Origin of the sequence: Geodermatophilus sp. TF02-6 (assembly GCF_003319115.1) — a bacterium.
In the GTDB taxonomy this organism is placed as follows: Bacteria; Actinomycetota; Actinomycetes; order Mycobacteriales; family Geodermatophilaceae; genus Geodermatophilus.
Map to the genome: position 1 here is coordinate 56,630 of NZ_QOHF01000016.1, position 57,671 is coordinate 114,300.

General features: G+C 75.2%; 45 protein-coding genes (2 of these 45 running past the window's edge). 23 read left to right on the top strand and 22 right to left on the bottom strand.

Features of this window, described 5'->3' with window-relative positions; translation table 11 throughout:
• The 3 genes in view from DQ238_RS15235 to DQ238_RS15245 are tightly spaced (each overlapping or abutting the next) and all read right to left on the bottom strand, a layout consistent with a single transcriptional unit that may run on beyond the window.
• Positions 1 to 479, bottom strand: partial view of a bifunctional 2-polyprenyl-6-hydroxyphenol methylase/3-demethylubiquinol 3-O-methyltransferase UbiG gene (locus DQ238_RS15235; protein WP_158550804.1) — the 5' portion only. Its footprint begins 445 nt before the window's first position; 479 of the gene's 924 nt are visible here — the first part of the coding sequence; the start codon lies at positions 477 to 479; its stop codon lies beyond the left edge, outside the window.
• Positions 476 to 1,036, bottom strand: a complete 561-nt coding sequence (locus DQ238_RS15240) for an acyltransferase (protein ID WP_113782127.1) — start codon at positions 1,034 to 1,036, stop codon at positions 476 to 478. Before DQ238_RS15240 ends, DQ238_RS15235 begins: the two co-directional genes overlap by 4 nt.
• Positions 1,036 to 2,307 (bottom strand): glycosyltransferase, encoded by a 1,272-nt coding sequence (locus DQ238_RS15245; RefSeq protein ID WP_158550805.1) that lies wholly within the window; start codon positions 2,305 to 2,307, stop codon positions 1,036 to 1,038. Before DQ238_RS15245 ends, DQ238_RS15240 begins: the two co-directional genes overlap by 1 nt.
• Positions 2,308 to 2,630: 323 nt before the next feature.
• Between DQ238_RS15245 and DQ238_RS15250 the strand changes: the two genes are divergently transcribed.
• Genes DQ238_RS15250 through DQ238_RS15260 form a run of 3 tightly spaced genes read left to right on the top strand, consistent with a single transcriptional unit; the run spans position 2,631 to position 11,078 of the window.
• Entirely contained in the window at positions 2,631 to 3,446 is an 816-nt protein-coding gene (locus tag DQ238_RS15250; RefSeq protein WP_113782129.1) for a beta-ketoacyl-ACP reductase, read from the top strand.
• A 49-nt stretch (positions 3,447 to 3,495) separates the two neighbouring features.
• On the top strand, positions 3,496 to 9,099 hold the full coding sequence (locus tag DQ238_RS15255) for a carboxyl transferase domain-containing protein (RefSeq protein WP_113782130.1): 5,604 nt from the start codon (positions 3,496 to 3,498) through the stop codon (positions 9,097 to 9,099).
• Between the two features lie 20 nt (positions 9,100 to 9,119).
• Positions 9,120 to 11,078, top strand: coding sequence for a 3-oxoacyl-ACP synthase III family protein (locus DQ238_RS15260; RefSeq protein WP_113782131.1), 1,959 nt, complete (start codon positions 9,120 to 9,122; stop codon positions 11,076 to 11,078).
• 48 nt (positions 11,079 to 11,126) lie between these two features.
• Here the strand turns inward: DQ238_RS15260 and DQ238_RS15265 are convergent, their stop codons facing one another.
• Positions 11,127 to 12,875 (bottom strand): alpha/beta hydrolase, encoded by a 1,749-nt coding sequence (locus DQ238_RS15265; RefSeq protein WP_233495995.1) that lies wholly within the window; start codon positions 12,873 to 12,875, stop codon positions 11,127 to 11,129.
• A 317-nt stretch (positions 12,876 to 13,192) separates the two neighbouring features.
• Positions 13,193 to 16,156: an MDR family MFS transporter gene (locus DQ238_RS23325; protein ID WP_199506366.1), complete on the bottom strand. Its 2,964-nt coding sequence runs from the start codon at positions 16,154 to 16,156 to the stop codon at positions 13,193 to 13,195.
• 203 nt (positions 16,157 to 16,359) lie between these two features.
• Between DQ238_RS23325 and DQ238_RS22875 the strand changes: the two genes are divergently transcribed.
• From DQ238_RS22875 to DQ238_RS15295, 5 genes are all read left to right on the top strand, one after another.
• Entirely contained in the window at positions 16,360 to 16,971 is a 612-nt protein-coding gene (locus tag DQ238_RS22875; RefSeq protein ID WP_158550806.1) for a TetR/AcrR family transcriptional regulator, read from the top strand.
• A 108-nt stretch (positions 16,972 to 17,079) separates the two neighbouring features.
• Complete coding sequence (locus DQ238_RS15280; RefSeq protein WP_113782132.1) at positions 17,080 to 18,264, top strand: NAD(P)/FAD-dependent oxidoreductase; 1,185 nt, start codon at positions 17,080 to 17,082, stop codon at positions 18,262 to 18,264.
• A gap of 144 nt (positions 18,265 to 18,408) precedes the next feature.
• Complete coding sequence (locus DQ238_RS15285; RefSeq protein ID WP_113782133.1) at positions 18,409 to 19,770, top strand: DUF2254 domain-containing protein; 1,362 nt, start codon at positions 18,409 to 18,411, stop codon at positions 19,768 to 19,770.
• Positions 19,771 to 19,998: 228 nt separating this feature from the next.
• A complete protein-coding gene (locus tag DQ238_RS15290; protein WP_113782134.1) occupies positions 19,999 to 22,008 on the top strand; it encodes a primary-amine oxidase in 2,010 nt (669 codons plus the stop codon).
• Between the two features lie 42 nt (positions 22,009 to 22,050).
• Entirely contained in the window at positions 22,051 to 23,643 is a 1,593-nt protein-coding gene (locus DQ238_RS15295) for an APC family permease (protein ID WP_113782135.1), read from the top strand.
• Between the two features lie 66 nt (positions 23,644 to 23,709).
• On the opposite strand, the gene DQ238_RS15300 is transcribed toward DQ238_RS15295, so the two are convergent.
• Together DQ238_RS15300 and DQ238_RS15305 are read right to left on the bottom strand one after the other, a co-directional pair.
• Positions 23,710 to 25,242 (bottom strand): ATP-dependent DNA ligase, encoded by a 1,533-nt coding sequence (locus DQ238_RS15300; protein WP_113782136.1) that lies wholly within the window; start codon positions 25,240 to 25,242, stop codon positions 23,710 to 23,712.
• 128 nt (positions 25,243 to 25,370) lie between these two features.
• Complete coding sequence (locus tag DQ238_RS15305) at positions 25,371 to 26,570, bottom strand: FAD-dependent oxidoreductase (RefSeq protein ID WP_113782137.1); 1,200 nt, start codon at positions 26,568 to 26,570, stop codon at positions 25,371 to 25,373.
• Between the two features lie 130 nt (positions 26,571 to 26,700).
• Between DQ238_RS15305 and sigJ the strand changes: the two genes are divergently transcribed.
• Genes sigJ through DQ238_RS15320 form a run of 3 tightly spaced genes read left to right on the top strand, consistent with a single transcriptional unit; the run spans position 26,701 to position 28,498 of the window.
• Positions 26,701 to 27,612: an RNA polymerase sigma factor SigJ gene (sigJ, locus tag DQ238_RS15310; protein ID WP_113782138.1), complete on the top strand. Its 912-nt coding sequence runs from the start codon at positions 26,701 to 26,703 to the stop codon at positions 27,610 to 27,612.
• On the top strand, positions 27,612 to 28,136 hold the full coding sequence (locus DQ238_RS15315) for a DUF6463 family protein (protein ID WP_113782139.1): 525 nt from the start codon (positions 27,612 to 27,614) through the stop codon (positions 28,134 to 28,136). The genes sigJ and DQ238_RS15315 overlap by 1 nt, the downstream gene beginning before the upstream one ends.
• Positions 28,133 to 28,498 (top strand): hypothetical protein, encoded by a 366-nt coding sequence (locus DQ238_RS15320; RefSeq protein ID WP_113782140.1) that lies wholly within the window; start codon positions 28,133 to 28,135, stop codon positions 28,496 to 28,498. The genes DQ238_RS15315 and DQ238_RS15320 overlap by 4 nt, the downstream gene beginning before the upstream one ends.
• 88 nt (positions 28,499 to 28,586) lie before the next feature.
• On the opposite strand, the gene DQ238_RS15325 is transcribed toward DQ238_RS15320, so the two are convergent.
• On the bottom strand, positions 28,587 to 29,321 hold the full coding sequence (locus DQ238_RS15325; RefSeq protein ID WP_233495996.1) for an SDR family oxidoreductase: 735 nt from the start codon (positions 29,319 to 29,321) through the stop codon (positions 28,587 to 28,589).
• Between the two features lie 116 nt (positions 29,322 to 29,437).
• Between DQ238_RS15325 and DQ238_RS15330 the strand changes: the two genes are divergently transcribed.
• Positions 29,438 to 29,785: a 3-keto-5-aminohexanoate cleavage protein gene (locus DQ238_RS15330; protein ID WP_113782141.1), complete on the top strand. Its 348-nt coding sequence runs from the start codon at positions 29,438 to 29,440 to the stop codon at positions 29,783 to 29,785.
• A 127-nt stretch (positions 29,786 to 29,912) separates the two neighbouring features.
• Here the strand turns inward: DQ238_RS15330 and dhaM are convergent, their stop codons facing one another.
• From dhaM to DQ238_RS15365, 7 genes are all read right to left on the bottom strand, one after another.
• A complete protein-coding gene (gene dhaM / locus DQ238_RS15335) occupies positions 29,913 to 30,323 on the bottom strand; it encodes a dihydroxyacetone kinase phosphoryl donor subunit DhaM (RefSeq protein ID WP_113782142.1) in 411 nt (136 codons plus the stop codon).
• Between the two features lie 2 nt (positions 30,324 to 30,325).
• Positions 30,326 to 30,976 carry a dihydroxyacetone kinase subunit DhaL gene (dhaL, locus tag DQ238_RS15340; protein WP_113782143.1) on the bottom strand — a complete coding sequence of 217 codons (651 nt, stop codon included), beginning with the start codon at positions 30,974 to 30,976 and terminating at the stop codon, positions 30,326 to 30,328.
• 3 nt (positions 30,977 to 30,979) lie between these two features.
• On the bottom strand, positions 30,980 to 31,981 hold the full coding sequence (dhaK, locus tag DQ238_RS15345) for a dihydroxyacetone kinase subunit DhaK (RefSeq protein WP_113782144.1): 1,002 nt from the start codon (positions 31,979 to 31,981) through the stop codon (positions 30,980 to 30,982).
• A gap of 551 nt (positions 31,982 to 32,532) precedes the next feature.
• The gene (locus DQ238_RS15350; protein ID WP_113782145.1) at positions 32,533 to 33,228 is read right to left on the bottom strand and encodes a TcmI family type II polyketide cyclase; all 696 of its coding nucleotides are present in this window, start codon (positions 33,226 to 33,228) and stop codon (positions 32,533 to 32,535) included.
• Positions 33,229 to 33,832: 604 nt separating this feature from the next.
• A complete protein-coding gene (locus tag DQ238_RS15355) occupies positions 33,833 to 36,301 on the bottom strand; it encodes a lysylphosphatidylglycerol synthase transmembrane domain-containing protein (RefSeq protein WP_147263092.1) in 2,469 nt (822 codons plus the stop codon).
• Between the two features lie 327 nt (positions 36,302 to 36,628).
• A complete protein-coding gene (locus DQ238_RS15360; protein ID WP_113782147.1) occupies positions 36,629 to 37,180 on the bottom strand; it encodes a helix-hairpin-helix domain-containing protein in 552 nt (183 codons plus the stop codon).
• Between the two features lie 125 nt (positions 37,181 to 37,305).
• Positions 37,306 to 38,496: a hypothetical protein gene (locus tag DQ238_RS15365; protein WP_113782148.1), complete on the bottom strand. Its 1,191-nt coding sequence runs from the start codon at positions 38,494 to 38,496 to the stop codon at positions 37,306 to 37,308.
• 119 nt (positions 38,497 to 38,615) lie between these two features.
• Here DQ238_RS15365 and DQ238_RS15370 point away from each other — a divergent pair, with 119 nt between their 5' ends.
• Positions 38,616 to 39,689, top strand: a complete 1,074-nt coding sequence (locus tag DQ238_RS15370) for a tyrosine-type recombinase/integrase (protein ID WP_233495997.1) — start codon at positions 38,616 to 38,618, stop codon at positions 39,687 to 39,689.
• Positions 39,690 to 39,701: 12 nt separating this feature from the next.
• On the opposite strand, the gene DQ238_RS15375 is transcribed toward DQ238_RS15370, so the two are convergent.
• Positions 39,702 to 41,351: an alpha-amylase family protein gene (locus tag DQ238_RS15375; RefSeq protein ID WP_113782149.1), complete on the bottom strand. Its 1,650-nt coding sequence runs from the start codon at positions 41,349 to 41,351 to the stop codon at positions 39,702 to 39,704.
• Positions 41,352 to 41,485: 134 nt separating this feature from the next.
• Between DQ238_RS15375 and DQ238_RS23330 the strand changes: the two genes are divergently transcribed.
• The 3 genes from DQ238_RS23330 to DQ238_RS15385 all read left to right on the top strand — a co-directional run bounded on the left by DQ238_RS23330 (position 41,486) and on the right by DQ238_RS15385 (position 43,787).
• Positions 41,486 to 41,809 carry an HAD family phosphatase gene (locus DQ238_RS23330; RefSeq protein ID WP_199506367.1) on the top strand — a complete coding sequence of 108 codons (324 nt, stop codon included), beginning with the start codon at positions 41,486 to 41,488 and terminating at the stop codon, positions 41,807 to 41,809.
• A gap of 23 nt (positions 41,810 to 41,832) precedes the next feature.
• Positions 41,833 to 42,075, top strand: a complete 243-nt coding sequence (locus DQ238_RS23335) for an HAD family hydrolase (protein WP_255418061.1) — start codon at positions 41,833 to 41,835, stop codon at positions 42,073 to 42,075.
• A 143-nt stretch (positions 42,076 to 42,218) separates the two neighbouring features.
• A complete protein-coding gene (locus tag DQ238_RS15385; RefSeq protein ID WP_113782150.1) occupies positions 42,219 to 43,787 on the top strand; it encodes an AMP-binding protein in 1,569 nt (522 codons plus the stop codon).
• 47 nt (positions 43,788 to 43,834) lie between these two features.
• On the opposite strand, the gene DQ238_RS15390 is transcribed toward DQ238_RS15385, so the two are convergent.
• A complete protein-coding gene (locus tag DQ238_RS15390; protein ID WP_113782169.1) occupies positions 43,835 to 45,349 on the bottom strand; it encodes an NAD(P)/FAD-dependent oxidoreductase in 1,515 nt (504 codons plus the stop codon).
• A gap of 302 nt (positions 45,350 to 45,651) precedes the next feature.
• Between DQ238_RS15390 and DQ238_RS15395 the strand changes: the two genes are divergently transcribed.
• Both DQ238_RS15395 and DQ238_RS23825 read left to right on the top strand, forming a co-directional pair.
• The gene (locus DQ238_RS15395) at positions 45,652 to 47,034 is read left to right on the top strand and encodes a carotenoid oxygenase family protein (protein ID WP_113782151.1); all 1,383 of its coding nucleotides are present in this window, start codon (positions 45,652 to 45,654) and stop codon (positions 47,032 to 47,034) included.
• A 236-nt stretch (positions 47,035 to 47,270) separates the two neighbouring features.
• Positions 47,271 to 47,471, top strand: a complete 201-nt coding sequence (locus DQ238_RS23825) for a hypothetical protein (RefSeq protein WP_233495998.1) — start codon at positions 47,271 to 47,273, stop codon at positions 47,469 to 47,471.
• Positions 47,472 to 47,593: 122 nt separating this feature from the next.
• On the opposite strand, the gene DQ238_RS15410 is transcribed toward DQ238_RS23825, so the two are convergent.
• Positions 47,594 to 49,258 (bottom strand): CocE/NonD family hydrolase, encoded by a 1,665-nt coding sequence (locus DQ238_RS15410; protein WP_147263093.1) that lies wholly within the window; start codon positions 49,256 to 49,258, stop codon positions 47,594 to 47,596.
• Positions 49,259 to 49,370: 112 nt separating this feature from the next.
• Here DQ238_RS15410 and DQ238_RS15415 point away from each other — a divergent pair, with 112 nt between their 5' ends.
• Together DQ238_RS15415 and DQ238_RS15420 are read left to right on the top strand one after the other, a co-directional pair.
• Entirely contained in the window at positions 49,371 to 50,084 is a 714-nt protein-coding gene (locus tag DQ238_RS15415; protein ID WP_113782153.1) for a TetR/AcrR family transcriptional regulator, read from the top strand.
• A 125-nt stretch (positions 50,085 to 50,209) separates the two neighbouring features.
• Positions 50,210 to 51,208, top strand: coding sequence for an FUSC family protein (locus DQ238_RS15420; RefSeq protein ID WP_113782154.1), 999 nt, complete (start codon positions 50,210 to 50,212; stop codon positions 51,206 to 51,208).
• A 105-nt stretch (positions 51,209 to 51,313) separates the two neighbouring features.
• On the opposite strand, the gene DQ238_RS15425 is transcribed toward DQ238_RS15420, so the two are convergent.
• Together DQ238_RS15425 and DQ238_RS15430 are read right to left on the bottom strand one after the other, a co-directional pair.
• Positions 51,314 to 52,069, bottom strand: a complete 756-nt coding sequence (locus DQ238_RS15425) for an SDR family NAD(P)-dependent oxidoreductase (protein ID WP_113782170.1) — start codon at positions 52,067 to 52,069, stop codon at positions 51,314 to 51,316.
• 57 nt (positions 52,070 to 52,126) lie between these two features.
• Positions 52,127 to 53,317 carry an LLM class flavin-dependent oxidoreductase gene (locus DQ238_RS15430; protein WP_158550807.1) on the bottom strand — a complete coding sequence of 397 codons (1,191 nt, stop codon included), beginning with the start codon at positions 53,315 to 53,317 and terminating at the stop codon, positions 52,127 to 52,129.
• A gap of 104 nt (positions 53,318 to 53,421) precedes the next feature.
• On the opposite strand from DQ238_RS15430, the gene DQ238_RS15435 reads away from it, so the two are divergent.
• Together DQ238_RS15435 and DQ238_RS15440 are read left to right on the top strand one after the other, a co-directional pair.
• Entirely contained in the window at positions 53,422 to 53,628 is a 207-nt protein-coding gene (locus DQ238_RS15435) for a DUF2191 domain-containing protein (protein ID WP_113782156.1), read from the top strand.
• Positions 53,625 to 54,041 (top strand): PIN domain-containing protein, encoded by a 417-nt coding sequence (locus tag DQ238_RS15440; protein ID WP_113782171.1) that lies wholly within the window; start codon positions 53,625 to 53,627, stop codon positions 54,039 to 54,041. The genes DQ238_RS15435 and DQ238_RS15440 overlap by 4 nt, the downstream gene beginning before the upstream one ends.
• A 138-nt stretch (positions 54,042 to 54,179) precedes the next feature.
• Here the strand turns inward: DQ238_RS15440 and DQ238_RS15445 are convergent, their stop codons facing one another.
• Entirely contained in the window at positions 54,180 to 54,977 is a 798-nt protein-coding gene (locus DQ238_RS15445; RefSeq protein WP_233495999.1) for a LuxR C-terminal-related transcriptional regulator, read from the bottom strand.
• A 1,461-nt stretch (positions 54,978 to 56,438) separates the two neighbouring features.
• Between DQ238_RS15445 and DQ238_RS15450 the strand changes: the two genes are divergently transcribed.
• A complete protein-coding gene (locus DQ238_RS15450) occupies positions 56,439 to 57,590 on the top strand; it encodes a cytochrome P450 (protein WP_113782157.1) in 1,152 nt (383 codons plus the stop codon).
• 70 nt (positions 57,591 to 57,660) lie between these two features.
• On the opposite strand, the gene DQ238_RS22580 is transcribed toward DQ238_RS15450, so the two are convergent.
• Positions 57,661 to 57,671, bottom strand: the final stretch of a protein-coding gene (locus DQ238_RS22580; RefSeq protein WP_147263094.1) for a hypothetical protein. The gene runs 715 nt beyond the window's last position; the window shows 11 of its 726 coding nt (coding positions 716-726); its start codon lies beyond the right edge, outside the window — the gene reads right to left on this strand; the stop codon is at positions 57,661 to 57,663.

Sequence of the window (57,671 nt, forward strand, 5' to 3'; positions counted from 1 at the left end):
AGGTGGGCCAGGGCGTCGCCGACCTCCATCGCGAGCCCCCGCGCCCGGCCGGAGGCGACGAAGGTCGCACTCGCGTCGACGCCGCGGGCGGGCACCCCGGCTGCGCGCAGCAGCTCCAGCCACTCCCCGCGGCCGCAGCCCAGGTCCAGGACGCCGCCGCCCCCGGCCAGTCGCTCGACGTCGGGCAGGTAGCCGGCCAGCTTCGCGCTCACCTCGGCCGGAGAGCCGCGGAAGCGGTCGGCGAAGTCGGCGTAGACGGCGGCGAAGCGGGGTCCGGCCCCGTCGCCGTCCGGCTCGCCCCGGCCCCGCTCCCGCAGCCGGTGCAGTTCGGACTCCACCGCCTGCAGCCGGTCGGAGGTGTCGCGCAGCAGCCGGGTCAGCTCGTGCACGGAGCGGGCCAGGTCGGCGACCCGGCGGTCCGGGTCGGGGCCGGCGTCCCGGCCCGGGGGCGGGGCGCCGTCCGCGGCCTGCGCGCTCACCCAGCCCCCAGCCGGTCGGCGGCACCGGCCGCGGGGTCGGACGGCGGGGGAGCCGGCTCCTCCGGCCGCGGGATCTCGCGCAGCACCCGCGCCGGGCTGCCCGCGACGACCGTGTAGGGCGGGATGTCGCCGAGCACCAGCGACCCGACGCCCACCACCGAGTGCGCGCCGATCCGGCAGGGGCCGACGACCACGACGTTGCTGGAGAGCCAGGCCCCCTCCTCGATCACCACGTCCCGGCCGGACCGCGGGACGGCGACCTGGCGCTCGGCGCCGAACTTCCGCCAGTCGTGCGTGCCGGTGAGCACCGAGACGTTGTGGCCGAAGAAGGCGTACTCGCCGATCGTGACCTCCCCCGAGGAGAGGTTGATCAGGGCGTTGTTCAGGATGGCGGTCGGGTGGACGTGCAGGCGCTCGGGGTCGCCGTAGACCAGCGGCCGGAACAGCGCGGGGTCCTCGGTGTCGCGCGCCCCCGGAGGGCGGCCGTCGGGCCGAGCCCGGGACAGCAGCGCGAGCCCGCGGCGCGCGGGCGCGGTCAGACGGTCGACCAGAGACATCAGCGTCCCTCCCTGCCGCCGCGGTGCGCCCGGGGGCCGCTGGCTCCCCGTGCGCCCGGCGGGCGGCTTCCCCGGATCAGCTCGGTGTACGTGCGGGCGTGGAACCCGGCGATCTGCGACCACGTCCAGCCGGCCGAGCGCGCCGGCCCGGCCGCGGCCAGCCGCGCGGCCAGGGCACGGTCGGAGAGCACCGCGAGCAGCGCGTCGGCCAGGGCGGCAGTGTCCCGCGGCGGCACCCGCAGGACGCCGTCGACCTCGGTGGGCCGGTCGAGCACGCCCGGCGGCGCGGTGGCGACGGTCGGGACCCCGTGGCCGAGCGCGGCGAGCAGGGAGCCGGACTTGGCGGTCACCCCGGCGTCGAACGGGAAGACGGCGGCGTCCGCGCCCTGCAGCAGCCCGGACACCTCCTCCGCGGGCAGGTAGCCGGTGACCGAGACGGCGTCGGCGACCCCGCAGCGGCGGGCGGTGTCCTCGAGCCGGCGGCGCATCGCCGTGGCGGCCTCCTGCCGCACCGAGTGGCTCTGCTCGCCGCCGGCGAGGACGAGCCGGACCCCGGGCAGCACCCGGCGGACGGCGGCGAGCGCCTCGATGAGGCGGTCGAGCCCCTTGACCGGGTGGAGGAAGCCGAAGAAGACCACGAGGGCGGCGTCCCCGGGCAGGCCCAGCCGGGCGCGCAGCGCCCCGCGGGGGTCGGCGCGGCCGGCCCGGGGCACCGGGATGTTGGAGGCGATGGGCAGGAACGCCGCCTCGCGGCCGGGGCAGCGGGCCGCCACCACCTCGGCGTGCTCCGGCGCGGTCACCAGCAGGCGGGCCGCCCGCCGCGTCAGCGCCAGCGTCTCCCGGTCCACGCCCCACCGGCGCTCCGCGGCCGACCAGGCGGCCGCGCGCAGCGGCCCGCCGACGCCGTCGGCCGTCCACACGCCGTACTCGTGCAGCGTCGCGACCACCGGGACACCGGCCGGCAGGAGCAGCGGCAGCAGCCCCACGGCCCGGGAGAAGCCGAAGGCCGACGGCGCGAACTGCACGTGCACCACGTCCAGCGACAGCCGCGCGAGGATCCGGGCGGCGCGCAGCACGCCGGGGACGCCCCAGCCGTCGGTCACCCCGACGACCTCCTCGGTGCGGGTCCCGGCGTACCGGCGCGCGGTGCACACCAGGGCCTCGCACCCGCCTGCCCGCAGCCCGCCGGCGAGGTGGCGGGTGTAGTCGGCCACGCCGTCGCGCGCCGGGTCGAAGTGCCCGCACACCAGTCCCACGCGCAGTCGACCCACCGTCACCCCCTTCCGCGGTGCCCGGTCCTGCCCGCCGCCTCCGCCCGGTCCCGCCGGGCGGCCTCCGGACCGCCGCTCCGGACCGCCGCTCCGGACCGCCGCTCCGGACCACCGCTCCGGATCATCGCCGCGGACCGGCGGGGTTGACCAGGCCCGGCCGCGCGGCTCGCCGTCCGGCCGGGAACCGCCTCTCCCCGTTGCCATGTGGGCCCGGTCACAGCATGCTGCTGCCGTACCGGTGCCGGCGCGGTGGCGGCGTGGTAGACCGGCGTCGGACCTGGAACGAGACGGACGCACCCTCTTGCCCTGTCGAGGAGGACCCGGTGACAGCGACCCAGGAACGCACGATCAGGACCGGTGACAAGCTCCTCGGCCGGGTGGCCTTCGTGACCGGCGGGACGCGGGGGATCGGCGCGGCGATCTGCCGCAGCTTCGCCGCGCAGGGCGCCGACGTGGCCGCCGGCTACAGCGGCAACACCGAGCGGGCCGAGGCGTTCGCCGAGGAGTTCGCCACGGCCTACCCGGACAGCCGGATGACCGTGCACCGCGGCGACATCGCCGACCCCGACGACTGCCGCCGCACCGTCACCGAGGTGATCGAGCAGCACGGCCGGCTCGACATCCTGGTCAACAACGCCGGCATCACCGCCGACCGCACCGTGCTGAAGATGAGCGACCAGGACTGGCGGCGGGTGATCGACGTCAACCTCTCCGGGGCCTTCTACCTGTCCCAGGCCGCCATGGCGCACATGCTGGAACGAGGCAGCGGGCGGATCGTGATGATCTCCTCGGTGATCGGGGAGACCGGCGGCATCGGCCAGGCGAACTACTCCTCGGCCAAGGCCGGGCTGCTCGGCCTGACCAAGACCCTGGCCCGCGAGGCCGCGATGCAGCTGCAGCGCAGCGGCAACACCGACGGCGTCGGCATCACCGTCAACGCCGTCACCCCGGGCTACACCGCCACCGAGATGCTCGCGACGGTGCCCGAGAAGGTGCTCGACGGGCTGCGGTCCAAGATCCCGCTCGGCCGGCTGGGCGAGCCGGAGGAGGTCGCCCGCGTCGTGCACTTCCTCGCCGCCGACGCCTCGGGCTACATCACCGGCCAGGTGTGGGGGGTCAACGGCGGCCTCGACATGTGACCCGGAGGTCCGCCGCCGTCCGCAGGGTCCACGAGGGGGAGGGGCTCGGGTGTTCCAACGCATCGCCGTCGTCAACCGCGGGGAGCCGGCCGTCCGGCTCATCCGCGCCGTCCGGGAGCTCGACGCCGAACGGGGGAGCACCGTCGAGGGAAGGGGGAGCGCCGGGCGGGGGACCACCGCGCAGCCCGGCACGCGGACCCGGGTCATCGCCCTGCACACCGAGGCCGAGCGCCGGGCGACCTTCGTGCGCGCCGCCGACGAGGCCGTCGTCCTGCGCGAGACCGGGGCGGGCTCGCCGTACCTCGACCACGCCGAGCTGGCCCGCGCGCTGCGCGTCGCCCGCGCGGACGCCGCCTGGGTGGGCTGGGGGTTCGTGGCCGAGGACCCGGCGTTCGCCGAGCTGTGCGCCGACCTGGGCGTGACCTTCATCGGCCCACCGCCGGAGGCGATGCGGCTGCTGGGCGCCAAGATCGAGGCCAAGGTGCTCGCCGAGGAGACCGGCGTCCCCGTCGCGCCGTGGAGCCGCGGCCCGGTCGAGGACGAGGCCGACGCCCGCCGGCACGCCGCGGCCATCGGCTACCCGCTGATCGTCAAGGCGCGCAGCGGCGGCGGAGGGCGCGGCATCCGCGTGGTCCGCTCCGAGGCCGACCTCGCCGACGCCCTGACCCGCACGCGGACCGAGGCCCAGCGCGCCTTCGGCGACCCGGTCGTGTTCGTGGAACGGCTGGTCGAGGGCGGCCGGCACGTCGAGGTCCAGGTGATCGCCGACCAGCACGGCACGGTGTGGGCGCCGGGCGTGCGCGACTGCTCGGTGCAGCGGCGCAACCAGAAGATCCTCGAGGAGTCCGCCTCCCCGGCGCTGGCACCCGCGCAGGACGCCGCGCTGCGCGAGTCCGCGATCGCGCTGGTCAAGGCCGCCGGCTACGTCGGCGCGGGCACGGTGGAGTTCCTGTACCAACCGCAGGAGGAGCTGACCACCTTCCTGGAGGTCAACACCCGGCTGCAGGTCGAGCACCCGGTCACCGAGATGACCACCGGGCTCGACCTGGTCAAGCTGCAGCTGCACGTCGCCGCCGGCGGCCGGCTGGAGGGCGCCCCGCCCGCCGCCGTCGGGCACGCCGTCGAGGCGCGGCTCACCGCCGAGGACGCCGAGGCCGGCTTCGCCCCCGCGCCCGGCCGGGTCGAGCTGATGCGGCCGCCCACCGGGCCGGGCGTGCGGGTGGACACCGGCATCGGCGTCGGCGACGTCATCCCGCCGCAGTACGACTCGATGATCGCCAAGGTGATCGCGTGGGGCCGGGACCGCCCCGAGGCGCTCGCCCGGCTGCGCGTCGCGCTGCGGGACACCACCGTCGTGCTGCGCGGCGGCACCACCACCAAGTCGTTCCTGCTCGACCTGCTCGACCGGCCGGAGGTCGTGGCCGGCACCGCCGACACCGGGTGGCTGGACCGCGCCGGAGCCGTCGACGGCACCCGGCCCGCGGAGAACGCCTGGGTGGCGCTGGTGCAGGTCGCCGTCGACCTGGCCCGGGCGGAGGAGGACCGCGAACGGCAGGCCTTCCTCGCCTCGGCGCGCGGCGGCCGGCCGCGGGCGCCGCGCGAGGTGGGCCGTCCCGTCGAGCTGGGCCTGCGCGGGCAGGTGTACCGGCTGACCGTGGCCACGGTGGACCGCGACCGGTACCGCGTCGAGCTCGACGGCCGGGTCGTCGACGTGGAGGTGGACCGGACCGGCCCGCTGGAGAGCCGGCTGACCGCGCTCGGGCGGCGGTACTCCGTCGTGGCCGTCGAGGCCGCCGGCTCGCACCTGGTCGAGGTCGACGGGCACACCCACCGGGTGACCCCGGACGCGGGGGGGCTCGTGCGGGCCCCGGCGCCGGCCGTGGTCGTCGCCGTCCGCGCCGCACCGGGGGAGGAGGTCGAGGCCGGCCAGGCGGTCGTCGTCCTGGAGAGCATGAAGATGGAGACGGCGGTGCGGGCGCCGTTCACCGGCCGGGTCCGCGAGGTGCTCGCCGCGGTCAACTCCCAGGTCGACGCCGGCGACCCGCTGGTGAGCCTGGACCGGGCCGGCGGCGACGCGGAGGAGGCCACCGGCGAGCGCGTGACGCTGCCTAGCGCGGACGACGCCCCGGCCGCCGACCCCCGGTCCCGGGCGCTGGCCGCGCTGACGGCGCTGCGGGCGCTGGTCACCGGCTACGACGTCGGCGCCGCCTCCGCCCGGGCGCTGGTCGCCGAGTACGGCGCCGCGCGCGCCGAGCTGCCGGTCGACGACCCCGACCTGCTGCGCGGCGAGCTCGCCGTCCTCACCACCTTCGCCGACCTGGCCGAGCTCTCCCGCAACCGGCCGGCCAGCGCCGAGGAGGAGGCCGACACCCAGGTCCACAGCCCCCGCGAGCACTTCCACGCCTACCTGCGCTCGCTGGACGTCGAGCGGGCGGCCCTGCCCGAGGGCTTCCGCGCGCGGCTGCGCCGGGCGCTGCGGCACTACGACGTCGACGACTCCGACCTCGAGGGCGCCGAGCCCGGCCCGGCCCTCGAGGAGGCGGTGTACCGGGTCTTCCTGGCCCAGCAGCGTGTCGCCGAGCAGCTGCCCGTCGTGCAGGCGCTGCTCGACCGCTGGCTGGCCGCGGGCCGGCCGCCGGAGGGCCCGGCGCGTGCGGAGGTGGGGGAGGTGCTCGACCGGCTGGTCGTCGCCACCCAGCTGCGCTACCCGTCGGTGGGCGACCTGGCCCGGGCCGTGCGCTACCGGTACTTCGAGGAGCCGGTCGTCCGGCAGGCCCGCCAGCGGGTGCTCGACGAGGCCGGCCGGCTGCTCGACGAGCTCGACGAGGCCGGGGCCCGGGGCGACGCGGCGGAGCAGATCCGGCGGATGGAGGCGCTGGTCGCCAGCCCGGAGCCGCTGGTCCGGCTGCTGGCGCAGCGGTTCGACCGCGCCACGGCCGTCCCGGACCCGGTCCTGGAGGTCCTCACCCGCCGCTACTACCGCAGCCGCAGCCTCGAGGACGTGCGCTCCTCCCTGCTCGACGGGGACACCTGCGTCACCGCCGAGTACGACCTGAACGGCGCCCGGCTGCACCTGGTGGCGCTGATGACCGACCGGGCGCGGCTGCCCGAGGCGCTGCAGGCGCTCACCCCGCTGCTGGCCGACCGCGCCGACCTGGTCGTCGACCTCTACGTGAACTGGCCGGACCGCCCGACCGACGCCGACGCGCTGGCCGGCGAGCTCGCCGGGCTGCTCACCGAGGTCGCGCCGTTGCGCACCGGCCGCCGGGTGACCGTCACCGTCTGCACCCCGACCGGCGACGTGGAGACGGTGACCTTCCGCCCGTCGGCGGACGGCAACCCGACGGGGGAGGGCGACCTGACGGGGGGGAGCGGCGGGCGGGGAGCGCTGGCCGAGGAGCGGATCATCCGGGGGTTGCACCCGCTGACCGCGCAGCGGCTGGACCTGTGGCGGCTCAAGAACTTCGACGGCGAGCGGCTGCCCTCGGCCGAGGACACCTACCTGTTCCACGTCGCGGCCAAGGACAACCCCAACGACGAGCGCCTCGTGGCCATGGCCGAGGTGCGCGACCTGACCCCGCTGCACGACGAGGCGGGCGAGGTCGTCGGCTTCCCCACCGTCGAGCGGGCGCTGACCTCCTGCCTGGACAGCCTGCGGCGGGCCCAGTCGCGGCGGCGCTCGCGCCGCCCGCTGGAGCACAACCGGGTCCACCTCTACGCCTGGCCGTCGATCGAGGTGCCGCTGTCGCAGGTGGCGGCCTTCGCCCGCACCGCCGCGCCGCTGACCCTCGGCGCCGGGCTGGACCAGATCGTGCTGCTGGCCCGGTTGCAGGAGGAGGAGGGCTCACCGCCGCGCGACGTGGCGCTGCGCTTCTCCTACCGGCCCGGCACCGGGGTGCGCATGGAGGTCACCGACCGCCCGCGCGAGCCGATGCGCCCGCTGGACGACTACACCGCCAAGGTGCTCAGCTCCCGGGCCCGCGGCGCGCCCTACCCCTACGAGCTCGCCCCGCTGCTGGCCGGCCCGGACGGCTCGTTCGTCGAGCACGACCTCGACGAGGACGGCCGGCTCGTGCCCGTCGAGCGCCCGCCCGGGCAGAACACGGCCGGCATCGTCGTCGGGCTGGTGAGCACCCCGACGCCGCGCTACCCCGAGGGCATGACCCGCGTGGCGCTGTTCGGCGACCCGACCAAGGCGCTGGGCACGGTCGCCGAGCCCGAGTGCGCCCGGGTGGTCGCGGCGCTGGACCTGGCCTGCGAGCGGGGCATCCCGGTCGAGTGGTTCGCGCTGTCCTCCGGCGCGCGCATCTCCATGGACAGCGGCACCGAGAACATGGACTGGGTCTCCCGGGCGCTGCGCCGGATCATCGAGTTCACCCAGGCCGGCGGCGAGGTCAACGTCGTCGTCACCGGCATCAACGTCGGCGCCCAGCCGTACTGGAACGCCGAGGCCACGATGCTCATGCACACCAAGGGCATCCTGGTGATGACGCCGGACAGCGCGATGGTGCTCACCGGCAAGCAGTCCCTCGACTACTCCGGCGGGGTGTCGGCCGAGGACAACTTCGGCATCGGCGGCTACGACCGGGTGATGGGCCCCAACGGGCAGGCGCAGTACTGGGCGCCCGACCTCACCGCCGCCCTCGAGGTGCTGTTCGCCCACTACGAGCACACCTACCGCGCGCCGGGGGAGCGCTGGCCCCGCCCGGCCCCCACCACCGACCCGCGCGACCGGGACGTGCGCAGCTACCCGCACCGGCACCCGGCCAGCGACTTCACCACCGTCGGCGACGTCTTCTCGCCGATCGCCAACCCGGAGCGCAAGAAGCCCTTCGACATCCGCACCGTCATGCGCGCGGTGGCAGACCAGGACCACCCGGTGCTGGAGCGGTGGGCCGGCATGGCCGACGCCGACACCACCGTCGTCCTCGACGCCCACCTCGGCGGGCACCCGGTGACGGTGCTCGGGGTGGAGTCCCGGCCGATCCCGCGGCGGGGCAGCCACCCGGCCGACGGCCCCGACCAGTGGACGGCGGGGACGCTGTTCCCCCGCTCGTCGAAGAAGACCGCGCGGGCCATCAACGCCGCCAGCGGCAACCGGCCGCTGGTGGTGCTGGCCAACCTCTCCGGCTTCGACGGGTCCCCGGAGTCGCTGCGGGAGATGCAGCTGGAGTACGGCGCGGAGATCGGCCGGGCCATCACCAACTTCGACGGGCCGATCGTGTTCTGCGTGGTCTCCCGCTACCACGGCGGCGCGTTCGTGGTGTTCTCCGGCGTCCTCAACGAGGGCATGGAGGTGCTCGCCGTCGAGGGCTCCTACGCCTCGGTGATCGGCGGTGCCCCGGCGGCCGCGGTGGTCTTCTCCCGCGAGGTGGACAAGCGCACCGCCGCCGACCCGCGGGTGCGCGAGCTCGAGGCCGCTCTCGGCTCGGCCGACGCCGTCGCGCAGGCCCAGCTGCGGGCGGAGCTGGCGAGCGTCCGCAGCGCCGTCCGGTCGGAGAAGCTCGGCGAGGTCGCCGCCGAGTTCGAGGCCGTCCACGACATCGAGCGCGCCCGCCGGATGGGCTCGGTGCACGCCATCATCCCCGCCGCCGAGCTGCGGCCCCGCCTCATCGCCGCCGTCGAGCGGGGGATGGAACGCACCCGACGGTGACCCGAGCAGAGAGGACTGCGATGAACGCCTTCGTCCTGAACCGGCACGGCCGCATGGTGTTCCCCTCGAACATCATGCCCGAGCTGGACTTCTCCACCGTGGAGACGCTCGACCAGCTCGACAGCGTCATCCGCCGCGACTTCGAGACCAAGGCCCCCAGCGGGACCGACATCCTCGAGCGGGTGCGCACCGGCGCCTACGCGACCCGCTACGACCTGATGCGCGACCTGGCGCTCAACCTGTTCTGGGCCAACCGGTTCTCGATCACCATGTACGACAAGCGGCCCACCCGCTGGGCCGACCTCCCGCGGACCCGCTCCGACGTGTTCCTGCCGGTCCTGGAGCCGTGGGAGGACGGCGAGACGAAGGTGCGCGCCGTCCAGGACGCCTACCCGCAGCTGTCGGCCCGGTGGAACGCCGACTGCGAGGACCGCATCTTCGACGTCCTCTTCGACGTCTTCGCCAACCGCCGCCACCACGCCTCCACGCTGCCGGCGGTCAAGCCCACGGTCGCGGAGTTCCTGGAGCAGCCGGGCAACCTGACCTTCCGGCTGCCGTCCTACGACCCGGACTACCCGGTCTACGACTACGACGACATCCTCGACGTGAACGAGGACGTGCCCGAGCTCGAGGCGCTGCACCGGTGGGCGATGGTGCTGCACAACCAGTATCCGTGGGACCGCGCGCAGATGGAGCTGGCCGAGGCCGGTCAGCTCAAGGACGACGACTGGGTGGTCGCCTTCCACCCGCGGGACAAGGAGGTGCGGGCCTTCCTGCGCCGGCTGCGCGCGGGCGTCGCACCTGGGCACGCCGCCGCCCCGCGGGAGTCCCGGCCGCCGGTGCGGCCGTACCCGGAGGTCGACGTCCGCCGGCGCTTCGCGGTGCTACCGCGGCTGGAGGCGCTGGCCGCGGTGCACGGCGACCAGGTGTGCAGCAACGACGACCTGATCCGCAACACCGCCTACAACTGGTCGCCGATGAGCGCCGAGGAGATCTCGACCAAGACGGGCATCGAGGAGCGCCGGTACAGCTCGCTGCCCCTGGAGGAGCTGGCACTGCAGGCCGCCGAGGCCGCGCTGGGCAAGGCCGGCCGCCAGCCGGAGGAGATCGGCGCGGTGCTGGTGTGCACCTGCACCAGCTCCCGGCTGATCCCGTCGCTGGCCACCTACCTGTGCGGTCAGCTGGGCATGCACCAGGTGTTCGCCGCCTACGACCTCATCGCCGCCTGCGCCGGCATGCCCTACGGCGTCGCCGACGCCACCCGGCTGCTGCAGGAGGTCGAGCGGCCGGTGCTGGTGGTCTGCGTGGAGAAGTTCTCCGACAAGATCGGCAACGTGCGCACGTCGCGGATGATCTTCGGGGACGGCGCGGCGGCGATGGTCGTGGGCCCGGCCCCCGAGGGCGCGGACACCGACATCGACGTCCTGAAGACCTACGCCAGCGGCCCGGCCAGCGAGGTCAACTCGATCCTCTGGCCCAACCCCGAGTTCGACAACAACATCACCGTGTTCGGGCCGCAGGTCAAGGCGTTGGCCGGGCGCTACCTGGCGCAGATGATCGAGGAGATCTCCGCGTTGCCGCACCCGGAGGGGCAGGACGGTTCGCTGCTGGACAGCGTCGAGCTGATCGTGCCGCACCAGGCCAACAAGACGATGGTGATCGGCCTGGCCGAACGCGCCGGGCTGACCGCCGACCAGCTCTACTTCAACATCGAGCAGGTGGGCAACACCTCGTCGGCGAGCATCCCGCTGGCCATCCACGACGCGGTGCGCGACGGCGTGATCTCCTCGCCGCTGCGGATCTTCGCCCCCGGCTTCGGTGCGGGCGCCGTGGCCGGGTACGCGGTGATGCGGGTCGACCCGGCCGTGGTCGCCGTCCAGGAGCCTGCGTCGGCCGACACCGACTCTCCGCCGCACACCGGCGGCGAGTCGGCCGAGCCCTCCACGGCGTCCGAGGACGTGCAGGCCGCCTTCGGCTGAGCCGCCCCGCCCGGGTCCGGCGGGATGCCGCCGGACCCGGGCACGGGGTCAGCTGGCGACGGGGCGGCGGTCGCGGACGTAGGAGCCGGGCGCCGGCTCCAGCGGCGGGTGCGCCGCGCTGCCCAGCGCCTCCCGGGCCGGCTCCTCGGCGCCGGAGCGCTGCAGGATCCACTCCGACCAGGGCTCCCACCAGCTGCCGGTGTGCTGCTCGGCCGACGCCCGCCAGGCGTGCGGGTCGGGGCCGGGCTCGCCGCCGGTCCAGTAGCTCATCTTCGGGTTGCCGGGCGGGTTGACCAGGCTCTGGATGTGCCCGCTGGAGCTGAGCACGAAGGTGCTCGGGCCGGAGAGCAGCTGCGTGGTGCGGTAGCAGCCGTCCCACGGGGTCAGGTGGTCGGTGAGCGCGCCGGTGACGAACGTGGGCACGGTGATCCGGGACAGGTGCACCGGCGTGCCGAGCACCTTGAGCCTGCCGGGCCGGATCAGCGAGTTGTGCGCGAAGATGTCGAGGAACTGCTCGTGCAGCGTCGCCGGCAGGTTGGTGCCGTCGGCGTTCCAGGCGAGGATGTCGAACGCCGGCGGGTCCTCGCCCATCAGCCACTGGTTGACCAGGTAGTTGAAGACCAGGTCGTCGGGGCGCATCCAGGTGAACACCGCGCCCATGTCCCGGGCGCTGATGACGCCGCGGCGGCGGCTGTTGCGGCGGGCGAGGTCGAGCAGCCGCGGCCCGGAGAAGGCGCCCAGCGGCGCCTTGGAGGAGAAGTCGAGCAGGGTGACGGCGTACCCGGCCGAGTGCACCCGGTCGTCGCCGGTGGTGGCGAGGTGGTTGAGCGCGGTGGTCATCACCTGGCCGCCGGCGCACAGGCCCAGGGTGTTCACGTCGGGGGAGCCGGTGATCTCCCGGGCCACGTCGGCGGCGCGGACGACGGCGCCGGCGTAGGTGTCCAGGCCCCAGTCGGCCTGCTCCCGCGTCGGGTTGCGCCAGCTGATCATGAACACCTGCAGGCCGCGGCTGACCGCGTACTCGACCAGGCTGCGCCCGGGCCGCAGGTCGAGGAAGTAGAAGCGGCCGATCGGCGGCGGCACGATGACCAGCGGCCGCTGCCGCACCCGCTGGGTCGTCGGCGTGTACTGGATCAGCTCGATGACCTCGTCACGGTGGACGACGGCCCCGGGTGTGATGCCGAGGTCCTCGCCCACGGTGAACGCGCTGCGGTCGACCTGGGCGGGCAGCCCGCGGTTGTACCGGATGTCGTGCAGCATGTGCCCGAGCCCGCGCGCCACGCTGCGCCCGCCGGTGTCGAAGGCGCGCTTGAGGGCCGCCGGGTTGCCCATCAGGGTGTTGGTGGGCGCCATCGCGCTGGTCAGCGCGTTGAGCACGAACCGCGCCCCCTCGACCTCCCGCCAGTCCCCGCCACCGGTGGCGTAGTCGTCGACCAGCCGCTCGATCGACCCGGTCAGCGCCAGGTAGCTCTGCGCGAGGCGCCGGTAGGCGGGGTTGCCCGACCACGCCGGGTCGGCGAAGCGCTTGTCCTTGGGGGAGGGGGCGATCGCGTCGGTACCCCGCAGGATGCGGACGGCGTCGCGGCCGAAGGTGGCCACCTCCCGGGCCACCGGGCGGGGCTGGGTGAACACCGACAGCAGGCTGCGGGCGATGCCGCCCGCGGTGGGGACGGGGACGTCCTCGGCCCCCTCCACCGAGGCCAGCGCCTCGGACTCCCGTCGGGGGACGGGCGCCACTGCTTCGTCGGACCGCCGGTCGGCGGGGTCCTGCTGCGGTGTCCGGATCGTCCTGGTCACGAATCCTCCTGTGAGACAGCTCACACGACCCTCTGACCGTAGCGCCTGGAGCGCGCTCCCGGCCGGGCGGCTCGTGCTCGAACCGGGCTGCCTCGGCGGAGGGCGAGCCGGGGACGTCGAGCACCTCGAGGGCGACCAGCCGCCGGTGACGACGTATCGAGTGCGGTGGACGGTGCCGACAGCCCCCGGCCGATCACGGGCCCCACCTCGAGCCCGTTCCGGAGGCCGCTCGGCCGCCACTGCACCCGGGGACCCCGGGGCCGGCCCCGTGCGGCGGCCCACGGCGAGCTGCCGGTCGCTTCCGCGGTGGCCGGCGCTCAGGGTGTCGACCCGGTCGTCGACCCGCTGGACGTGCCGGTGCCCGGTTGCGTCGTCCCGGTCGAACCGGTGCTGGTCGAGGACGTGGTGCTGGTCGAGGACGTGGTGCTGGTCGAGGACGACGTCGAGGTGCTCGAGGACGACGTCGAGGTGCTCGTCCGGGTCGGGGTGCTCGACGAGGACGAGGTCGTGGTCGGCGTGGTGGTCCGCGGGGGTGTCGTGGTCCGCGGGGATGTCGTGGGCGTCGCTGTCGTGGTCGGCGTGGTGGTCCGTGGGGCTGTCGTGGTCGGCGTGGTGGTCCGCGGGGGTGTCGTGGTCGGCGGAGGGGTGGTCGGTGCCGTGGTGGTGGGACGCGGGGCCTGGGTGGTGGTCGGCGTGGTGGTCGGCGTGGTGGTCTGTGGGGCCGTCGTGGTCGGCGGAGGGGTGGTCGGCGTCGTGGTGGTGGGGCGCGGGGCCTGGGTGGTGGTCGGCGCCGGAACGGTGGTGGTGGGGGCGGGGGCCGTCGTCCCGGCCGGAGCCGGGACCGGGGCGGGTGCGGTGGTGTCCGGGGCCGGAGCCGGTGCGGTGGTCGTGCCCGGCGCGGTGCTCTGTGTCGAGGCCGGAGCCGACGAGGACGTCGTGGCCGCGCTGCTGCTCCCACCCGCGGTGGTGCTGCTCCCGGCCGCGGCGGTGGTCCCGGCCGCGGCGGTGGTCCCGGCCGCGGTCGTGACGGCGCCGCCGGTGGCCGTACCCCCGCCCGCGGTGGTGGCGCTGCCACCAGCTCCCGGGGTGCCGGCCGCGTCGGTGGTGCCCGCCGTCATCCCGGTCCCGGTCGGGGAGGGGAGGAGCCACGGCGGCGTCGTCTCGGGAAGCGTCCGCTCGGCCGACCCGCGGGCCGGGCCGGCCGACCGCACCGGGACCGTGCCGGTGGCGTGGACCCCCTCCAGCGCCGACCGCGCCGGGTCGGCCGAGACCGCGTCGGCGGGTGACCCGGGCAGGACCGTGCCCGGCCCGGCCCCGGTCGCCGTCCCGCCGTCCCCACCGAGGAGCGCGGTCGGGTCGCTCCCGCCGTCTCCGCCGCTGGCGGTGTCCCGCGAGCTCTGCGCGATGCCGCCCAGGCCGAGGAAGATGCCGAGCACGGCCGCACCGGCCAGCAGGCGTTCCACCCGGCGGGGGAGCCGGCGCGCCGGGACGGTCGTCGACCGGGGGACGAAGACACCTCCCTTGCGGCGGCCGCTCGCGTCCCCGGGGCGGCCCTGCGGGGGAGCGGTGGACGTCGGGGCCGCGGCGCCCACCGCCTGGGTGGCCTGTCCGGCGGGGTCGCGGCCCGGCGCCGTCCCGCCCGCCGTCTGGGCGGCCGCGGCCTGGCGGGCCGCGATGCCGGAGAGGTTGCGCAACGGCACCTGCGGCAGGAAGAGGGCGACGACGAACCCGAGCGCCACCACGCAGGCGGCGATGAGGAACACCAGGTCGAGGGAGTTGGCGAACCCGGTCTTGAACGGCAGCGCCAGCGCGTCGGGCAGCCGCTGGATGAACGAGGTGTCCGACAGGTCGCCGCCGCCGGCGCCGCCGAGCTGTTGGAGCTGTGGAGCCAGTCGGGGGTCGGCCTCGACCGCGTCGGTGACGGCGCGTCCGATCTCGGTGGGCAGCCGGCTGAACAGCACCGACAGGAAGGCCGCGGTGCCGAAGGTGGCGCCCATCTGCCGGAAGAAGGTCACCGAGGAGGTGGCCACGCCGATCTGGCGGGGGGAGACGGCGTTCTGCACGGCCACGATCACGGGCTGGAAGTTGAAGCCCAGCCCCACACCGAGCAGGGCCATCAGCGGGACCAGCGCCCCGTAGGAGGTGTCGGCCCCGACGACCCGCGACAGGCTCACCAGGGCGACGGCCATGAGCACCGAGCCGGCCAGCGGGAAGACCTTGTACTTGCCGGTCTTGGCGATGGTGAGCCCGGAGCTCATCGCCCCGACCATGATCCCGGCGACCAGCGGGAGCATCTGCAGGCCGGCGAGGGTGGCGCTGGAGCCGTGCACGATCTGCAGGTACTGCGGCAGCAGCAGCAGGCCGCCGAACATGCCCGCGCCGATGACCAGACTGGCGGCGCCGCTGACGGTGAAGCTGCGGTTGCGGAACAGCCGCAGCGGCAGCAGCGCATCCTCCCCGTAAGCCCGCTCGGCCAGCACGAACAGGGCGAACCCGACCGCACCGATCGCGTAGCAGACCAGCGCCCGGGTCGACGTCCAGCCCCAGCTGCGGGCCTGCTCGGCCACGATGAGCAGCGGGACGACGCAGACGACCAGGGCCAGCGCGCCGGGCCAGTCGATGCGGTGCTCCCGCCGCTCGTGGGGCAGGTGCAGCACCCGGAACACGGTGGCGAACGCGGCGAGGCCGAGCGGGACGTTGAGGTAGAAGATCCAGCGCCAGCCGTCGGCGCCCAGCAGGCTGCTCTGCCCGGCCAGGAACCCGCCGATGACCGGGCCGAGCACGCTGGAGGTGCCCCAGACCGCCATGAAGAAGCCCTGGTACCGCGCGCGTTCCCGGGGTGGGACGAGGTCGCCGATGATCGCCAGGGCCAGCGACATCAGCCCGCCGGCGCCGATGCCCTGGATCGCGCGGAACGCGGCCAGCTCGTACATCGAGCTGGCCAGGCCGCACAGGATCGAGCCGGCGACGAAGATCGCGATGGCGAACAGGTAGAACGGCCGCCGGCCGTAGATGTCGGAGAGCTTGCCGTACAGCGGGGTGGAGATCGTCGAGGTGATCAGGAACGCCGTGGTGGCCCAGGCCTGCAGGTCGTAGCCGTTCAGGTCGTCGGCGATGGTGCGGATGGCGGTGGAGACCACCGTCTGGTCCAGGGCGGCGAGGAACATCGCCACCATCAGCCCGACCAGGATCGTCATGATCTGGCGGTGCGTGAAGGCGCCGGGCGCGGCCGTGCGGGCGCCCGGCGGCTCGGCCGCGTCGGGGCGGGGGCGGTGGCTCATGCGGTCCCTCTCCGGCAGGAGTCCGCGGGCGGCGACGCGCCCGGGCCGTCGACGTCCAGCTCGGTCCCGGGGGCGGGGGCCGGCCCCCGGCCGAGCGGGACGCGCCTCGCCAGGTCGCTCCGAACCTGCTGCTCGTGGGGCATGCTCACTCCAGACGATCGTCTGAGACGCCCGTATCAGGTCCGGGCCAGCATGGAGACCGCATGACGCAGAGCGCAACCCCCGCACGGCTGCTCGACGCCGCCGAGGAGCTGCTGGCCCAGCACGGCAGCTCGGGCACCTCGGTGCGCGACGTGCTCAAGCTGGCCGGCGTCGCCAACGCCGCCGCGGTCGGGTACTACTTCGGCGGCAAGGCCGACCTCGTGGCCGCCGTCGAGCGCCGCGTGGTCGACCGGGTGCTCACCGACCGGGAGCGCTCGCTGCAGGCGCTGGGCGGTGCTCCCGACGTCGAGGGGCTGGTCGACGGCTGGGTGCGGCCCATCGTCGCGCTCCGGTGCGCCGGCCGGGGCCGGTACGCCGCGCGGGTCTTCACGCGGATCTTCGACCAGCCGCCGGCGCGGTGGGAGGCCAACGGCGCGGCGGCGACCCGGGCGATGGCCGGCCGCTACCAGGCCGCCGTCGCAGCGCTGGTGCCGCACCTGGACGAGCGCGAGCTGGCCTGGCGCTGGCAGTGCATCACCGCCACGACGGACTTCTACGCCATCGGTGCCCTCGACTTCGGCGAGCCCGCTCCCGGTCCGGACGACGTCGACGACCACGTGCGCCGGCTGGTGGTGCCGGGCAGCGCCGTGCTGCGCGCCCCGGCGGCCCGCTGACCGGCGCGCCCGGAGGGGTGGAAACGCGCGGCGACGTGTGAGGGGATGCCATCCCCGGGAGCTCGCCGGTCGCGGCGGGCAGCCCGACGCCGACGGGAGGTCACCGGCATGACGCGAGCGCTCGTCATCGGGGGCGGGGTCGCCGGCCCCGTGGCGGCCATGGCCCTGCAGAAGGCGGGCATCGACGCCGTCGTCCACGAGGCCCACCCGACGCCGTCGGGTGACGTCGGCGCGTGGCTGGGCCTGCAGACCAACGGCCTGGACGCGCTGCGGGCGATCGACGCGGAGCAGGCGGTCCTCGACGTGGGTTTCCCGACGCCGGTGATCGAGTTCCGCAGCGGCACCGGCAAGGTGCTGGGGTCCACGGCCACCACCGGCCCCGCACCCGGCGGCACCGTCGGCCTGTCGATGAAGCGCTCCGAGCTGTACCGGGCGCTGCACGGCGAGGCCCTCCGCCGCGGCGTCGACGTCCGCTACCGCTCCCGGCTGGTCGACGCGCGCGGCACCCCGGCCGGCGTGACGGCGACCTTCGCCGACGGCACGACCGAGACGGCGGACCTGCTCATCGGCGCGGACGGCGTCCGGTCGACGGTGCGGTCCCTGGTCGACCCCGGCTGCCCACCGCCCCGGTACGTCCCCGTGCTGAACACCGCCGGCTACTCCGAGCACACCCCGGCCGGTGCCGAGGTGGGCCGGCTGACGATGGTCTTCGGCCGGCGCTCGTTCTTCGGGTACCTGCCGGCGCCGACCGGGCAGACCTGGTGGTTCGCCAACCCGCCCCTGACCCGGGAACCCGCGCCCGACGAGGTCGCCGGGATCCCCGACGCGCAGTGGCGTTCCCTGCTGCGCGACCTGCACGCCGGGGACCGCTGCCCGGCGGGGGACCTCGTCGAGGCCACCGCCGGACCACTGCGCGGGTGGACCACCTACGACGTGCCGACCGTGCGCCGGTGGCACCGCGGGCGCACGGTGCTGATCGGGGACGCCGCGCACGCGACCTCACCCGCGGCCGGGCAGGGCTCGTCGCTCGCCGTCGAGGATGCCGTCGTCCTGGCCCGCTGCCTGCGCGACCTGCCGGTCGAGGACGCCGTCGACCTCTTCGAGCGCACCCGGCGGGCGCGGGCGGAGCGGGTGGTCGCCCAGGGCTTCCGGACCAGCAGCGCCAAGTCCCCGCCCGCCGTGGGTCGCGTGGTCCGCGACCTGGTCTTGCCGGTCGTGCTGCGGCGTCGTGACCCGCAGGCCTGGATGCGCCGTCACCACGTCGTCTGGGACGCCCCCGCGCTGACCGCCTGACCGCACGGGCGGGGTGGTGCCGCACCCGGACGGGGCGGCCGGCCGGAGGGCGCACGGGAGGGGCCGCAGTGCGCCGTCCGGGAGGACGATGCTGCGTGGCCGCCCGGCCGGTACACCGGACCGCACGACGGAGGGCTCGGAACGATGCGATGGGACGCCGCGCGGGAGCAGGTGCGCGGATCGCTGTGGGTGATCCCGACCGGGTGCGTGGTCGGCGCGCTCGTCCTCGGGGAGCTGCTCTCGCGCATCGAGGTGGGCCCGACCTCGCCGCTGGCCTTCCAGGGCACCGCGGACGACGCCCGGAGCCTGCTCAGCGGGATCAGCGGCACCATGATCACGGTCATCGCGGTCGTGCTCGGCCTCGCCGTGGTGGCGCTGCAGCTGTCGTCGACCCAGTTCTCGCCGCGCCTGCTGCGCAACTACCTGCGCGACCGCGCCAACCAGGTGGTGCTGGGCGTCCTGGTCGGCACGTTCGCCTACAGCGCCGGCGGCCTGTTCACCGTGGGCGTCGCCGGCGGGGCGCGCAACGACGAGTTCCCGCGGTTCGCGGTGTCCGTGGCCATCGGGCTGCTGTTCGTGAGCCTGGCGCTGCTGGTCTACTTCGCCCACCACCTGGCCCACTCCCTGCAGGTCGACGACATCATGCGGGTGGTCGAGGAGAACGCCCTGCCGGTGATCCGCTCCGACGTGTTCACCGAGGAGGACGAGGAGCTGCCGGCCCCGCCGGCGTGGGCGGTGGCGGTGGCGGCCCGCCGCTCCGGCTACGTCCAGGCGGTCGATCTGCGCCAGCTGCTGTCGGCGGCGACCGGCCGGCGGCTGACCGTGCGGCTGCGCGTGCACGTCGGCGAGCACGTGGTCGCCGGCACCGTGCTGGCCTGGGTGTGGACGGCGTCCCCGGCCCAGGCCCCGCCGCCGGCCGCGGAGCTGGCCACCACGCTGGACCGCACGGTGCGCATCGGCTTCGAGCGCACCCTCGAGCAGGACCTGGGCCTGGGCTTCCGCCAGCTGGCCGACCCGGCGTGCAAGGCGCTGTCCCCGGCGGTCAACGACCCGTACACGGCGGTGCAGGCCATCGACCACCTCGCGGTCCTCTTCGGCGCGCTGGCGGCGCGGCCGGTGGGGGACCACGTCGCCCGGGACCCCGACGGCAGCGTGCGGTTGGTCGTGCCGGGACGGCGGTTCGCGGAGCTGCTGGCCATCACGGTCGGGCTGATCCGGCGCTACGGCGCGGCCGAGCCCAACGTCGTGCAGGCGCTGCTGCGGCTGCTGGCCACCTGCGCGGCCCTGTGCACCGAGGACCCCCGCCGGTGGTCGGCCATCGCGACCGAGGCGGGCCTGCTGGTGGACGACGCGGAGCGCTCGATCCGCCAGCCCGAGGACCTTGCCGTCGTCCACGCCCAGGCGCGCGTCGTCGCCGAGGCGCTCGACGACCGGCGCGCCGGGCGCCTGTCGCGGCTGGGGCACGCGGCGGCGGGCCCGCCGGCACCGGCGCCGACGCAGCCGTGAACCGGCGCCGGACGTCCGGACCCCCGCTCGACCGCGGAACCGATCCGGACGTCGGGCCGGCGCGCCCGGATCGACCACGCGGTGGAGGCGGTCGGTTCCACCGGGTGAGAACGGGCGGTTGGCGCCCCGGCCGGTGGCCCTCGCCGTGACACGTGCGTCACCCGTCCTGCACCGGAGCTGCCTAGCGTCGGCCGCACACGCTCGCCGCGCTCCGACCGGAGGTCCGCCATGACGCTCATCGAGGGCGCACCGCGCCAGGAACTCGCCGTCCCGCCCGTCGGGCACCCGCTCGAGCCGCTCACCCCGGAAGAGCTGTCGCACGCAGCGGCGCTGATCCGCGGCGCCGAGGTCTTCCCCGAGGGCACCCGCTTCGTCTACCTGGAGCTGGTCGAGCCGCCGAAGGACCTCGTCTCGTCCTGGACCCCCGGCACCGTCTGGGACCGGCAGGCGCGGGCCGTGCTGCGCAGTCCCCGGGAACACGCCACCTACGAGGCGGTGGCCTCGCTGGGCACCGGCCGCCTGCTGTCCTGGCGGCACGTCGAGGGCGTGCAGCCGCCGATGACCGCCGAGGAGTTCCTGGCCTGCGAGGACGTCGTCCGGGCCGACCCGCGCTGGCAGGCGGCGGTGCGGGCCCGCGGGGTCGAGGACTTCTCGCTGGTCATGCTCGACCCGTGGGCGTCGGGCTACACCGGGCCCGAGGACGACCCGGGCGGCCGCCGGCTGGCCCGGCCGTTGTCGTTCGTGCGGTCCGGGCCCGACGACAACGGCTACGCCCGCCCGGTCGAGGGGCTGGTCGTCACCGTCGACCTGGACACCATGACCGTGCTCGACGTGGCCGACTCCGGCGTCGTCCCGCTGCCGCCGCAGCCGGGCAACTACCTGCCCGAGCTGCTCGCCGAGCCCGGCAACGTCCCGGCCTTCGACCGGCCGCGCGCCCCGATGAAGCCGATCAGCACCACCCAGCCGGAGGGGCCCAGCTTCACCGTCGACGGTCACGCGGTGGCCTGGGGCCCGTGGCGGCTGCGGATCGGCTACACCCCGCGCGAGGGGCTGGTGCTGCACGAGATCGGCTACGTCGACCGGGGCGTGCTGCGGCCGGTCGTCCACCGCGCCTCGCTGTCGGAGATGTTCGTCCCCTACGGCGACCCGCGCCCCACCCACTGGAACAAGAACGTCTTCGACATGGGGGAGTACGGCCTGGGCTGGCTGGCCAACCCGCTGGAGCTCGGCTGCGACTGCCTCGGCGAGATCCGCTACTTCGACGGGTACGTCAACGACCAGGACGGCGAGCCGGTCCGGATCCCCAACGCCGTCTGCATGCACGAGGAGGACGCCTCGATCGGTTGGAAGCACACCGACTTCCGCACCGGCCGGGCCGAGGTCCGCCGCAACCGCCGCCTGGTCGTCTCGATGATCGCCACGGTCGGCAACTACGACTACGGCTTCTACTGGAACCTCTACCTGGACGGCAGCATCGAGTTCGAGGTCAAGCTGACCGGCATCCTCTCCACCGGCGCGCTGCCGGTGGGGGAGGACCCGGTGTGGGGGACGACGGTGGCCCCGGGCCTCATGGCCCCCAACCACGAGCACTACTTCAGCGTCCGGCTGGACATGGCCGTCGACGGGCCGCGCAACAACCTCTACGAGGTCGACTCGGTGTCCGACCCCGCCGGCCCGCACAACCCCCACGGCAACGCCTGGCGGACGCGCCGGCGGCACCTGACCCGCGAGTCGGAGGCCCAGCGGCTGCCGGACCCGCTGGCCGGCCGGGCTTGGCTGGTCAGCAGCGCCGACACCGTGACCGCGCTCGGTGCCCGGCCCAGCTACAAGGTCGAGCCCGGGCCGTACACCGCGCCGCTGTGGCGGGAGGGCTCGGAGCAGGCCGCCCGCGGCGGCTTCGCCACCCGGCAGCTGTGGGCCACCCCGTACGACCCGGGCCAACGGTTCGCGGCCGGGGAGTACGTGGCGCAGAACCCCGGACCCGACGGGCTGGTCGCCTACACCGCCGGCGACCGCTCGCTGGTCGATGCCGACCTGGTGCTCTGGTACACCATCGGCGCCCACCACGTCGTCCGCCCGGAGGACTGGCCGGTGATGCCGGTGACCCGGGTCGGCTTCCACCTCAAGCCCTTCGGGTTCTTCGACGGCAACCCGATGCTCGACCTGCCGGCCGAGGGCGGGCACTGCGCCCCCACCGTGGCCGACGGCACCGACCGCGGCAACGCCTGCGGTCACTGACCCACCGGGACGACGACGCCAGCAACGGACCCGAGGAGACCCATGTCCACCGACCACCTGCCCGGCACCGGTCCGGGCGACCCCGCCCGGACAGAAGAACCGCTCGTCCCGGTCGCCAGCAGGCTCAAGGCGGGGTCGCTCGGCCTGCTGGGCGTGCTGTTCATGGCCGTGGCCAACGCCGCACCGATCACCGCGATGACCGGCAACGTGCCGATCGCCATCGGATCCGGCAACGGGCTGGGCGCTCCGGCGGGTTTCCTGGTGGCGACGGTGATCCTCACCCTGTTCACCGTCGGCTTCGTCGCGATGGCCCGGCACATCACCACCGCGGGCGGGTTCTACGGCTTCATCTCCCACGGCCTGGGCCAGGTCTGGGGGCTGGCCGCCGGGGTGCTGGCCACCGTGGCCTACGTCGTCTTCGAGGGGTCGCTGATCGGGATCTTCAGCTACTTCGCCTCCGACGCGATCGACCAGTGGTTCGGCTGGGACGTCGACTGGCTGGTGCTGGCCGGCGTCGGGATCCTGATCGTCGCGGTGCTCGGCTACTTCGACATCAGCCTGGCCGCCATCGTCCTCGGCGTCTTCCTCGTCGCCGAGGTCGTGCTGCTGTCCGCGCTGGCGCTGTCGGTGCTGGTCCGCGGCGGCGGGCCGGACGGGATCGTGTGGCAGTCGGTCAACCCGGTGGAGGCGTTCACCCGGCTGCCGGAGGGCGGCGGCTTCGGCATCGAGGGGCTGGCGGCGGGCAGCGCGGCGATCGGCCTGTTCTTCGCCTTCTGGTCCTGGGTCGGGTTCGAGACGACGGCGGTCTACGGCGAGGAGTCGCGCAATCCCAAGCGCATCGTCCCGCGGGCCACCCTGCTGGCGGTCGTCGGGCTGGGGCTGTTCTACACGTTCGTCTCCTGGATGGTGATCTCCGGCAACGGCGCCCGGCGGTCGGTGGAGCTGGGGGCCTCCTTCGACGGCATCGGCCTGTTCGCCGGGCTGGCCGAGCGCAACCTGGGCGGCGCCTGGGTGGTCGACGTGTACCTGTTCCTCATCGTGGCCGGGTCGTTCGCCTGCGCGCTGGCCTTCCACAACGCCGCCGCGCGCTACATGTACGCCATCGGCCGGGAGCTGCCCGCGTGGCGCCGCTCGCTGGGGGCCACGCACTCGGTCCACGGCTCGCCGCACGTCGCCTCGGTGGTGCAGTCGCTGGTCACCGCCGTGCTGACCGTGGCCTTCTACGTGCTCACCGTGGGCGGAGAGGACCCGCTGCAGGGCGCCTACACCTACCAGTACGGGCTGCTGGCGCTGATGGGGACGATGGCCATCCTGCTGGTGCAGTCGATCTGCTCGGCGGCGGTGGTCGTCTACTTCCACGTGCGCAAGGTGCACCCGGGCAACGTGCTCACCACCGGCGTCGTCCCGGCGCTGGGCGGCCTGGGCATGCTCTACGTCGTCTACCTGCTGTTCGACAACCTCAGCTTCGCCGGTGGCGGCGCCGCGGTCTCGCCGTTCTTCCACGCCATCCCGTACCTGGTCGCCGCGGTGTTCGTGGCCGCCGCCGGGTGGGCGCTGTGGCTGCGGTCGCGCCGTCCGGAGGTGTTCGCGACCATCGGCCGCACGGTGCTCGACGAGAGCCACGAGCGGGCGTGACCGGACCCCTGCACCCCGCCTCCGACCCCGAGGCCGACCCCGAGGCCGTGTCGTGGCCGCGGCCGCTCAGCCGCCGGTGAGCAGCGCGCGGACGGCGTCGACCGTGTCCGCCTCGGCGGGGGTCTTGTCCGGCCGGTAGCGCACCACCCGGGCGAAGCGCAGGGCGACGCCGCCCGGGTAGCGGGGGCTGCGCTGGGCGCCGTCCAGGGCGACCTCGACGACCAGCTCGGGGGCGAGCAGCACGCCCCAGGACGTCTGCTCGTGGGCGAGCCCGGGAAAGGTGTGCGTCTGCCAGTCCAGCAGCTCGTCGGTCATCCCCTTGAAGGTCTTGCCCACCATCACCGGCTCCCCGCCGTCGGGGTCGCGGGCGCCCAGGTGGATGTTCGACAGCCTCCCCGACCGGCGGCCGTACCCCCACTCCGCGCCGAGCACGACCAGGTCGAGGGTGTGCACCGGCTTGACCTTCTGCCAGGCCCGGCCGCGCCGGCCGGCGGCGTAGGCCGCGTCGAGGGCCTTGACGACGACGCCCTCGTGGCCGGCGGCCAGCGCGTCGTCGAGCACCTGCGCCGCCTCCTCCGGGCCGGGCCGCCGCACGCCGGGCATCCGCAGCGGCGCGTGCTCGCGGGCGGCCAGCAGCCGGGCGAGCGCGTCGAGGCGGACGTGCAGCGGCTCGTCGAGCAGGTCGCGGCCGTCGAGGTGCAGCAGGTCGAAGAAGTACGGGGACAGCAGCACGCCGGCGTCGGCGCCGTCGCTGCCGAAGCGGCTCATGGTGTCCTGGAAGGCGCGCGGCCGGCCGTCGTCGTCCAGGGCGAGGGTCTCCCCGTCGAGGACGGCGACGTCGCACGGCAGGGCCCGCACGCGCTCGACCAGCTCGGGCACCCCGTCGGTCACCTCCCGCAGGGTGCGGGTCCACACCCGGACGACGTCGCCGTCGCGGTGGACCTGGATGCGGGCGCCGTCGAGCTTGTGCTCCACGGTCACCTCCGCGCCCAGGTCGGCGAGCGCGGCGTCCAGCGAGGAGCCGGGGCTGGCCAGCATCGGCCGCACCGGCCGGCCGACCCGCAGGCGGACCGCGTCGAGGGCGTCGACGCCGCCGGCCAGCGCGGTGGCCGCGGTCTGCGGCAGGCTGCCGGAGAGCATGAACGCCCGCCGCACGTGCGCCGCGGGGACGCCGGCCGCGGCGGCGACCGCGTCGAGGACGACGCCCTCGAGCGCGCCCTGGCGCAGCTCCCCGGTGAGCAGCCGGACGAGGAAGCGCTGCTCGTCGGCGGTGGCCGCGCAGAACAGCTCGCCGAGCGCCGCCTTGCGCCGGGCGGCCGACCCCGGCCCGGCGGTCGCGGCCAGCTCGGTGAGCGCCCGGTCGACGGCGGCGACGGTCAGCGCCGGACCCGGGGCGGGGTCGTGTGCCAGCCGGGACAGCGTCCGCCAGCCCACGCCGATCCGGCCCTGCAGCGGCTCACCGGCCAGCCACGCGGTGACCGGCGGCACCTCCTCGGCGCCCGCCCGCCGCAGCAGCTCGGCGACGGCCGCGGCCTTCGCGCCGCGGGAGCGGGTGGCCGCGACCGCGGCGGAGGCGGCGACGACGTCGGCGAGCAGCACGACGCCATCGTCGCAACCGCCACCGACACCCCGGCCGTCCCGCCCGGGAAGGGGGTCACCTGCACCGGCGGGCGCCGGCGCCCGGGGTCGGCCGCCGGCGCCTCCGTGGACGGGGTCCACCGCGGCACCTAGGCCCGGCGGGCGGCCCGCGGACCCGTCCGCCGTCGGCCTCCGGCGCGGGCGAGGCGCTCGGCCGCGGCGGTGGCGGCGGTGACGGCGCTGGCGACCGACACCTCGGCCAGCAGACCGGGGGCGGCGACCTCGTCCCCGGCGAGGAACACGTCGTCGCCCTGGTCGATGCCCGGCCGGTCCCGCCAGGTGCACCCGGGCAGGTCCAGCGCGCCGGTGCGGCCGCGCGCCACCGCGTCGCGGCGCCACACCGTCCGCCCGCGCCAGCCGGGGACGCCGAGCCCGACGAACTCCTCGAGCGCGGCGGAGGACGCCGCACGGTCCTCCCCCTCGCGCAGCGGCCGGTGGGCCTGGACCAGGACGCAGCCGGCCGGCGCGAGCGTGGGGTCGACCCGGGAGAAGCCCTCCAGCCAGCCGGCCTCGTCCAGGTCGGAGACGATGAACGCATCCCCGCGGCGGCGCTCGACGACGACGTCCAGCAGCATCGTGCTGCCGCCGACGGCGGGGGTGGCCAGCGGCCGGCCGAGCAGCGTGCGCACCGCCGGCAGGGACGTCGCCACCACGGTCGGCCCGTCGGGCAGGGTGGGAACCGGGCTGCCGACCTCGATCCGGACGCCCAGGCCGCGGGCGTGGTCGGCGAGCCGGTCGACGAGCGCCGCCCAACCGCCGACCAGGTAGCGGGGGCCGCCGGTGGGGTTGGTCACCCGCAGCAGCCGCTCCCACACGAAGGCCGCCGAGAGCCTGCCCGGGTCGGCGGTGTAGGTCACCACCCCGGCGAACGAGGAGGCCGCCGCGGCCGCCTCGTCGCCGAGCACGCCCGCCACCCAGCTGCGGAAGTCGGTCCCGACGGGCGCGGTCCGTGCCCGCCCGGCGAGCAGCCGCAGCAGCCCGGCCGGCGGGGCGGCGCGCAGCCGCCCGTCGCGGCGGAAGCGGATGCCGCCGGCGGCCGAGAACGACAGCCGGCGGGAGGGCCGGGTGAGCCCGCGGCGGGAGAGCCAGGCCCACGCCGGCCCGTCGGCGTACAGGACGTGCGGCCCGTCGTTGGCCACGAACGGAGCCGGCGTCGAGCGCGCCCGCCCACCCAGCCGGGGGTGCGCCTCCAGCAGCCGCACGTCGGCACCGGCCTCGGCCGCCGTGACCGCGGCGACCAGACCGGCCAGACCGCCACCCACCACCACCAGTTCGCCTCTGCTGCTCATGCCGTGAAGACACGACCCGGCCGGCGGCTGTGACATCCCCGCCCGGACATCCCCGCCCGGACATCCCCGCCCGGCGACCCGGGAGCCGCAGACGTGTCACAGCCGGCCGGGCGGCGGTGTCATACCGTCTGTGGACCCCTCCGCGGACCAGGAGCCGACGCAGACCTTCGAGCGGTACCGGTCCCTGCTGACCGGCCTCGCGTACCGGATCCTCGGCAGCGTCGCCGACGCCGAGGACGTGGTGCAGGAGACGTGGCTGCGCTGGTCGGCGGTCGACTCCGCCGACGTGCGCGACCCGCGGGCCCTCCTCACCACCATCGCCTCCCGGCTGGCCCTCAACGCGCTGCGGTCGCGGCGCGACCGCCGCGAGAGCTACGTCGGGCCGTGGCTGCCCGAGCCGGTGCCCACCGCCGACGACGGGTCGTCCGTCGCCGACCCGGTCGAGCCGGTGCTGCTGGCCGAGAGCGTGTCGCTGGCCTTCCTGGTGGTGCTGGAGTCGCTGTCCCCGCTGGAGCGGGTGGCCTTCGTGCTGCACGACCTGTTCGGCTTCGGCCACGACGAGGTCGCCCTCGTCCTGGGCCGCTCCGAGCCGGCGGTGCGCCAACTCACCTCCCGCGCCCGGCACCACGTGCAGCAACGGCGTCCGCACGCGGTCAGCGATCCCGAGGAGCACGCCCGCGTCACCGCCGCGTTCATGAGGGCCGCCGTCGACGGGCAGGTGTCCGCGCTGCTCGAGCTGCTCGCACCCGACGTCGTCCTGCTCACCGACGCCGGCGGGACCCAGAAGGCGGCGCTGCGGCCCATCCACGGAGCGGACAAGGCGGCCCGTTTCCTCACCGCGATCAGCTCCGACGTCACCGGGGTCCGCTGGACGCTGGCTCCCCTCAACGGCCGCACCGGCGTCGTCGTGCACCTCGCCGACGGCCTGCTGGGCACCGTCGACCTCGACGTCAGCGCAGGACGGGTCAACACCGTGCGCGTGCAGCTGAACGCCGCGAAGCTCACCGCCGTCCGCCGCGCCGCCGACACCGGAGGACCCTGATGCCGATCCGCCCCGCTGCGCCGCCCGCCCGCCATCCCCGACCGGTCGTCGGCGTGTCGCTGCTGACCATCAGCGCCGCCCACCTGGCCCTCGGCGCCGTCGCCCACTGCAGGACCTTCGCCGCGATGGCCGCCGACGGCCTCGTCGGCAGCCTCGACCCCGCCCCTGGCGCACCGGAGAGCGCCGCGCGGCGCGGGAACGCCTTCTGGTTCGAGACCACCGGCGTCGCGCTGCTGCTCCTCGGCGGACTGACCGACCGGCTGGAACGTCAGGGCCACCCGCTGCCGCCCGGGCTGGGGTGGGGGCTGGGCGCCACCGCGCTGCTCGGCGGGGCGGTCGTCCCCGTGTCCGGGGTCTGGACCCTGCTCGTCCCCGCCGCCGTCGTGCTCACCCGGTCGAGGACGACCCGCCCGCGGGAGTCCAGCGGCGGAGACCGGCGCGGGAGGGGCCGCCGCGCCCAGCAGTACCGCCGACGCGCCGACGGTGGTGCCATGGGGAGGAGGAGATCCGGGAGGACACCATGACCGACGAGCAGATCCACGACGCGCCCGCCCGGGGCGGTGCCGTCGTGCCGTGGCGCGCCTCGGGGCTGCCCGAGCCGGGCCGGCGGCCGGCCCGGCTCGCCGCCGCGGCCCGCACCCTCGCCCGCACGCGGCCCGCGCGGGTCGTCCGGGCGCTGCCGGCCGGGCCGGTGCTGCGCGCCTCCGTGGCCGCGGTGGCCACGGCGGCCGTGGGCACGGTGCTGCGCGGTCTGGTCGCCGCGGCACGGTCCGGAGGCGACGTGCCACCCCTGGCGCCGGTGCGGCCCTCCCCGGAGCCGGCCGCCGGCACCGACGTCCTGGTGCGGTGGACGTCGGTCGAGATCCGCTGGACGTCGGACCGCTGACCGACCGGGTCCGGGTCGGCGCACCGGCGGGACGCCGGGACCGGCGCAGGCGACGGCTGAGCCGGACACGGCGCCGGGGGCCGTGCCGCTATCCGCGCCCGAGGTAGGGCATGCCGGTGGCGTGCACGGTCAGCTGCGCCACGTTGGCGTCCAGCGGCAGGCTGGCCATGTAGACCACCGCGCGGGCGACGTCCCCGACCGCCATCCTCGGCTCGGACCGCACGCTGCCGTCGGCCTGCCGCACGCCGGCCGCCATCCGCTCGGTCATCTCGGTGGCGGCGTTGCCCACGTCGATCTGTCCGCAGGCGATGCGGTGGGGCCGCCCGTCCAGGGCGGTCGCCCGGGTCAGCCCGGTCACGGCGTGCTTGGTGGCCGTGTACGCGGCCGACATCGGCCGCGGGACCTGGGCCGAGATGGAGCCGTTGTTGACGATCCGGCCGCCTGCGGGCCGCTGGGCGCGCATGACCCGGAACGCCTCGCGGGTGCACAGGAAGACGCCGGTCAGGTTCACCGCCACGACCGCCTCCCACTCGCCCAGCGGCACGTCGCCGACCTCGTGCTCCGGCGCGGACCGGCCCGCGTTGTTGACCAGCAGGTCCACCCGCCCGTGGGCGGCCACCGCCTCGTCGAACAGCGCCCGCACCGATGCCTCGTCGGTCACGTCGGCCGGCACCGGGTGCAGCGCCGCGCCGCCGCCTCGCTCGGCCACCGCGCGCAGCGCCTCGGCCCGGCGGCCGGCTAGGACGACCCGCCAGCCCTCGGCGGCCAGGGCCAGCGCCGTGGCCGCCCCGATGCCGCTGCCCGCGCCCGTCACGATGGCCACCCCTGCGCGCACCACCGCACCTCCCGGTCAGGCCGCGTCCCGTTCCGCGGCAGGCGCCCCATCCTGTTCCCGACGGGCGTTGGCGGCGCGCGCGGTCCCCGGCACGGTGGAGCGCCATGAGGACGCAGCCGGTGTGGCTCGAGGTGGCGCTCAACGGGCCGTGGACGCGGGCGCGGCAGCCGGGCATCCCGGTGACCGGCGGCGAGCTCGTCGAGCAGGCCGTGGCCTGCGCCGGCGAGGGTGCGGCGGTCGTGCACCTGCACGCCTACGACGACGCCGGGTCCCCGCGGGAGGCCTGCGAGCTCTACGCCGACTCCGCCTCCGACGTCCGGACCGGGCTGGGCATCTGCCGCGACTCCGGCCTGGTGCCCAGCTACGCCGTCTACGAGCCGGGTTTCCTCCGCGCCGGCGCGGCGGCGGGTGGGCGGCTGGCCACCCCGGCCGAGGTCCGCGCCCCCACCTGACGGAGACGTGGGCGGCCTCCCTGCAGGCAGAAGGACCCCCTCCTCCCCACCCTCGCTCCGCTCGGGGCGGTGCCCTGGAGGGGGCCAGGCGCGAGCTCGCGAGTGGCGGGGGGCAGGGGGTCCTCCATCAGCCGGCCAGGTGCGCCTGCTTGGGCGCCAGCCCGCGCGCCGCCTCGCCCGCCACCCGGTCCCGGTCGGCGCCCGCGGCCGCGGTCACCGCGGCTCCGACCAGCCCCTCCACCAGCGGCGCGGGGGAGAGCACCACCCGGGCGCGGACGTCGTCGTCGAGCAGCTCCAGGGCGGTCTCGGCCGACAGCACGGCGCTGCCGAGGTCCATGAGGACGACGACGCCGTCCCCGCTGTCGGCCGCGGTCACCGCGTCGGCGATCGCCGTGGCGTCGGTGCCCAGGCCGCCGTCGACGTCGCCGGCCGCCACCTCGACGGCCAGCTCCCGGCCGGGCAGCATGCCGCGGGCGAGCTCGACCGCGGCGTCGGCCAGCGCGCGGCTGTGCGACACCACCACCAGCCCGACGGGCACGCTCAGCCCCTGCCGGTCAGCGCGGTCGCGGCGGCCTGCACCAGCAGGGCCGCCGAGGTGGCGCCCGGGTCCTGGTGGCCGGCGCTGCGCTCGCCGAGGTAGCTGGCCCGACCCTTGCGGGCGACCATCGGCACGGTCGCGTCCCGCCCGTCGGCGGCCGCCCGCGCGGCGGCCCGGAGCGCCTCGTCGAGCGGCTCCCCGTCGGCCAGCGCCCGGTCCAGCGCGTCGCAGGCCGGGCCCAGCGCGTCGAGCATCGTCTTGTCCCCGGGCTCGGCCTTGCCGCGGGCGACGACGCCGTCGTACCCGGCCCGGAAGGCGGCGGCCAGCGCGGTGCCGTGGTGGGTGGGGTCGGTGACACCGCCGAGCGCGCCCGCGGCGCGCAGGAAGAAGGTGCCGTAGAGCGGGCCGCTGGCGCCGCCGACGGTGCGGATCAGCGTCGTCGCCACGGTCTTGAGGGCCGCGGCGGGGTCCGCGGGCGGCTCGGCGTCGAGCGCGGACACCGCGGCGGTCAGCCCGCGGTCGAGGTTGGCGCCGTGGTCGGCGTCCCCGATGGCCGCGTCGAGCGCGGTCAGCTCGTCGCGCTGTTCGTGCACGAGACGCGCGAACTCGCCCACCCAGGCGGTCAGGGCGGCGGTGTCGACCGGATCGGCCACCGGTCAGGCGCCCCAGCGCAGCGCCGGGGTGCGCACGGGCGCGTCCCACAGCCGCAGCAGCTCGTCGTCGGCCTCGAGCAGGGTCACCGAGCAGCCGGCCATGTCCAGGCTGGTCATGTACGAGCCGACGAGGGTGCGGGCGATGCCGACCCCCGCCTTCTCCAGGACGGCGGCCACCTCGGCGTACATCAGGTACAGCTCGAGCAGCGGGGTCGCGCCCATGCCGTTGACGAAGGCGATCACGCCGTCCCCGCCGGTGAAGTCCAGGTCGGCCAGGACCGGCTCGACCAGCATCTCGGCGATCTCCCGGGCCGGCGCCAGCGGCACCCGGCGGCGGCCGGGCTCCCCGTGGATGCCGATGCCGATCTCCATCTCGTCCTCGGGCAGGTCGAACGTGGGCCGGCCCGCCGCCGGCACCGTGCACGAGGTCAACGCCATGCCCATGCTGCGGCCGGCGGCGTTGACCCGGCGGGCGACCTCGGCGACCTCGGCCAGCGGCCGGCCCTCCTCGGCCGCGGCGCCGGCCAGCTTCTCCACGAGGACGGTGACGCCCACGCCGCGCCGGCCCGCGGTGTAGAGGCTGTCCTGCACGGCGACGTCGTCGTCGGTGACCACCGCGACGACCTCGGTGTCGGACTCGGCGGCCACCAGCTCCGCGGCCATCTCGAAGTTCATGACGTCGCCGGTGTAGTTCTTCACGATGTGCAGCACCCCGGCGCCGCCGTCGACGCCCCGGGTGGCGGCCACCACCTGGTCGGGGACCGGGGAGGTGAACACCTCGCCGGCGCAGGCGGCGTCGAGCATGCCCGGCCCGACGAAGCCGGCGTGCATCGGCTCGTGGCCGGACCCGCCGCCGGAGACCAGGCCGACCTTGCCGCGCACCGGGGCGTCGCCCCGGAGGACGACCCGGTTGTCGGAGTCGACCCGCAGCTCCGGATGGGCGGCGGCCATGCCCCGCAGCGCGTCGACGACGACGTCGGCGGGGTCGTTGATGAGCTTCTTCACCCTGGCCTCCTGACCTCGGGCTGCGTGACCGCGGTTCCGCTTGGCAGGAGGCTAGGAGCGCCTCCCGGGGTGCACAAGCAGCCGATGGCGTCGGCGGACGGCGCCACGACCACCAGCGGCGCGAGGGTCCGACGCCCTGACCGTCGCCGGCGGTCGCCCCACGGTGTCGGCGGGCGGCGTCGGCGGGCGCCGGGGTGCGCGGGTCGGGCCGCCGCCTCGGGTCCCGCTCCACCCCGCCGGGTCACGTCCCCGGGGAGGGGGGACCCCGGGTCCGCCGCCGGCGCTCGGGGGACGTTGTCCCGGTGGCGAGCGGCACGGGCCCGGACGTGACCCGCAGCGCCGCGGGCCGGCTGGCCGGCGAGGCGACCTGCTGGCTGCCGACGGCCTTCCGCGCCCGCGGTGGTCAGCCGGGCCGGACGCGGACACCGCCGTGGCCACCTGACGCATCGACGGGCAGGCCGGTGCCGACGGGGAGCAGGCCGTGCAGGTCCGCGTCGACCCGGACGACGGCAGCGGAGCGCCGGCCGGCGCCCCGCTGCCGTCGCCGGTGGTCAGTCCTCGGGGGGCGTCCAGTCGTCGGCCTGCCAGCGGTGGAACACGTGGGCCACCGAGTCCCGCGGGGTCTGCCAGGTCTCCGGGCGGTACGGGCTCACGTACGGGCCGAGATCCTGCATGATCTTGGCGAAGGCCGGCCGGTGCGACTCGTGGTTGGCCCGCACGGCCGCGGCCTTCTCCCTGTCCTGCTCCAGCAGGTGGAGGAACACGTCCTCCATCGAGTACAGCCAGCGACCGGTCACGCCCGTCTCGACCGGCAGCCCACCCGCGTCGGACTCGGCGAAGACCCGGGCGATGTCGGCCTCGGCCCCGGGCTTCATCCGCTGGACGATCACGGTCAGCTCCCGGTCGTCGGACACCTCGCCCTCGGGCACCCAAGAGTAGAACGGCTTGGCGACCGAGTGCGACGGGTTCTCCCAGTAGCTCGGGTACGGCGTCACGTAGGGGGCGATCTGCTCGGCGATCGCCTGGAACGCGGGCAGCCCACGGCGCTGGCCCGACACCTCCGGGTCCTCCTTGCGCTCGATGACGTGGATGTAGAGGTCCTCGTACGAGAGCAGGTACCGCCCGATGACGCCGAGGTCCTGCGGCCTGGTGGACTCGTCGTAGTAGGCGAAGACCGGGCCGACCTTGTCCTCGCTGCCGGGGACCATGTGGCAGACGATCACGTTCCGGAAGGGCCGGAAGACCATGGCTGCTCCTTGCGTGGGATCGGGTTCGGCGAGACGACGGAGCGCGTCGCGGGGACGAGCGTCTCGTCTCCGTCCTCGGAGGGGGAGGACTTCGGCTCTGCTGGTGGGGCCGTGGGTTAAGAGCAGGCAAACGCTAGAGCCACTCCAGCGACGGCCACATCCGTCACAGGTCGCGTTCCGCACCCGCGACCACCGCATGGGACGGCGCGGGGAGCGCCTGCACCGGGAGGTGCGGCTCGGCGTCCGGCGTCCGGTGCCGGCCGGAGCCGGGGCACCCCTACCCGGGTATGACCCGTGCCCGGAGGCGTGCAGCGGGGTCGGCCGACGGTGCCCGGTCCCGGCTGCTGGCCGCTGCCGGCCGCCCGGGCCGCCGTGCCCGTGCGGTCCCGGAGCGGCTCGACCGGGGACGCGGCGCCCACCGCCCCCTCCGGAGGTCGGAGCGGGCCTCCTCCCTGCGGCGCGGCGGCCTCCCCGGGGACCGGGCGGGTCCGCGCGGCCGGCGGGGACCTCCACCGCAGGTGGTCCGGACGCCGCCGGCGGCTCGTCGCCCGCGGGACCACCACCGGCGTCCCCGCAGACCTGCGCTCCCCGACCGAGCGGGCTCCTACACGAACTCGGACCGCTGCAACCAGGCGAACGCGGCCCAGCCGGGGAGGATCGGCAGCCAGAACGTCGTGAGGCGGTACAGGAAGACGGCCGGGACGGCGATCGTGTGGTCCATCCCGGCGGCGACCAGCCCCGCGATCAGGGCGGCCTCGAGGGCGCCGAGGCCGCCGGGGGTGGGGGCGACGGCGGCGATCGCGGCGCCGGCGAGGTAGACCGCGCCCACGGTGGCCAGATCCAGGCCGCCACCGAAGGCGCGGGTGGACAGGTACAGGCTGAGCTGGTAGCCGACGGTGATCAGGGCCGAGCCGCCCAGCAGCAGCGCGAGCCGGCCCGGGGTGCGCAGGACGGCGGCGACGCCGTGGACCGAGCGGCGCACCAGCGGGACCAGCCGGGCGGCCACCAGCCGGCGCACGGCCGGGACGGCGAGGGTGGCCGCGGCCAGGGCCAGCACCGCCAGCGCACCCCAGCCGAGGACCTCCGGGTGCGGCAGCCGCAGGGAGCCGAACACCGACCGCCCGGCCCAGACGGCGAACACCAGCATCAGCAGGACGTGGACGACGCCACCGGCCACGTAGTCCAGGCCGACCGCCGAGCCGGCCACCGCGCCGTCCACGCCGCTCTTCTGCAGGAAGCGCACGTTGAGCGCCACCCCGCCGAGGCCGGCCGGGGCCAGCTTGGAGGCGAACGACGAGGCCAGCTGGGCGACGAGCGTGGGCAGCGGACGCAGCCGGGCGGGCACGGCTCCGGCCAGGCTCAGGGCGGCCCCCACGTAGGTCAGCGCGGACGTCGCCACGATCAGCGGCGCCCAGGCCCAGTCGGCCTCCCGGACGCGCTCGGCCATGCCCCGCACGTCCCCGAGCTGCGGCGCGAGCAGGTAGGTCACCACGACCAGCGCGACGACGGTGAGCAGCGTCCTGGGGTGGATCCGCTCCAGGTCGGCCAGCTGCGGCTCGGGGACGCCGCACCGGCGGGACACGGCGGCGCGGACCTGCCCGACCAGGCCCCGGCGGTGCCGCAGCGCGTCCCGCGTGGCGCCGCTGAGCGTGGTCGGCTGCAGCCGGGGCAGGCACGCGGCCACGGCCTGCGGCCCCAGCTGCGCGATCGCGGCGTCCACGGCGGGGTCGACGCCGACCTGCAGGGCCAGCGCGACGAGCAGCTGGGCGACGTCCGCGTCGAGGAGCGCCGGAGCGGCGGCGACCTCGCTGAACCCCCAGTCGATGAGCCACGGACGGCCGGTGCGGTCGAGCAGGACGTTGGCGCGGCGCAGGTCGCGGTGGGCGACGGAGTGCCGGCGCAGGACGGCCACCTGCGCCCAGATCCCGTGCAGCACCGCCGGCGTCACGTCCGCATCGGGCACCCGGTCGAGGGTCGCGCCGTCGACCAGGTCGTGGGCGAGCAGGAAGGAGTCGCGGCCCACCGGGGCGATGGCCCGCAGCCGAGGGGTCCGCGCACCGGCGTCCCGGACGAGCAGCGACACCAGCGCCTCGTGCTCCACGGCGCGGCGCAGCGAGGAGAACGGCCGCTCGTCCCCGACGTCTTTGAGCCGGACGAACCGGTAGGCCCGGAACAGCAGGTCGGCAGACCGGTTGTCCGCGCCCATGACCTTGACGAACACCCGGCTGCCGTCGTCCAGGGTGGCCACGTGCGGCACCGAGCCGCGGGCGTCGACCGCCGCCGGCCGCACGTCGACCAGCGGCAGGCCGCTGCCGGTCAGGGCGGCGGCGACGGCGGCCCGGGTCGGCCGGCTGTCGGGACGGCCGAGCGCCAGCAGCGTCGCCGAGCCCGCCGCGGCGCCGAGGACGAGCGCGACGGCCAGGGTGGCCGGGAGGACGATCGGCATCAGCAGCCGCAGCGCCGTGACCAGCGCCAGCAGCAGGACGCCGGCGCGCCGCCACCGGCCGGACACGAACGGCGCGAGCACCCCGAACGACGCCGCGACGACGGCCAGGCCGTCCGCGAACAGCGGGGTGTCGACGCCGCCCCGGCGCACGACCTCGCCGGCCAGCACGGCGCTGTCCCCGCGGCCGAGGAAGGCCTCGACCCCGCGCAGCAGCGCCGCCGCGAGCACGCCGCTCACCAGCAGGTAGCCGAGCAGCCGGGAGCGCCGCAGCACGAGGGGTGCGGTCCAGGCCGCGATGAGCGAGGCGAGCACCAGCAGGGTCGAGGTCCCGGCCAGCACCCGGCCGACCGCCGGCGTCAGCAGCGACAACCGCCGGACCAGGTCGTCGTCCAGCGACCGGCCCGCGTCCCGGGACCAGCGGGCGAGCACGACCAGCAGCAGGGTGACCAGGACCAGCACGACGGTGCGCAGCACGTCGCTCGGGGACCGGACGTAGCCGGTGATCTCCTCCCGGGTGGCGTCCCTCGCCCCCGGCGCGGCGGCGGGCGCCGTCGGGACCCGCGGCGACGGGGGAGGCGTCCCCGGTGGCCGGACGCCCGGAGGCGTCGCTCCTCGAGTCTGGTCCATGCGCTGCGCCTCCCCGGGCACGGCGGCGCGAGATCCGGCTGGCCTCCCCCCGGGGGAGGCGGCGGCTCCCGAGGGTAGGGGCGCGGCCCGTGCGGCGGGGCGCGATCGGACCTCGGGCGCGCGACGGGCCCGACGGGTCCGGATGTGCGCGCCCGCGGCGCCGGCGGCGGCCGGCAGGCGTCCGGGACCTCTGTTGCCGAGCCGTTCCGCGACTCGCGTGCTCGCTGCGGGCAGGGCCCCGGGGACTCCCCGGGTGCGCCCCGCCCGCCAGCTGCCGCGGTGGGCGTCCGGTCGCCCGCCGATCGACCCGCCGCTCGTCGAGCCGGGCTACCCGCCGAGCAGCCGGCGCAGGCCGCGCACCGGTGCGCGGACCGACCAGAGCGCCACCCGCCCCGGCGCGGCCGCGGCGGCGCGCACCGCGCGCACGCCCAGCCGCAGCAGGTCGGCGTACTCCGCGGGCCGCGGCGCTCCCGCCGCAGGGGCGGGCGCGGGGGACGACGGCCCCGGGACCAGCAGGTCGACCGCGGTGCGCCGCCGCGGGGAGCGCAGCGAGTCGAACGACGGGATCGCCGGCGCCTGCGGCGACTCGTCCTCGGCCGGTCCGGGACCGTCCGCCGGGACGACGGGGTGCCCGGAGCCGGCCTGCGCCGAGGCCGCGACCCGGGGGATGGGCGTGGGCGGTTCGGGGACGACGAGCCGGATCGCGGCGATCAGCCCCGGACCCAGCCCGGGAACCGCGGCGAGGTCCCGCCGGGTCAGCGCCGCCAGGTCGTCGACGGTGCCCACCCCGGCGCGGGTCAGCGCGGTCACCGCCCGTCCGGGCAACCCCAGATCCCGGATCGTCGCGGTCGGCGCATCTCCCGGCGGCCTGGTCGGCATGCCGTCGAACCTAGCGCCGCCGCCCGCGGCGGCGAGGTCCCCCTCGGGGCCGACACGGGCGGCCGCAGGCCATCCGGGGAGGGCGGTCCGGCGGGATCCCCACGGTGCCGGCACCCCCGGTCGGGTCACCGGTCGCCGCGCCGCCGCTCCGGCTCGGCGGTCAGCGCCGCCACCCGGGCGCGCAGCGCCTCGACCTCGGCGGTGAGCGCGCCGACCCGCTCGGTGGCGGCGCGGGCGGAGCTCCCGGCCTCGGCCGCCCGCCGGTCGGCGTCCTCGGCGCGCTGGACGGCCCGGGCCGCGTCCGTGACGGCGGTCTGGCGGTCCTGCTCGGCGGCGGCCGCCCGGCCGGCCGCCGCCGCTGCCGCGGTCCGCGCGTCGTGCTCGGCGCGTCGGGCCGCGGCCCGCTCCCGCTCGGCGTCGCGGGCCTGCTCGCGCGCCGCCGCCGCGGCCGCCTGCGCCCGGTCGCGGGCGGTGAGGGCCTCGTCGCGTTCCCGCGTCCGGGTGCGGACGTCCCCGGTGAGGGTCCGCTCGGTGACGCTCCACTCGGCGCGGGCGCGGACGAGGGCGTCGTGCTCGCGGGCGGCGTCCGCCCGGTCCCGCTCCGCGGCCTGCCGCGCCTGCTCCGCCGCGAGCCGCGCCGCCTGGCCCTCGCGCTCCGCCGCGCGCGCGGCCTGCTCGGCGGCGCGGCGTCCCCCCTCGGCCTCGTCCCGCGCCGCCTCGGCCGCCACCCGGGCGGCCGTGGCCTGCTCGACGACCCGCCGCGCCTCGGCTCCGGCCTCGGCCACCCGGTGCTCGGCCGTGGCCCGGGCCTCCGCCGCGGCGTGCTTGGCGCCGCGGGCCGCCTCCTCGGCGGCGGCGGCGCGCTGTTCGGCGCGGCGGGCCTGCTCCTCGGCGCGCGACCGGGCGGCGTGCGCGGCGTCGACGTCCGCGCTCGCCTGGGCGAGCCGGGCCTCCACGGTGGTCTCGTCGCGGTACTGGTCGAGGGCGTCGGCGGCCGCGGTGAGCAGGACCGCCTGCGCCTCGGCGGCTCCGGCGGCCTCCCGGGTCGCCGCCGCCCACCGGCCCACCAGGGACCGGACCCGGCCCTCCGGGGGGAGGTCCTCGGCCAGCGCGGCGGCGCTCGCCGCGGCCCGGGTGGTCCTGGCGCTGGTCGCCCGGACGCGGGCCTGCCGGGCGGTCTCGGGGTTGTGGCGGGGGTCGGCGCAGAACCTCGGCGAGGGGCCGCTGCGTCCGGGCACCCGGGGCCGGCGCGGCTGCGCGCAGCCGGGATAGGCGCAGCGCTCGTCCGGGGGGACTCCGGTGGGGGTGGGCGTCACGCCGGAGATGATAAATGGGCCACACCGCCCATGTATCCATTAGTTCGCCGGCCGGGAGTGCGACCGATCGGCGGGTGGGGCACACTGCGATCGGTTCCGAGAAACACCTCTTCTGCGAAGTGACGTCCGGCCCGGGGAGGCGTGCGCTGAGCGAACCGTCTCCCCGCGAACCGTCTCCCCGCGGACCGGACACCGCGGACACCGCGGAGCACCCGGCGCTCGCGCCGGGCCCGGCCCGGGCGCTGTCGCCCGCGGAGCTGGCCTCGGTCGGCTCCTACGTCGCCGCCGCCCAGGCCGACTCCACCCGCGCCGCCTACCGCCGGGACGTGGCCGCCTGGGCCACCTGGTGCGCCGGCCGGAGCCTGCCGGCGGGCCTGCCCGCCGACCCCCTGCACGTCGCGGCGTGGCTGGCCGGGTTGGCCGACGCCGGGCACAGCCCGCGCTACATCGCCCGTCGGCTGTCCGCGCTCAACGACGCGCACCGGGCGGCCGGGCACGTCGCGCCCGGCGACTCCGCGGGCGTGCGGCGCACCCTCGCCGGGATCCGCCGCACCGCCACCCGGACCGGCTACCGGCCCCGGCAGGCGCGCGCGCTGGACACCCCGACCGTCCGCGCCCTCGTCGAGGACCTGCCCGGCACCCCCGCCGGGCTGCGCGACCGCGCGCTGATCCTGGTCGGCTACGCGCTCGGCCTGCGGGCCTCGGACCTGGTGGGGCTGCGGGTCGAGGACCTCACCCCGGCCGGGCACGGCGGCCTCGACGTCCTCCTGCGGTTCTCCAAGACCGACCAGAACGGCGCCGGGCAGACCCTCGCCCTGGCCGAGGGCGTCCGCGAGGCCACCTGCCCGGTCCGCGCCGTCCGCGCGTGGCTGGCCGCCCTCGCCGAGCGGGGCGTCACCTCGGGCCCGCTGTTCCGCTCCGTCGGCAAGGGCCGCAGCCGGCGGCTCGGCGCCACCGCGCTGACCACCCGCAGCGTCGACCTGGTCCTGGCGCGGGCCGCGGCGCGCGCCGGCGTGGCCACGACGGGCCTGTCCCCGCACTCGCTGCGCCGCGGCTTCGCCACCACCGCCTACGCCTCGGGCGTGAGCGAGAAGGAGATCAGCCGCACCGGCCGGTGGACGTCGCTGGTGGTCCGCTCCTACGACGCCTCCAGCCGGTGGGCCGACCCCGCCTCCGGCTCCCTGGGCCTCTGACCCCCGGAGCGCTCACCCGGTGCGCAGGGCCCGGCGCAGCCGGATCCAGCGGTAGCCGCAGCCGGCCAGCTCGAGGCCGGTGAGCGCCGCGGACGGCGGTGCGTAGCCGCGGTCGGCGAACACCTCCACCGGGTCGCCGTCCTGCTCCGGCTGCGGGCCGACGTCGACCCGGACGTCCTGGCCGCCGAGGTTGTGCAGGAACAGCAGCGTGCCCTGCGCCGCGTCCATGCGGTGGACGAGCACGGCCGGGTGCTCGACGGGGATCGGCGTGCAGGTGCCGCTGCCCACCTCCGGGCACTCGCGCAGGGTGTGCACCATGTGCTCGAACCAGCGCAGCAGCGAGTCGGGGTCGCGCCGCTGCGCGGTCACGTTCAGCGACGGGTAGCCGTAGGGCCCGTCGGCGAGGACCGGGCGCACCGGCTCGTCGGCCGTGGTGAAGCCGCCGTGGGCCGCGGTCGACCACTGCATCGGCGTGCGCAGCGACTCCCGGTCGGGCAGGGACAGGTCCTCGCCCATGCCGATCTCCTCGCCGTAGCGGAGCACGGGCGTGCCGGGCAGGCTGAACTGCAGGCTGTAGGCCAGCTGCAGGCGGGTCTGGTCGCCGCCGAGCATCGGGGCCAGCCGGCGGCGGATGCCGCGGCCGTAGAGCTGCACGTCCGGGTCGGGGCCGAACGCGGCGAAGCACTCGGCCATCTCCTCCGGGGAGAGCCGGGAGAGGTCGACCTCGTCGTGGTTGCGCAGGAAGGTGGCCCACTGTGCGTGGTGGGGGATGGGCGGCTGGCTGGCCAGCGCTCGGACGACCGGCGCGGCCTGCGACCGGGCGAGGGCGAGCAGGCAGTTCACCGAGAGGACGAAGTCGAAGAGCATGTGCAGCCGGTTGTTGCTGCCGCCGGAGTCGCCGAGGTAGCGGGGCAGCTCGTCGTCGGGCACGTTGGCCTCGGCCAGCACGACGGCGTCGCCGCGGCGCCACGAGATCCGCTCGCGGTAGCGGGTGAGCTGGTCGAAGTCCTTGCGGCCGTCCGGGTCGTCGGGCTCGGTGCGCTCGATGACGAAGGGGGCGGCGTCCATCCGGAAGCCGGAGACGCCCAGGCTGAGCCAGAAGTCCACGATCCGCTCCAGCTCGGCCTGCACGGCGGGGTTGGCGGTGTTCAGGTCGGGCTGGAAGGCGAAGAAGCGGTGGTAGTACCAGGCGCCGGCGACGTCGTCCCAGGTCCAGGTCTCCTCCTGCTCGCCGGGGAAGACCATGCCCTGCCGCCGGTCGGCGGGCTCGGTGTCCGACCACACGTACCAGTCCCGGTGGGGCGACCGGCGCGACCGGCGCGCGCTCTGGAACCAGGGGTGCTGGTCGGAGGTGTGGTTGACGACGAGGTCGAGCATGATCCGCAGGCCCCGGTTGTCGGCCTGGTGCACCAGCTCGGCGAAGTCGCCGAGCGTGCCGATGCGCGGGTCGATGCCGTAGTGGTCGGTGACGTCGTAGCCGGCGTCCCGGCGCGGCGAGGGGTGCACCGGGTTGAGCCACAGGCAGGTCACGCCCAGCCGCGCGAGGTGGTCCAGCCGGCCGATCAGCCCCTGCAGGTCGCCGACGCCGTCGCCGTCGGAGTCCTGGAAGGTCTCCACGTCGAGGCAGTAGATGACGGCTTGGCGGTACCACCGGTCGGCCATGCGGGGATCATGCCCGCCGCGCGGGCTGCGGGGAGGCGCCCGGAGCGGGGGGCAGCGGGGCCGGGGGCTCGGGCCCGCCGGGGCGGTGCCGGCCCGCTTGTCCGCGCCGCGCACCGGGGAGCAGGGTGCTGGGCGTGACCGAACGCGTCGTGACCTCCTCGGACCCACCCGCGCTGCTGTTCGACCTCGACGGGACCTTCATCGACAGCGTCTACCAGCACGTCCTGGCCTGGCAGGAGGCGCTCACCGCGTTCGGCATCGAGCTGTCGGTGTGGCGGATCCACCGCCGGATCGGGATGAGCGGCGGGCTGTTCGTCACCGCCCTGCTGCGCGAGACGGGCGGGTCGCTGACGCCCGGGGGGTCCGGGAGCTCAACCTGGCCCACGCCGCGGCCTACGCGCGCCGCCGGGACGCCGTCCGGCCGCTGCCCGGAGCGCGGGAGCTGCTCGCCGCGCTGACCCGGCAGGAGGTCACCTGGGCCATCGCGACGAGCGGGCTGGGCGTGGACGTCCGGCACGCCATCGTCGTCGGCGACAGCATCTGGGACCTGCTGGCCGCCCGCCGGGCCGCAGCGCTCGGCGTCGGGCTGCTCTCCGGCGGGTACGGCCGCGACGAGCTGGAGCGGGCCGGCGCCTACCGCGTCTACGCCGACCCCGCGGACCTGCTGGCCCACCTCGACGAGATCGGCGTCCGCCAGCAGGAGACCTGGACCGAGGCGGACTGACCGAGGTGGACTGACCAGCACCCGCTGATGCGGCACCCGCAGGCCCAGCACCCGGGGCGGGTGCACCATGGCACGGGCGGCCACGGGGACCGTGCCCACCCCCGGCGCCGGACGCCGGCCGCCCGAGCAGGACGGAGGACGCCATGCCGGCCGAGGCTCCCGAGCGGCCCGCGACCGCTGGGCGGCTGTTCCCGGACACGTACGCCGCGGCCGATCCCGGGCGTCCGGCCTACGTCATGGCGGGCACGGGCCGCACGGTGACCTACGCCGAGCTGGTCGCGGCGTCCCGGGGCATCGCGGCGCTGCTGTGGTCGCGCGGCCTGCGCCACGGCGACTGCGCGGCCATCCTGCTGGGCAACGACGAGCACTTCCTGCAGGTGGCCTGGGCCTGCCAGCGGATCGGCCTGCGGTACGTGGCGATCTCGACCCGGATGACGCCCCCGGAGGTGGCCTACGTCCTCGCCGACTCGGGGGCGCGGGCGCTGGTCACCGGCCCGGCGCTGCTCGACGTCGCCGCGGCCGCCGCCTCGGCGTCGGGCGTCGGGACGCGGTTGACCACCGGTGCGGCGCAGGACGGGTTCGAGGCGCTCGACGCGGCCGTGGCCGCGGCGCCGCCGGTCGAGCCGGAGGAGCGCGAGGGGGTCGACCTGCTGTACTCCTCCGGCACCACCGGCCGGCCCAAGGGGGTCGCCACCGAGCTCACCCTGCCGCCGCTGGGGACGCCGCCGGGCTTCGCCGGCCTGTTCTCCCAGCTGTGGGGCATCGGCGGGGACAGCGTCTACCTGTCGCCGGCGCCGCTGTACCACGCCGCTCCGCTGCGGGTCAGCATGACCGTCCACCGGCACGGCGGCGTGGTCGTGGTCATGGAGCGCTTCGACGCCGCGGCGGCGCTGGAGCTCATCGAGCGCCACCGGGTCACCGAGGTGCAGATGGTGCCCACGATGATGATCCGGATGCTCAAGCTGCCGGTCGAGCAGCGCACCGCGCACGACCTGTCCTCGCTGCGGTGCCTGGTCCACGCCGCCGCCCCCATCCCCGTCGAGGCCAAGCGGGAGGTGATCGAGTGGCTGGGGCCGATCGTGCACGAGTACTACTCGGCCACCGAGAACCACCTGTTCACCGAGCTCGACTCGGCGCAGTGGCTCGCCCACCCGGGGTCGGTGGGGCGGCCGGTCGTCGGCACCCCGCACATCCTCGACGACGACGGCAACGAGCTGCCGCCCGGGGAGACCGGCACCATCTGGGCCGAGGGCGGGCGCGACTTCGTCTACCTCAACGACCCGGAGAAGACCGCCCAGGCCCGCAACGACCGGGGCTGGACGACCGTCGGTGACCTCGGCCACCTGGACGAGGACGGCTACCTCTACCTCTCCGACCGGCGCACGGACCTGATCCTCTCCGGCGGGGTCAACGTCTACCCGCAGGAGACCGAGAACGTCCTGCTCGGCCACCCCGCCGTCGCCGACGCGGCGGTCTTCGGCATCCCGCACGAGGAGATGGGCGAGGTCGTGCACGCGGTGGTCCAGCTCCGCGCCGGCGTCGAGGCCGGTCCGGAGCTGGAGGAGGAGCTGCTCGACCACCTCCGCCAGCGGCTCGCCGACGTCAAGTGCCCCCGCCGGATCGACGTCACCGAGCAGCTGCCCCGCACCGAGACCGGCAAGCTGTTCAAGCGGCTGCTGCGGGACCGCTACACCGCCCAGTGCCGGACCTGACCCGGCACGGACGTGCCCCGCGCCGTCCGTCCGTCGCGGGAGCCGGGTCAGCGGTAGACGAGCGACCCGTCGTCGAGGTCGGCCTTGGGCAGGAGCTCCTGCTCCTGCTCGTGCTCGAGCATGTGGGTCCACGGCTCGCGGTCGCCCTGCTTGAACAGGACGTGCTGCGAGCGCAGGACGTACCCGGGGTTGAAGTTCTCCGGATCCGACCACGGCCGCAGCTGCATGCCGGCGTCCTCCGGCCGCAGGGTCGGGACCACCATGGTGGTGCCCTTGGCCTCCATCGTCTCGAACAGCCGGCAGACCAGGTCGCTGACCAGGTCCGCCCGCAGCGTCCAGCTGTGCCGGAAGTAGCCGAACACGTAGGCCATGTTCGGCACGCCGGTGATCATGATGCCGCGCCAGGTGACCCGTTCGGGAAAGTCGACCGGTTCACCGTCGACGGTGAAGGCGACGTCGCCGAAGGCGGAGAGGTTGAAGCCGGTGGCGGTGACCACGACGTCGGCCGCGATCTCCTCGCCGGAGCCGACCCGGATCCCTGTCTCGGTGAACGTCTCGATGGTGTCGGTGACGATCGAGGCCTTCCCCTCGCGCAGCGCCGCGAACAGGTCGCCCTCCGGGACGATGGCGATGCGCTGCTGCCACGGGCGGTACCGGGGGGTGAAGTGCTTCTCGATGTCGAAGCCCTCGGGCAGCAGCGGGCGCATGGACTCGATGAGCAACGCGTGCAGCGCGTCGGGCGCCTCGAACGACATCCGCGCCAGCTCGTTGAACTGCTTGACGTAGGCGCGGCGGAGGATCTCGTGCGTCCACTCCTCCGGGATGTCGAGCTGGCGCAGCGTCACGGCCAGCTCGTGGGTGACCGGCGGGGCGAAGTAGTAGGAGGGGGAGCGCTGCAGCATCGTCACGTGCTCCGCCTCCTTCGCGATGGCGGGGATGAGCGTCGACGCGGTGGAGCCCGAGCCGATGACGACGACGCGCTTGCCGGCGTAGTCGAGGTCCTCCGGCCACGCCTGCGGGTGCACGACCACGCCCTGGAACCGGTCCACGCCCTCCCACCGCGGCCGGTAGGGCTCGGCGTGGTTGTAGTAGCCCTGGCACATCCACAGGAAGTCGGTGGTGAAGCGCAGCTGCTCGCCGGTGTCGACCCGGGTGACCGTCACGTTCCACCGCCGGTCCTCGGTCGACCAGCTCGCCGCGGTGACCCGGTGGCGGTAGCGGATGTGGCGCGCCAGGTCGTTCTCGTCGATGACCTCGTCGAGGTAGGCGAGGATCTCGCTCCCCGCGGCGATCGACGGACCGCGCCAGGGCTTGAACCGGTAGCCGTAGGTGAACAGGTCGCTGTCGGAGCGCACGCCCGGGTACCGGTGGGTCCACCAGGTGCCGCCGCGGTCGTCCTGCGCGTCCAGGACGACGAAGGACCGCTCGGGGAAGCGTTCACGCAGGTGGTAGGCGGCGTCGATCCCGGAGACGCCGGCGCCGACCACGAGGACGTCGACGTGCTCCACGTCGGACCCGCCGGTGCGCGGCTGCGCGACGGTCGCCGGTTCGGTGGTGGTCATGGTGCCGCCTCCGCTGGTGAGGGTGACCCGCGTCACAGACGCTACACGGCGCCGCCGCGCGGGCCGGGATGCCGCGGTCCGGCCGTCCGGCCGGGGTCGACGGCTGCGCGTGCCGCGGCCGCCCCGGGCAGCGCGGCGGGCGAGGGTCCGGCGGGGCCGGGCGCCCGTGGTTGCACGGCTCCGGGAGTGCACCGCCGTCCCGGCCGGTGGGTCTGTCCCTCGGCGGAGGAGAGGGCCAGGATCGGTTCGGACGGCAGGGGACGGCGACGTCCGGGCCGACGATCCGCCGAAGGGCACCCGCGATGACCGAACACCCGACGCTCGACCGCAGCCGGTTCCTCCAGGGGCAGTACGCCCCCGTGACCGAGGAGATCACCGCCTTCGACCTACCGGTGACGGGGAGCCTGCCTCCCGAGCTCGACGGTCGGTACCTGCGCAACGGGCCCAACCCGCTGGGGCTGGAGGACCCCGGTCACTGGTTCCTCGGTGCCGGCATGGTGCACAGGGTCCGGCTGCGGGACGGCAAGGCCGAGTGGTACCGCAACCGCTGGGTCCGCTCGCGGCAGGTGGCCGAGTCCCTCGGGGAGAGGTGGCCGGCCGGTCCGGTGCACGCCGACATGGACTTCGCCGCCAACACCCACGTCATCGCCCACGCCGGGCGCACCCTGGCCACTGTCGAGGCCGGGCCGCTGCCGTACGAGCTCACGCCGGAACTGGAGACCGTGGGTCCGTGCGACTTCGCGGGCACCCTGCCCGGTGGCTACGCCGCGCACACCAAGCTCGACCGACGGACCGGCGACCTGCACGCCGTGGCGTACTTCTGGGGCTGGGACCACGTGCAGCACGTCGTCGTCGGCTCCGACGGCACGGTCAGCAGCACCACCGACGTCCCGGTCACCGACGGGCCGATGATGCACGACTTCGCCCTCACCTCGAGGTACGTGGTCCTGTTCGACCTGCCGGTCACGTTCAGCATGGAGGCCGCGTCCGCCGGTTCGTCCCTGCCCTACACCTGGAACCCGTCGCACCAGGCCCGCGTCGGGCTGCTGCCCCGGACGGGGGCCTCCCGCGAGGTCTGCTGGTTCGAGGTGGACCCGTGCTGGGTCTTCCACACGCTCAACGCCTACGACGACGGGGACCGCGTCGTGGTCGACACGTGCCGGTACGAGGGGACCTACGACATGGCGGTCCTGGCCGAGCAGGGGCCGCTCACCCTCGAGCGCTGGACCATCGACCTGGCCGCCGGGAAGGTGACCCAGCAGCGCCTCGACGACCACCCGCAGGAGTTCCCGCGCGTCGACGAGAGGGTCGTCTCGCTGCCGCACCGCTACGGGTACAGCGCACTGGTCGGGGAGGTCAGCCGGGACACCGTGCGGCCGAACGGGGACTTCGGGGACGACGCGTTCGCCAACGCGCTGCTCAAGCACGACCTGTCCACCGGAGCGGTGGAGGTGCACCGGTTCGAGCGGGACGCCGCCGCCGGCGAGGCCGTGTTCGCGCCGTCCTCGCCCGGGGCAGCCGAGGACGACGGTTACGTCATGGCCTTCGTCCACGACCCGGACCGTGGAGCTGCCGACCTGGTGGTCCTCGCCGCGCAGGACTTCACCGGCGAACCCGTGGCCGCCGTCCACCTCCCGGCGCGGGTCCCCCTCGGCTTCCACGGCAGTTGGATCGCCGATCAGTGACGCCGTGGCAGGCCACCGACGCCGCGGAGGCCTCGTCTGGTGCGGGCTCGGGTCGGTGTCCGGCGACGCCGGTGTCGTCGGCAGCCGGGTGAGAAGGGCGGGTCCTGGATGGCGATCAGCGGGGTCGACCTGCGGCGGCGGTGGTCCGAGGGCCAGGCGTGCCACGGCCTGTGGAGCATGCTGCCCGGTGCGGTGACCGGCGAGGTGCTGGCGCGGACCGGCGCGGAGCTGCGCGGATGCTGTCCTCGATCATCGCCCGGGCCGGCGCTGCCGGTGTACCCGTCGGCGTGCACGCCTACAGCGGCGAGGAGGCCGCCGGCTACGCCGCCGAGGGCGCGACGATCGTCACCGTCGCCGTCGACGCCGTCTGCCTGGGCGAGGTCATGGCGCACCACCTCGGCGTCGCCCGCGGCCGGTCGGGACCGGCCCGGGTGTGACCGGCCGGCAGCTCCCGGCGCGAGGTCGTACCGGACGTGCACGAGCGCGAGGCGCGCATGGCCGACCTCGGGGACGGGTTCGTCGCGCTTCCCGGAGGCGCCGGCACGCTCGAGGAGCCGGTCTACCACCTGCTGGTCGTGGCTCCGTCGAGGATCGGTAGAAGGAGGCTGCATCCGCCCCCGGCGCCGAGATGGAGTGTGCAGGTGGCTCTGTCGACGGCTGCGTGGCTGGCCGGGAACTGGCCGTGCACTGGCTCGTGGTCGAAGAACCAGCGCGCCTGCACGTCGAGTCGCAGTTCGTCGCCGGCCCTGAAGAGCGTCGCCGAGGGGAACAGCTCGACCTGCAGGTGCACCGTCTCGCCGGGCGCGACGGGCTGGCGTTCGGTGTGTGAGTGGTAGGGCCGATGGGGCAGCGACCGCTCGGGATCCTGCGCCCGGTGCGAGACGAGCAGCATGCCGTGGGTGACCATGTCGCCCTGGAAGCCGTACGACCCTTCGAAGGTGACCTCCTTGCCGTCCCGGAACTTGCGGACGCCGACGAACACGGACAGGTCGTCGTCGCCCTCGAGGGACAGGCTCAGGGTGGCCACCATCGGGCCCACGACGTTGGTGTCAGTGGCGAACCGGTGGGTGAAGCTGGCGCGGCCGTGCCGACCGGGAAAGGTCACCGTCTCATCGGGGGGTGCTTCGGGCGTACCGGACGCAGCCTGCTCCAGTGCACCGTGCTGCGCGTCGTGGCCGGCGCGGCAGCGCAGGGTCTGCCAGTCTGTTTCGGCGGGGGGCCAGCTGGTGAGGTGACGGACCTCGGTGATGGTCGTTCGGTCCTCGCGGATCTCCAGCCGGACCGGCGGTTGGGCTGTGATGCCGGTGTCCTCGCCGCCGAGGAAGTGGTCGAAGAACCGTGCCTGGGCTTCCAGCCCCTCCGCGGAGTAGTAGACGCCCCACTTGGGCCCGCGGTGGGTGTAGAGCCACTTGTCGGCGGACGCGATCCGTCGGAAGCCCTCGAACGACCCCCGGGTGTGCAGGTCGTGGTCGGAGAAGCTGCCGCAGACCAGCGCGGGGACGTCGATGGCCTCCAGATCGCGGTCTCTGGCCCGGTACCAGTCGTCGACGAGGGTCCGTTGCCGGGCTTCGTCGTAGAGGGCGACAGCGCCGTGGCTGCGCCGCTCGTTGACCTTGCCGTACACGGCGAAGAACCCCGTGTTGAGGGTCCCGCCGGGTCGGGCGAAGTCCCGGTAGAAGTCTGTCCACCCTTCCCATGGGCAGATCGCCGCGAGGTGTGGGGGCCGGGCGGCAGCCCCGGCCCACTGGCTGACCGCCAGGTAGGAGACGCCGCTCATGCCCACCCGTCCGGTGCTCCACGGCTGTTCGGCCGCCCACTCGACCAGGTCGTGGATGTCGAGGCCCTCCTGTTCAGACAGCATGCTGGGCTCGCCTTCCGATGTGCCCCAACCGCGCAAGTCGGCGTTGACGATGACGTAACCCCGGGGCACCCAGTGGGCCGGGTCAGGTGCCTCCCAACCGGTCCACGCCGAGTGGGTGAGCGGTGCGCTGCGCATGAGGTGGTACTGCCAGGGCACGCGATAGCCGTGTCGGGTCTCGTGGTGAACCGGCAGGCCGTCCTTGCCGTAGGGGTGGGCGGACAGGATGACCGGGTGGCGCTCGTCGTCCTGCGGCCGGAAGACGTTGGCCCGCAACGAGATCCCGTCGCGCATCGGCACGGCCACCTCCCAGTCCACCGTCACGTCCTCGGGTGGGTCGGTGATGGTGACCCGGGGATGGAACATCCGGCCCAGGGTCAGCAGCCCCCGGGACCAGGCGCTGTCCTCATCGGTGTCGAGCTCTAGAGTATGATCATCAGTATGGATCACAGTGGGACTCTATTGCTGAGGTGAGAGCATGACCAGAGCGGCAGCCGCGAAGTCTGCGCCGCCCACCGTGACCCGCCAGAAGCTGGCCGGTGAGGCGATGCGGCAGCGGTCGCGGGAGCGGCTCGTGACCGCGGCGGGGGAGGTGTTCGCCGAGGAGGGGTATGCGGGCGCCACGGTGAGCACGATCGCGGCGCGGGCGGGGGTCTCGTTGCAGACGCTGTACACCGCGTGGGGGAGCAAGCGCCGGCTGCTGCGCGCCTTGGTGGAGTACACGATGACCGGCTCGCCGACGGCGATCACCGAGGGGAAGTGGGTGCCGCAGCAGCAGGACCTGCTGGACGAGGAGTCGCGGTCGAACCCACTGGCCCGGATGCGGCGGGTAGCCCAGGTCTTCCGGAGGATCGCCGAGCGGATGAACACCCCGTGGCAGCTGCTGCGGGACGGGTCCGCCGTCGACCCCGGGGTGGCCGAGGACTACGCCGAACTGGAGCGGTTGCGTCGGTACAGCATGGCCGGACTGCTGGACGGCATCGACGAGGCCGACCTGCGGCCCGGGCTGACCCTGGACGGCGCCATCGACACGATGCTCGTCATCGCCAGCCCGGCCGCACACCAGACCCTGGTCCACCGCCACGGGTACTCCATGGACCGGTTCGAGGCCTGGGTGGCCGACACGTTGACCGCCGCCCTGCTGGCCCTCCCGGCGCCTGGGACCGCGTCGTGCCGGGACCCGACGCCCTGAAGGCTCGGTCCGTGCGGTCGGGACCGTGCGGTGATCGCGAACGTGCGGTCTGCTTGAGATCCTCCGGCCCGGACGACGTCCGGTGGCGACGTCGAGGGAGGGGACGCGAAGTGGGTGCTGCGCCGATGAGTGAGGCTCAGCACCCGCCCGCGGGGCGGCTCGTCGTCGCCGCCGTGCTCGTGCTGGCGCCGATCGTTGCTGTCGCGTGCTCACCGTGGAGCGCCTTCACCGCGATCGTGCTGTTCGGCTACCTCGCCGCGCTGAACGCCGCTCTCGTCGATGAGCGGGCGGTCGCGCTCACCGTGGTCGTCACGACGGTCGTCGCCTTCGTCGCCGTGCTCCTCACCGGCACCGGCCCGGCGCTGCCCCTCCTCGGTACTGGCTTGATCGCCCTGCTCGCCTTCGCGACCGCCGCCGTGACGCCACATGGATTGATGTCCGTCGGAGCGGTGCAGATCGTCTTGGCCGCCCACCTGCTCATCGATCCACGCGGCCTCGACGCGGGGCTCGGGCCGTCGCCCACCGTCTGGACGACGTCGTCGGTCCTCGCCGGCGTCGTGTTCGCAGTAGCCGGTTGGGTACTGCTCGTCAGGCTCGCGGTCCTCCCCGGGAAGCACGCACCCTTGCGCGTCGAGCCGAGCATCCCGTACGGGACGCTGCTGGCGGTCGTGTGCGGGCTGTTCGCCTTGATCTGCCTCCTCTGGTTCCGCGGCACGAACATGTGGTGGACCGTGTTGACCGTCGCGCTCGTCCTCCAGCCCGCCGCACAGGACACCCGGGCACGGGCGGCCAACCGCATCGTCGGGACGTTCGTGGGTGCGACGGTGGCTGGCATCGCCGTCGCCCTGATCGCCTCCGAGACCGTCGTCCTGGTCCTGGCTGTCGTCGCCGCCGTCGCATGCGTGGTGCTGACCCTCGCCGGTTCGGCGTACTGGCTGTACTCGACGGCGGTGACGGTGTCGGTCATGTTGCTCACGTTCACCCCGTCGGGCCTGCTGGTCGGCGACGTCCAGCGGATCGTGTGCACCGTGGTCGCGGCGGCGGCCTCGGTCGTCGCCGTGCTCCTCGTGGAGTGGTTCGGCCCCGAGCGCACCGTGCAGCGCCGACGAGTCGTCGGACGCTGAACCGCCCCCGGGGAGCCTGTTGGACAGAGCTCTACCACGCCGGCGGGCACACCGTGCGTCGGTCTGCCTCTCCGGGGGTGGGTGCTGCGCGGATCCGGTACGGCATCAGCTGAACGCCACGCCGCCGTCCACGATGAGCGTCTGACCGGTGATGAACCCGCTCCCGCGGGAGCACAGGAAGGAGACCGCCGGGGCGAGGTCGCCGGGCTCCATCCGTCGTGGCACCGCCCGCCGTCCTGCCGAGGTCGCGAGGTACTCGTCGTCGTTCAGCGCCCGGGTGGCCTCGGTCTCGACCAGGCCGGGGGCGATCGCGTTGACCGTGATGCCGTCCCGGCCGACCTCCCGGGCCACGCTGCGGGTGAGCGCGATGACCGCGCCCTTGGAGGCCGTGTAGTGCGCGAAGAAGGGCACCCCCATGTGCACCGTGGACGAGGCGATGTTGACCACGCGGCCGTGTCCCTGCTGCTTCATCGTCGGGTGAACCGCGCGCATCCCGAGCCAGACGCCGCGGGTGTTGACCGCCATGACCCTGTCCCACTCCTCGACCGTGATGTCCGTGAACGGCCGCTTGTCCCCCAGCCCCTGGTAGACGGCCGCGTTGTTGACCAGGGCGTCGATGCGGCCGTGGCGGTCCAGCGTCGTGTCCACCAGGTGGCGCCAGGACGCCTCGTCGCTCACGTCGGCCGGGACGTGGGTGACGCCCGAGCCGTCGACGTCCCAGGCCGGCTCGACGACGTCGGCCGTGACGACGGCCGCGCCCTCGGCCGCGAGGTGCCGGCCGAGGGTCGCGCCGATGCCCCGAGCGCCGCCGGTCACCAGCACGACCGTGCCCGGCTCCACGCTCCCGGGCGCGGTCGGCATCGGGTTCACGGGGGCTCCCGTCGTGGCTGTCGGGATGGACGGCGACCGGGCGGTCGGTCAGACCGGGAGGGCCGATCCGGGCACGGACGGCGCCGGCGAGACCCGCCCGGAGGTCGCGGAGCGGACGGCGGGCACCACCTCGTCGCGGAACAACCGCACGGAGGAGAGGACCGGCTCCACGTCGAGCGAGCCCCACGCGAAGGCTCCGGCGAGGTAGTTGACCTCACCGACCGTCACCGCCTCGACGACCTGCGCGGCCACCGTGTCGGGGGACCCCACGAACACCTTGCGCTCGGCGACCAGCTGGTCGAAGTCCACCGGACCGGTGAACCGGTCGCTGCGGTGCAGGCGCCAGAGGTGGGTGAAGCTCTCGTAGTGGGCCTCGAACGCGGGGCGGGCGATCGCGTCGGCCTCCTCGTCGGTCGGCGCGACGAACAGGTGGCGGAGCATCCCGAAGCGGGGCGTGCGACCCGGCAGGCCGTAGCGGACCCCGCCACGGGCCGCCGACTCCCGGAAGTGGGAGAAGAACACGCGGCTCTGCTCGCGCACCACCTCCAGCGGCGGGGAGGCGAAGCCGAACCCGAAGAGCACGTTGTAGCCCTCGTCGCCCAGCCGCGGAACGGAGGCGGCGTTGGACGTCGGGTACCACAGCGGCGGGTGCGGGCGCTGGTACACCGGCACGTGCAGCCCGATCTCCTCGTCCGGCCGCCGGCCGGCGCCCGGACGCCGGAAGCGCCCCGTCTCCATCGCCTCGACGACCGCGGGGAACAGCTGCTCGAAGCGCTCGGCGGTCTCGGCCGGGGTCAGCCCGTACATCGCCGCCTCGATGGGGGAGGAGCCCTTGCCCACACCGACGTCCAACCGCCCGTGGCTGAGCTGGTCGAGCATGCCGATCTCCTGCACCAGTCGCAGGGGGTCGTAGAGCGGGACGATGAAGGTGGTGGGCGCGAGCCTGATCCGCTCGGTCTCCCGGGCGGCTGCGGCGATGAACACCGAGGGGGACGGGGCCAGACCCAGCGGCGTGCCGTGGTGCTCGGCGATGTGGTACCTCGTGAACCCGTCCCGGTCGGCCTCGACGAGCACGCGCAGACGGGTGTCGTAGATCTCGGCCGGAGTCATCCGAGGGTGCCCGTCGATCCAGTCGAAGATCCCGAACTCCAGCTCCTGGTGGGTGTCTCGAGCAGCCGGCTGTGCCGACATCGTCGTCGCCTCCCGGGTCCGATCGATCCGGCCGGTCCGATGCTGCACCCGGTGTCGAGCGTGCGCTCGCGGCGATCCGCGGAGGCGCGCCGCCGTCCAGGTGCACATACTGTAGCCAATTCAAGTATATACGTGCTGGAAGGACTCCTTCGGTGACGAAGCGCTTGATCGACCTCGACGACGAGCTGCTGGCTCGAGCCCAACGGGAGCTGAACACCACCGGGGTGTCGGACACGGTCCGCGCCGCCCTGCGGCAGGCGGCGAGCGCAGCCGCACGCGCCCGGCAGGTGACCTGGCTGCGCGAGGGCGGCCTCGAGACGATGGCGGATCCCACCCAGCGAGCCGACGTGTGGCGGTGATCGCCCGGTTCCTGATCGACACCAGCGCGGCGGCCCGGATGCGGCTGGCCGGCGTCGCGGACCGGTTGGAGCCGCTCATCACCGGCGGCTTGGTGGCCACCTGCGCCACCCTGGACGCCGAGGCGTTCTACAGCGCCCGGAGCCCGGCGGAGTACGAGCAGGTGCGCGCCGATCGCCGTGAGGCGTACGAGTACCTGCCGACCGACGACGGTCACTGGCAGAGGGCGTTCGACGCGCAGCGCGTGCTGGCTCGCACCGGACGCCATCGAGCGGTGGGCATCGCCGATCTGCTGACCGCGGTGCTGGCCGCCGAGCACGGGATGACGATCCTGCACTACGACGGCGACTTCGAGATCGCTGCCGAGGTACTCGTCTTCGAGCACCGATGGGTCCTGCCCCGAGGAAGCGTGTAGCGGAACACCCGACGGGAGCGCATCAGCCGTGTCCGAGGGGCGACCCGCGGCACACGCACACGGCTGTCGGTTCGACGGACAGGACCCACCGATCGGCCGTGGACGTCGGCACGGTGGGCGTGCCCGACGCGCACCCCGTCACCGGCGCAGCTCGGTCTCCTCGTCGAGCCGGGCCAGCTTGTGCGGGTTGCGGACCGCGTAGATCCGCGTGATCCGGCCGTCCTCGATCACCAGGCTCGCCACCGTGTCCAGCGCGCCGTGGAGGTCGAACCGCCCCGCCGGCGCGCCGTTGACCCACATCGGCATCGCCTCGAAGTGATCGGCCACCGTGGCCAGGCCGCTCAGGAGGACCCCCACCCGGTCGGCACCCACGATCGGACGGCGAGCCGCAGCGACCACGCCACCACCATCCGAGACCACGACGACGTCGGGAGCCAGCACGTCCAGCAGCCCCTGCAGGTCGCCGCCGCGGACCGCGGCCAGGAACCGCTGCACGACGGCCTCCTGCTCGGCCCGGCTCACCTGGACGCGCGGCCGTCGCGCGGCCACGTGCCCGGCCGCGCGGGAGGTGGTGCCCAGCTTCGGGAAGACCCGGTACAGGTGCGCGCCCACCGTCCGGGGGGAGAGGTACAGCCGGCCGGCGATCTGCTTGTTCGACAACCCCGACGCGGCCAGCATCGCGACCCGGTGCTCCTGTGCGGTCAGGGCACCGTCCGGCGCGTCCGGGGTCGACCGGCGGGGAAGCCCGGTCGCGCGCAGCTCGTCGTCGGCCCGGGTCGCCCACAGCCGGGCGCCGAGCACGCGGAAGGTCTCGGAGGCGGCGGTCAGCTGCCGGTAGGCCTGCTCGACGTCGCCCCGTCCCAGGGCGGCCAGCCCGCGGACACGGGAGGCGAAGTCCTCGAACAGGTGCACCCCCCGCGGCACGGACCAGGCCACCAGGTCCGCCGCCAGCGCGCGCGGTCGCGTCGTCCCCCGGGCGGCTGCCAGGAGGGCCGAGCAGTAGACGCCGGGCAGCGAGATGAGCCGGTACCCCAGGTCCTCGCCCCACCGCGTGCCCTCGTCGGCGGTCTGCTGGGCCTCCCTCCCAGCGACCGCCGTCGAACGCCTCGTGGCACAGCATCCCCAGGGCGTTGACCGCGGAGGCGACCGCGCCACCCCGCCGCCCGTCCTCGACCACCCGGCGCAGGGCCGAACGGCAGTCGGCGAGCCGATCGGCGGAGAAGGCGGCGATGCCGACCCGGACGATGCGGGCGGGATCGACCTCGGAGTGGGCCGCCGCGATGAGGTCGTCGAGCCGGTCGAGCACGGGAGAGCTCGCGCGGACGGGGTCGACGAACGCGGTGCTGGACACGGCCAGGACCGGAGGGACGTCGGGCTGCAGCGCGCCGAGGGCGCGGTCGAAGGGGGGCCAGAGCTCGTCGCGGCCGCCGAAGTGGCACACGAGCAGAAGGGTGTGCAGGGCGTCCTCGACCGCCGCGGCGGTGGAGCCGGAGCCGAGCGCGTGCTCGATGGCCCGCACGAGCACGAGGTGCGCGGTCTCGACGTCCCCCTCGCCGTGGAGCAGGTGGGAGGCGGCGGCCACCGCGACCTCGAGGGACCCACCCGTCTCCGGAGCGGCGGCGCGCGCCTCGAGCAGCAGTTGCGGGACCCTGCCCAGCTCCCGGTCGTGTCCGCGCCCACGAACGCGGCCTCGGCCAGCCGGCGAGCCCGGTCCGGGCCGGCAGGGGTGAGCGCAGCCGCCTGGAGCAGGGCGTCGACCGCGGAGACGACGTCCCCCTTCCGGCGGGCGCGCTGCGACGCCGACTCCAGGAGGTCCGCGGCCCGGGCGTCGGGGCCCACCACGGCCTCGGCGAGGTGCCAGGCGCACCGTTCCGGCTCGTCGACCAGCACATCGGCCAGGGCACCGTGCGCGCGCCGACGTTCACCGCTGGCCGAGAGCTCCACGGGGGCCGACCCGATCAGCGGGTGCCGCAGCGTCACGCGTCCGCCGATCAGGTCGACGTGCACCAGCCGGGCCCTCTCGGCGGGCGCCAGGTCATCGAGCCATGTGTCGTCGAGCCATGTGTCGTCGAGCCATGTGTCGTCGACGGCCGTGGCACGCAACGTCCGGAGGTCGCCGGTCCCGTCGAGAGCCGCGAGAGGTGCGGCGTGGCGCCCTCCCGGCGGACCTCCACCAGGGCGCCACGACGTGCCAGGTGTCGTACAGGTCCGTCACCGACGACGGCTTCCGGACCAGCTCGACCGTCTCGTCCGACCGGAACACCTCGAGCCCCGACTGGATCCGTGGTCAGCAGGTGGGCAGGATCGTGCTGTCGTCGAGCACGCGGATGGCCCACCCGCGAACTGCTCCAGGACGGTGGTTGCGGGCAGGGCCTCCAACGCGCCGGAGGTGGACCCATGACGGAAGACCCGCACGGGGACTGGGACCCTCGCTCACCGGAGGTACTGGCCGACCAGATCGGCGCGTACGACGCACTCCGGGCCTCCGCCACGATGGCCCGCAGCGACTACCTGGGCTGGTCGGTGCTGCGTCACGCCGACGTGGTCGCGGTCCTCCACGACCCCGGCCGGTTCTCCAGCGCCGTGTCGACGCACCTGAACGTGCCCAACGGGATGGACCCGCCCGAGCACACTGCATGTCGGCACATCATCGACGGGTACTTCACCCCTGAGCTCGTCGGGGCTTTCGAGCCGACGTGCCGACGGATCGCCGCCGAGCTGGTCGCAGCACTGCCGCGCGGTGGGCAGGCCCGGATGATGTCCGGGTTCGCCGAGCTGTTCGCCGTCCGGGTGCAGTCGGCCTACCTGGGGTGGCCGGAGGAGCTCACCGAGCCGCTGCTGCAGTGGACAGCGCGGAACCGGGAGGCGACCCTGGCCCGTGATCGTGAGGCCATGGCGGCGGTCGCGGTCGAGTTCGACGGGTACATCACGCAGCTGCTCGGGGTCCGCCGGGACACCGACCCGCCGCCGGACGACCTGACCACACGGCTCCTCGGGGAGCGCATCGACGGACGTCCGTTCACCGACCCCGAGTTGGTCTCCATCCTGCGGAACTGGACCGTCGGGGAGTTGGGCACCATCAGCGCCTCGGTGGGGATCGTCGCCCATCACCTCGCCGCCCACCCGGACGTACAGGACCGGGTGCGCACCGACGCGGGGCTCATCGGCCCGGCTGTCGACGAGATCCTGCGCATCCACCCGCCGCTGATCGCCAATCGCCGGATCACCACGCGCCCCGTGGACGTCGGCGGCCAACGGCTGCCAGCCGGTGAACGCCTCACGCTGCTGTGGGCGTCGGCGAACCGGGACGAGAGGGTGTTCGGCGACCCCGACGAGTTCCGCCTGGATCGTGATCCCGGGCTGAACCTGCTGTACGGCGCAGGGATCCACGTCTGTCCCGGTGCGCCGCTGGCGCGGCTGGAACTGCGGGTCCTCATCGAGGAGCTGCTGCACGGGACCAGTTGGCTCGACCTGGACCCCGACGAGGAAGCGGTTCGGGCGATCCACCCCGGCAGTGGCTTCACCCGGCTTCCGATGCGCGTGCGGTGACACCAGACCGGTCCGGCCGTGGCCGGATCGGGAACGGCTGCCGGCCGACCCCTCGGTGCGGGTCGTGCGTTCATGGGACGC

Bases quoted from the DNA above. Each gene is read 5' to 3' on its own strand.
- DQ238_RS15240 (WP_113782127.1), bottom strand. From the start codon at position 1,036: ATGTCTCTGGTCGACCGTCTGACCGCGCCCGCGCGCCGCGGGCTCGCG.
- DQ238_RS15260 (WP_113782131.1), top strand. From the start codon at position 9,120: ATGAACGCCTTCGTCCTGAACCGGCACGGCCGCATGGTGTTCCCCTCG.
- DQ238_RS23325 (WP_199506366.1), bottom strand. From the start codon at position 16,156: ATGAGCCACCGCCCCCGCCCCGACGCGGCCGAGCCGCCGGGCGCCCGC.
- DQ238_RS22875 (WP_158550806.1), top strand. From the start codon at position 16,360: ATGACGCAGAGCGCAACCCCCGCACGGCTGCTCGACGCCGCCGAGGAG.
- DQ238_RS15280 (WP_113782132.1), top strand. From the start codon at position 17,080: ATGACGCGAGCGCTCGTCATCGGGGGCGGGGTCGCCGGCCCCGTGGCG.
- DQ238_RS15285 (WP_113782133.1), top strand. From the start codon at position 18,409: ATGCGATGGGACGCCGCGCGGGAGCAGGTGCGCGGATCGCTGTGGGTG.
- DQ238_RS15290 (WP_113782134.1), top strand. From the start codon at position 19,999: ATGACGCTCATCGAGGGCGCACCGCGCCAGGAACTCGCCGTCCCGCCC.
- DQ238_RS15295 (WP_113782135.1), top strand. From the start codon at position 22,051: ATGTCCACCGACCACCTGCCCGGCACCGGTCCGGGCGACCCCGCCCGG.
- DQ238_RS15305 (WP_113782137.1), bottom strand. From the start codon at position 26,570: ATGAGCAGCAGAGGCGAACTGGTGGTGGTGGGTGGCGGTCTGGCCGGT.
- DQ238_RS15315 (WP_113782139.1), top strand. From the start codon at position 27,612: ATGCCGATCCGCCCCGCTGCGCCGCCCGCCCGCCATCCCCGACCGGTC.
- DQ238_RS15320 (WP_113782140.1), top strand. From the start codon at position 28,133: ATGACCGACGAGCAGATCCACGACGCGCCCGCCCGGGGCGGTGCCGTC.
- DQ238_RS15330 (WP_113782141.1), top strand. From the start codon at position 29,438: ATGAGGACGCAGCCGGTGTGGCTCGAGGTGGCGCTCAACGGGCCGTGG.
- DQ238_RS15350 (WP_113782145.1), bottom strand. From the start codon at position 33,228: ATGGTCTTCCGGCCCTTCCGGAACGTGATCGTCTGCCACATGGTCCCC.
- DQ238_RS15355 (WP_147263092.1), bottom strand. From the start codon at position 36,301: ATGGACCAGACTCGAGGAGCGACGCCTCCGGGCGTCCGGCCACCGGGG.
- DQ238_RS15360 (WP_113782147.1), bottom strand. From the start codon at position 37,180: ATGCCGACCAGGCCGCCGGGAGATGCGCCGACCGCGACGATCCGGGAT.
- DQ238_RS15375 (WP_113782149.1), bottom strand. From the start codon at position 41,351: ATGGCCGACCGGTGGTACCGCCAAGCCGTCATCTACTGCCTCGACGTG.
- DQ238_RS15385 (WP_113782150.1), top strand. From the start codon at position 42,219: ATGCCGGCCGAGGCTCCCGAGCGGCCCGCGACCGCTGGGCGGCTGTTC.
- DQ238_RS15390 (WP_113782169.1), bottom strand. From the start codon at position 45,349: ATGACCACCACCGAACCGGCGACCGTCGCGCAGCCGCGCACCGGCGGG.
- DQ238_RS15395 (WP_113782151.1), top strand. From the start codon at position 45,652: ATGACCGAACACCCGACGCTCGACCGCAGCCGGTTCCTCCAGGGGCAG.
- DQ238_RS23825 (WP_233495998.1), top strand. From the start codon at position 47,271: ATGCTGTCCTCGATCATCGCCCGGGCCGGCGCTGCCGGTGTACCCGTC.
- DQ238_RS15410 (WP_147263093.1), bottom strand. From the start codon at position 49,258: ATGTTCCATCCCCGGGTCACCATCACCGACCCACCCGAGGACGTGACG.
- DQ238_RS15415 (WP_113782153.1), top strand. From the start codon at position 49,371: ATGACCAGAGCGGCAGCCGCGAAGTCTGCGCCGCCCACCGTGACCCGC.
- DQ238_RS15420 (WP_113782154.1), top strand. From the start codon at position 50,210: ATGAGTGAGGCTCAGCACCCGCCCGCGGGGCGGCTCGTCGTCGCCGCC.
- DQ238_RS15425 (WP_113782170.1), bottom strand. From the start codon at position 52,069: ATGCCGACCGCGCCCGGGAGCGTGGAGCCGGGCACGGTCGTGCTGGTG.
- DQ238_RS15450 (WP_113782157.1), top strand. From the start codon at position 56,439: ATGACGGAAGACCCGCACGGGGACTGGGACCCTCGCTCACCGGAGGTA.